The organism is Stenotrophomonas sp. TWI169 (assembly GCF_039674705.1).
GTDB classification, from domain to species: Bacteria; Pseudomonadota; Gammaproteobacteria; order Xanthomonadales; family Xanthomonadaceae; genus Stenotrophomonas; species Stenotrophomonas maltophilia_P.
Map to the genome: position 1 here is coordinate 56,807 of NZ_JBDJOB010000007.1, position 56,163 is coordinate 112,969.

Annotated in this window: 50 protein-coding genes (1 of these 50 running past the window's edge); 22 read left to right on the forward strand and 28 right to left on the reverse strand. The window is 67.7% G+C overall.

Going from position 1 to position 56,163, the window contains the following annotated elements:
- The first annotated feature begins 127 nt into the window (after positions 1-127).
- Positions 128-676, forward strand: a complete 549-nt coding sequence (locus ABE543_RS07615; RefSeq protein WP_197571947.1) for a DUF6624 domain-containing protein — start codon at positions 128-130, stop codon at positions 674-676.
- Positions 677-740: 64 nt separating this feature from the next.
- On the opposite strand, the gene ABE543_RS07620 is transcribed toward ABE543_RS07615, so the two are convergent.
- The 5 genes from ABE543_RS07620 to ABE543_RS07640 all read right to left on the reverse strand — a co-directional run bounded on the left by ABE543_RS07620 (position 741) and on the right by ABE543_RS07640 (position 7,563).
- Entirely contained in the window at positions 741-1,022 is a 282-nt protein-coding gene (locus tag ABE543_RS07620) for a hypothetical protein (RefSeq protein WP_197571948.1), read from the reverse strand.
- Positions 1,012-1,785 (reverse strand): chemotaxis protein CheW, encoded by a 774-nt coding sequence (locus ABE543_RS07625; protein ID WP_346475537.1) that lies wholly within the window; start codon positions 1,783-1,785, stop codon positions 1,012-1,014. Before ABE543_RS07625 ends, ABE543_RS07620 begins: the two co-directional genes overlap by 11 nt.
- A 112-nt stretch (positions 1,786-1,897) precedes the next feature.
- Complete coding sequence (locus tag ABE543_RS07630) at positions 1,898-3,283, reverse strand: GGDEF domain-containing phosphodiesterase (RefSeq protein ID WP_346475538.1); 1,386 nt, start codon at positions 3,281-3,283, stop codon at positions 1,898-1,900.
- A 51-nt stretch (positions 3,284-3,334) separates the two neighbouring features.
- Positions 3,335-5,212 (reverse strand): S8 family peptidase, encoded by a 1,878-nt coding sequence (locus ABE543_RS07635; RefSeq protein WP_346475539.1) that lies wholly within the window; start codon positions 5,210-5,212, stop codon positions 3,335-3,337.
- Positions 5,213-5,271: 59 nt separating this feature from the next.
- A complete protein-coding gene (locus ABE543_RS07640; RefSeq protein ID WP_346475540.1) occupies positions 5,272-7,563 on the reverse strand; it encodes an ESPR-type extended signal peptide-containing protein in 2,292 nt (763 codons plus the stop codon).
- A gap of 202 nt (positions 7,564-7,765) precedes the next feature.
- On the opposite strand from ABE543_RS07640, the gene ABE543_RS07645 reads away from it, so the two are divergent.
- Positions 7,766-9,148, forward strand: a complete 1,383-nt coding sequence (locus tag ABE543_RS07645) for a HAMP domain-containing sensor histidine kinase (RefSeq protein WP_197571951.1) — start codon at positions 7,766-7,768, stop codon at positions 9,146-9,148.
- On the opposite strand, the gene ABE543_RS07650 is transcribed toward ABE543_RS07645, so the two are convergent.
- Entirely contained in the window at positions 9,090-9,785 is a 696-nt protein-coding gene (locus ABE543_RS07650; protein WP_227255210.1) for a response regulator transcription factor, read from the reverse strand. The genes ABE543_RS07645 and ABE543_RS07650 overlap by 59 nt on opposite strands.
- Before the next feature lie 293 nt (positions 9,786-10,078).
- Between ABE543_RS07650 and ABE543_RS07655 the strand changes: the two genes are divergently transcribed.
- Positions 10,079-10,441 (forward strand): glycine zipper 2TM domain-containing protein, encoded by a 363-nt coding sequence (locus tag ABE543_RS07655; RefSeq protein ID WP_081284341.1) that lies wholly within the window; start codon positions 10,079-10,081, stop codon positions 10,439-10,441.
- 66 nt (positions 10,442-10,507) lie between these two features.
- On the opposite strand, the gene ABE543_RS07660 is transcribed toward ABE543_RS07655, so the two are convergent.
- The 5 genes from ABE543_RS07660 to ABE543_RS07680 all read right to left on the reverse strand — a co-directional run bounded on the left by ABE543_RS07660 (position 10,508) and on the right by ABE543_RS07680 (position 16,182).
- Positions 10,508-11,632 (reverse strand): ABC transporter permease, encoded by a 1,125-nt coding sequence (locus tag ABE543_RS07660; RefSeq protein ID WP_111185859.1) that lies wholly within the window; start codon positions 11,630-11,632, stop codon positions 10,508-10,510.
- Entirely contained in the window at positions 11,629-12,816 is a 1,188-nt protein-coding gene (locus tag ABE543_RS07665; protein ID WP_346475541.1) for an ABC transporter permease, read from the reverse strand. The genes ABE543_RS07660 and ABE543_RS07665 overlap by 4 nt, the downstream gene beginning before the upstream one ends.
- Positions 12,801-13,811, reverse strand: a complete 1,011-nt coding sequence (locus ABE543_RS07670) for an efflux RND transporter periplasmic adaptor subunit (protein WP_346475542.1) — start codon at positions 13,809-13,811, stop codon at positions 12,801-12,803. Before ABE543_RS07670 ends, ABE543_RS07665 begins: the two co-directional genes overlap by 16 nt.
- Positions 13,804-15,156 carry a TolC family protein gene (locus ABE543_RS07675; RefSeq protein WP_229765812.1) on the reverse strand — a complete coding sequence of 451 codons (1,353 nt, stop codon included), beginning with the start codon at positions 15,154-15,156 and terminating at the stop codon, positions 13,804-13,806. Before ABE543_RS07675 ends, ABE543_RS07670 begins: the two co-directional genes overlap by 8 nt.
- A 132-nt stretch (positions 15,157-15,288) precedes the next feature.
- Positions 15,289-16,182: a LysR family transcriptional regulator ArgP gene (locus tag ABE543_RS07680; RefSeq protein ID WP_346475543.1), complete on the reverse strand. Its 894-nt coding sequence runs from the start codon at positions 16,180-16,182 to the stop codon at positions 15,289-15,291.
- Positions 16,183-16,287: 105 nt separating this feature from the next.
- Between ABE543_RS07680 and ABE543_RS07685 the strand changes: the two genes are divergently transcribed.
- Positions 16,288-16,902 (forward strand): LysE/ArgO family amino acid transporter, encoded by a 615-nt coding sequence (locus ABE543_RS07685; protein ID WP_346475544.1) that lies wholly within the window; start codon positions 16,288-16,290, stop codon positions 16,900-16,902.
- Here ABE543_RS07685 and map read toward each other — a convergent pair.
- The 5 genes from map to ABE543_RS07710 form a co-directional block, all read right to left on the reverse strand.
- Complete coding sequence (map, locus tag ABE543_RS07690; protein WP_065174740.1) at positions 16,899-17,681, reverse strand: type I methionyl aminopeptidase; 783 nt, start codon at positions 17,679-17,681, stop codon at positions 16,899-16,901. The genes ABE543_RS07685 and map overlap by 4 nt on opposite strands.
- 7 nt (positions 17,682-17,688) lie before the next feature.
- On the reverse strand, positions 17,689-17,901 hold the full coding sequence (locus ABE543_RS07695; protein ID WP_053517372.1) for a ParD-like family protein: 213 nt from the start codon (positions 17,899-17,901) through the stop codon (positions 17,689-17,691).
- 70 nt (positions 17,902-17,971) lie between these two features.
- Positions 17,972-18,331: a VOC family protein gene (locus tag ABE543_RS07700; protein WP_065181379.1), complete on the reverse strand. Its 360-nt coding sequence runs from the start codon at positions 18,329-18,331 to the stop codon at positions 17,972-17,974.
- 61 nt (positions 18,332-18,392) lie between these two features.
- Positions 18,393-19,490 carry a metallophosphoesterase gene (locus tag ABE543_RS07705; protein ID WP_346475545.1) on the reverse strand — a complete coding sequence of 366 codons (1,098 nt, stop codon included), beginning with the start codon at positions 19,488-19,490 and terminating at the stop codon, positions 18,393-18,395.
- 201 nt (positions 19,491-19,691) lie between these two features.
- Positions 19,692-20,129, reverse strand: a complete 438-nt coding sequence (locus tag ABE543_RS07710; RefSeq protein WP_065181143.1) for a helix-turn-helix domain-containing protein — start codon at positions 20,127-20,129, stop codon at positions 19,692-19,694.
- 81 nt (positions 20,130-20,210) lie between these two features.
- On the opposite strand from ABE543_RS07710, the gene ABE543_RS07715 reads away from it, so the two are divergent.
- The 3 genes from ABE543_RS07715 to ABE543_RS07725 all read left to right on the forward strand — a co-directional run bounded on the left by ABE543_RS07715 (position 20,211) and on the right by ABE543_RS07725 (position 25,024).
- Positions 20,211-21,419: an MFS transporter gene (locus ABE543_RS07715; protein ID WP_277381521.1), complete on the forward strand. Its 1,209-nt coding sequence runs from the start codon at positions 20,211-20,213 to the stop codon at positions 21,417-21,419.
- A 217-nt stretch (positions 21,420-21,636) separates the two neighbouring features.
- On the forward strand, positions 21,637-23,886 hold the full coding sequence (locus ABE543_RS07720; protein ID WP_065174656.1) for a TonB-dependent siderophore receptor: 2,250 nt from the start codon (positions 21,637-21,639) through the stop codon (positions 23,884-23,886).
- A 157-nt stretch (positions 23,887-24,043) separates the two neighbouring features.
- On the forward strand, positions 24,044-25,024 hold the full coding sequence (locus ABE543_RS07725; protein WP_053517376.1) for a cation diffusion facilitator family transporter: 981 nt from the start codon (positions 24,044-24,046) through the stop codon (positions 25,022-25,024).
- A gap of 7 nt (positions 25,025-25,031) precedes the next feature.
- Here ABE543_RS07725 and nfi read toward each other — a convergent pair whose 3' ends face one another.
- On the reverse strand, positions 25,032-25,706 hold the full coding sequence (nfi, locus tag ABE543_RS07730; RefSeq protein ID WP_065174657.1) for a deoxyribonuclease V: 675 nt from the start codon (positions 25,704-25,706) through the stop codon (positions 25,032-25,034).
- A 93-nt stretch (positions 25,707-25,799) separates the two neighbouring features.
- Here nfi and gpmA point away from each other — a divergent pair, with 93 nt between their 5' ends.
- Together gpmA and ABE543_RS07740 are read left to right on the forward strand one after the other, a co-directional pair.
- Positions 25,800-26,549 (forward strand): 2,3-diphosphoglycerate-dependent phosphoglycerate mutase, encoded by a 750-nt coding sequence (gene gpmA, locus ABE543_RS07735; protein ID WP_014036448.1) that lies wholly within the window; start codon positions 25,800-25,802, stop codon positions 26,547-26,549.
- Positions 26,550-26,696: 147 nt separating this feature from the next.
- Entirely contained in the window at positions 26,697-28,790 is a 2,094-nt protein-coding gene (locus ABE543_RS07740) for a M13 family metallopeptidase (RefSeq protein ID WP_346475546.1), read from the forward strand.
- 78 nt (positions 28,791-28,868) lie between these two features.
- Here ABE543_RS07740 and ABE543_RS07745 read toward each other — a convergent pair whose 3' ends face one another.
- From ABE543_RS07745 to rlmJ, 4 genes are all read right to left on the reverse strand, one after another.
- Positions 28,869-29,480, reverse strand: a complete 612-nt coding sequence (locus ABE543_RS07745) for an HD domain-containing phosphohydrolase (RefSeq protein WP_065181148.1) — start codon at positions 29,478-29,480, stop codon at positions 28,869-28,871.
- A gap of 52 nt (positions 29,481-29,532) precedes the next feature.
- Positions 29,533-32,997: a transcription-repair coupling factor gene (gene mfd, locus ABE543_RS07750; RefSeq protein WP_193395624.1), complete on the reverse strand. Its 3,465-nt coding sequence runs from the start codon at positions 32,995-32,997 to the stop codon at positions 29,533-29,535.
- Between the two features lie 125 nt (positions 32,998-33,122).
- Complete coding sequence (locus ABE543_RS07755) at positions 33,123-33,668, reverse strand: GNAT family N-acetyltransferase (RefSeq protein ID WP_346475547.1); 546 nt, start codon at positions 33,666-33,668, stop codon at positions 33,123-33,125.
- A 95-nt stretch (positions 33,669-33,763) separates the two neighbouring features.
- The gene (rlmJ, locus tag ABE543_RS07760) at positions 33,764-34,621 is read right to left on the reverse strand and encodes a 23S rRNA (adenine(2030)-N(6))-methyltransferase RlmJ (protein WP_053517399.1); all 858 of its coding nucleotides are present in this window, start codon (positions 34,619-34,621) and stop codon (positions 33,764-33,766) included.
- 34 nt (positions 34,622-34,655) lie between these two features.
- On the opposite strand from rlmJ, the gene creB reads away from it, so the two are divergent.
- The 7 genes from creB to ABE543_RS07795 all read left to right on the forward strand — a co-directional run bounded on the left by creB (position 34,656) and on the right by ABE543_RS07795 (position 42,377).
- Complete coding sequence (creB, locus tag ABE543_RS07765) at positions 34,656-35,375, forward strand: two-component system response regulator CreB (protein WP_111185841.1); 720 nt, start codon at positions 34,656-34,658, stop codon at positions 35,373-35,375.
- Between the two features lie 3 nt (positions 35,376-35,378).
- Entirely contained in the window at positions 35,379-36,839 is a 1,461-nt protein-coding gene (gene creC / locus ABE543_RS07770; RefSeq protein WP_197571881.1) for a two-component system sensor histidine kinase CreC, read from the forward strand.
- 81 nt (positions 36,840-36,920) lie between these two features.
- Positions 36,921-38,240, forward strand: coding sequence for a cell envelope integrity protein CreD (creD, locus tag ABE543_RS07775; protein ID WP_065181151.1), 1,320 nt, complete (start codon positions 36,921-36,923; stop codon positions 38,238-38,240).
- A 10-nt stretch (positions 38,241-38,250) separates the two neighbouring features.
- On the forward strand, positions 38,251-38,661 hold the full coding sequence (locus tag ABE543_RS07780; protein WP_065181152.1) for a hypothetical protein: 411 nt from the start codon (positions 38,251-38,253) through the stop codon (positions 38,659-38,661).
- A 98-nt stretch (positions 38,662-38,759) separates the two neighbouring features.
- The gene (locus ABE543_RS07785) at positions 38,760-40,358 is read left to right on the forward strand and encodes a M20/M25/M40 family metallo-hydrolase (protein ID WP_262101112.1); all 1,599 of its coding nucleotides are present in this window, start codon (positions 38,760-38,762) and stop codon (positions 40,356-40,358) included.
- Positions 40,359-40,448: 90 nt separating this feature from the next.
- Entirely contained in the window at positions 40,449-41,852 is a 1,404-nt protein-coding gene (gene gltX / locus ABE543_RS07790) for a glutamate--tRNA ligase (protein ID WP_053517391.1), read from the forward strand.
- 33 nt (positions 41,853-41,885) lie between these two features.
- Positions 41,886-42,377: a Fur family transcriptional regulator gene (locus tag ABE543_RS07795; protein WP_053517393.1), complete on the forward strand. Its 492-nt coding sequence runs from the start codon at positions 41,886-41,888 to the stop codon at positions 42,375-42,377.
- A gap of 111 nt (positions 42,378-42,488) precedes the next feature.
- On the opposite strand, the gene ABE543_RS07800 is transcribed toward ABE543_RS07795, so the two are convergent.
- From ABE543_RS07800 to ABE543_RS07815, 4 genes are all read right to left on the reverse strand, one after another.
- Positions 42,489-43,649, reverse strand: coding sequence for an HlyD family secretion protein (locus ABE543_RS07800; RefSeq protein ID WP_074900901.1), 1,161 nt, complete (start codon positions 43,647-43,649; stop codon positions 42,489-42,491).
- A gap of 10 nt (positions 43,650-43,659) precedes the next feature.
- Positions 43,660-45,333, reverse strand: coding sequence for an MFS transporter (locus ABE543_RS07805; protein WP_346475548.1), 1,674 nt, complete (start codon positions 45,331-45,333; stop codon positions 43,660-43,662).
- Positions 45,333-45,899: a TetR/AcrR family transcriptional regulator gene (locus ABE543_RS07810; RefSeq protein WP_053518751.1), complete on the reverse strand. Its 567-nt coding sequence runs from the start codon at positions 45,897-45,899 to the stop codon at positions 45,333-45,335. Before ABE543_RS07810 ends, ABE543_RS07805 begins: the two co-directional genes overlap by 1 nt.
- 274 nt (positions 45,900-46,173) lie before the next feature.
- Entirely contained in the window at positions 46,174-48,381 is a 2,208-nt protein-coding gene (locus ABE543_RS07815) for a TonB-dependent receptor (protein ID WP_262101114.1), read from the reverse strand.
- Positions 48,382-48,515: 134 nt separating this feature from the next.
- Here ABE543_RS07815 and ABE543_RS07820 point away from each other — a divergent pair, with 134 nt between their 5' ends.
- Together ABE543_RS07820 and ABE543_RS07825 are read left to right on the forward strand one after the other, a co-directional pair.
- Entirely contained in the window at positions 48,516-48,929 is a 414-nt protein-coding gene (locus ABE543_RS07820; protein WP_053518754.1) for a MerC domain-containing protein, read from the forward strand.
- Between the two features lie 110 nt (positions 48,930-49,039).
- The gene (locus ABE543_RS07825; RefSeq protein ID WP_004150462.1) at positions 49,040-49,219 is read left to right on the forward strand and encodes a 30S ribosomal protein THX; all 180 of its coding nucleotides are present in this window, start codon (positions 49,040-49,042) and stop codon (positions 49,217-49,219) included.
- A 198-nt stretch (positions 49,220-49,417) separates the two neighbouring features.
- On the opposite strand, the gene ABE543_RS07830 is transcribed toward ABE543_RS07825, so the two are convergent.
- The 3 genes from ABE543_RS07830 to ABE543_RS07840 form a co-directional block, all read right to left on the reverse strand.
- Positions 49,418-50,668: an ectonucleotide pyrophosphatase/phosphodiesterase gene (locus ABE543_RS07830; RefSeq protein WP_346475549.1), complete on the reverse strand. Its 1,251-nt coding sequence runs from the start codon at positions 50,666-50,668 to the stop codon at positions 49,418-49,420.
- A 108-nt stretch (positions 50,669-50,776) separates the two neighbouring features.
- Positions 50,777-51,268, reverse strand: a complete 492-nt coding sequence (locus ABE543_RS07835; RefSeq protein ID WP_180875687.1) for a methylated-DNA--[protein]-cysteine S-methyltransferase — start codon at positions 51,266-51,268, stop codon at positions 50,777-50,779.
- Positions 51,265-52,743: a DNA-3-methyladenine glycosylase 2 gene (locus ABE543_RS07840; protein WP_262219272.1), complete on the reverse strand. Its 1,479-nt coding sequence runs from the start codon at positions 52,741-52,743 to the stop codon at positions 51,265-51,267. Before ABE543_RS07840 ends, ABE543_RS07835 begins: the two co-directional genes overlap by 4 nt.
- Positions 52,744-52,903: 160 nt before the next feature.
- Between ABE543_RS07840 and ABE543_RS07845 the strand changes: the two genes are divergently transcribed.
- The 4 genes from ABE543_RS07845 to ubiM all read left to right on the forward strand — a co-directional run.
- Positions 52,904-54,067, forward strand: a complete 1,164-nt coding sequence (locus ABE543_RS07845; protein WP_346475550.1) for a hypothetical protein — start codon at positions 52,904-52,906, stop codon at positions 54,065-54,067.
- A 58-nt stretch (positions 54,068-54,125) separates the two neighbouring features.
- Positions 54,126-54,680, forward strand: coding sequence for a DUF4019 domain-containing protein (locus ABE543_RS07850; RefSeq protein ID WP_346475551.1), 555 nt, complete (start codon positions 54,126-54,128; stop codon positions 54,678-54,680).
- A gap of 11 nt (positions 54,681-54,691) precedes the next feature.
- Entirely contained in the window at positions 54,692-55,081 is a 390-nt protein-coding gene (locus tag ABE543_RS07855) for an MAPEG family protein (protein WP_053518762.1), read from the forward strand.
- A gap of 80 nt (positions 55,082-55,161) precedes the next feature.
- On the forward strand, positions 55,162-56,163 hold the 5' portion of the coding sequence (gene ubiM / locus ABE543_RS07860; protein WP_346475552.1) for a 5-demethoxyubiquinol-8 5-hydroxylase UbiM. The gene runs 177 nt beyond the window's last position; 1,002 of the gene's 1,179 nt are visible here — the first part of the coding sequence; its start codon is at positions 55,162-55,164; its stop codon lies off the right edge, out of view.

Below are 56,163 nucleotides of genomic sequence, written 5' to 3' on the forward strand. Positions count from 1 at the left end.
CAGATGCCCGGCGCCGCCGACGCATCAAGTTTAAGCTGACCTACCGGCAAATCTGCCAACTGGGCATCATCGGCTGACACATCACGCAAGAGGTGGAGCTGTGACGCGGCGATTCGGTCCATTGTGGGTGATTGCGATCCTCTTCGCGCCGCTGGGAGCCAGCGGTGGGACGCCTGCTGACCCGGAGCTGCGCGGCGAGCTCCTGCGGATGAAGGATGCCGATCAGGCGGTCCGGGACCTTCCGCTGACCACGGAGGGCGAGGAGAGGGTGCTCAGTGCCGTCGATGCGGTGCATACCGCTCGGCTGAAGGCGATCGTTGCGGCCCATGGCTGGCCGACCGTGGCGCAGGTGGGCCAGGACGGGGCGGACGCGGCCTGGCTGCTGGCCCAGCATGCCGACAAGGATCCGGCGTTCCAGCGCTCTGTTGCGGAAGCCATGGAGCCCTTGGTAGCGACGGGGCAGGTCAAAGCGTCCAATTACGCCTACCTCTGGGACCGCACCCACGACCCCCAGCGCTATGGAACGCAGGGGCGTTGTGCAGACCCGGGGCGTTGGGAGCCACGTGCGGTTGAAGCACCTGAGACGCTTGACGAGCGTCGCGCTCGAATGGGCCTGGCGCCCATGGCGGAGTATCAAGCGATGGTCTCCAGGCATTGCGAGCAGTTTGGGCGTTAAGATCGGATCAGCAGTTGGGGCACTGCGCGCGGAGAGGCAGGGGTGAGTCGCACACTCCTTCGGTTCAGGCCGATGGTGGAGGGGAGCGAATGCCGGCTAGCGGATCCCGCAGGATGCCGAGCCAAGGCTCGACGATCTGCTCGAATGCAAAAACGTGTTCCCGGTGCAGGTCCATGCCGCTGAGGTAGTGGCGGATGCTGCGTTCGAATTCATCGGCCGCGTCCAGATTGCCTGCGTTCGTGCGGAGCAGAAGAACGGTGGCCGCTTCCAGTGCCGCCACACGGACATGCATCCGGTTCATGACCCCCTGGAGGCGCAGCAAGGCATCCCGCGTCTCAGTGTTCATCGGACCTCCCGGGGAAGATCGCTGCATCGGTCCGCGAACCTGCGAGCCGCCGCTGGAGAGTGAGAGCGACTCTCGGATCAATGAGGGCAACCTCCTGGTTGGATGCCAGGCAGACCCGGTGGCTGCAGAGCGGCAATCCCTGCCCATCGTTGCTGATGGGGTGGACGTGGCCGAGCGGGACACTCTCGATGGTGAGCACCTCGTCAAGCGCCAGGGCGACAAGCTGGACGCCAGCCTGCACCAGCAGCATCGCCGGGCAGCGGGCACCGCAGCGGGTGCCGCCCGTGACAAGGCCAAGATCCACGACGGGCACCGTCTGCCCGCGTACGGACACGCTGGACAGGCCGTCCGTACCCCGGGTCAGAGCCTCCGGACCACGTATTTCCACCGCCGATTCAACATCGATCCCGAACAGCGCCGCACCGGCACGAACAACCACCAGTTCCAGGAACGGCTGCGGTGACGCGTGGTGCGCGGGAGCGGCGGCAAGCGCGAGGGCACTGTGGTCGATGGCATCCGCGCGGGGCAACCGCTTGACGAACTCCTCGAAGCGCATGCGGCTGACCGCCTGCCGGTTGTGGCAGCAGGGGCAGACCAGGATCCCTGCGCCGCGCAGATCGGTCAGGCCTGCGCCCGCCTTCAGCATCGAGGTGTGGTTGCATGCACGGCATGTTGCTTGCACTGCGTGCAGGCGTGTCAGCGCGCCTTCAGTGGTCAGGTCTCCCTGAACAAGGCGAAGCAGAAAGGAACCTGTGTTGGCCACTGGCAGACTTCTCGGATGGATCAGGAGCAGGCAACTGCCCCGGGATTCTCGGCGGCTTCCATGAAGGGATCAAACGCACGCCGCGCAGTCCATCCGCGGGTGCAGGCCTGGCTCATTCGAGTAGGTGGGGTGCAACAGTGAGTCTATCGGTCAGTTCGGTCGCACTGATGGGCCTGCACAATGCAAAGCCCTGGATCTGGTCGCATCCGAGCTCCCGCAGCGTGGTGACCTGGTCGGCGGTTTCAGCCCCCTCAGCGACGGCGGTGTAGCCCAGATCATGGGCCAGGCCGATGATGGCACGGACTTTCAGGCGGGCCCGCGTGTCGGTCGAGATTCCATCAATCAGCGATTTGTCCAGCTTCAGCGTGTGGATCGGCAGTTCGGTCAGGTAGGCGAAGTTGCTGTAGCCGCTGCCGAAGTCGTCCAATGCCAGGCGGATTCCCGCCGATGCCATCCGCCTGAGCTGCTCGCCGGGCACGGAGTTCACCCTCAACCATTCTCCTTCGGTGATCTCGATCTCGAGGTCGCTGCAGCGCAGCCCCTCGGCATGGATCCTGGCGACCAGCGCATCGGCCATGCCGGCACGGGCCACATTCCGTGCAGACAGATTGATCGACAGGCCCAGCGTGATGCCGTCGCGTTTCCAGCATGACAGCTGCTTCAGCGCTCGGTCGACGACCCACTCCGTGACCTTCTCCATCAGTGCGTTACGTTCGAATACCGGGATGAATTCGGCAGGGCTGACCGGGCCAAGCCGAGGATGATCCCAGCGGATCAGCGCCTCCGCTGACACCGCACTGAGATCAGACCCGCGGAAACGAGGCTGGTAGAGCAGATGGAATTCGTCGTGGCGCAGGCCGTCGCGGGCGCCGGCAAGCAGGTGATACTCGCGCCGCAGACTTTCATCGCGCGGGGCGGAGTACCAGCAGTAGGTGACCTGGCTGGACACTGCCCAGTGAAGTCCCACGAACATCCCGCGGATGATGTCGTCGGCGCTGTCCTTGCCGGTTTCGGCCTGGCAGAGGCCGACGTGGACGAGAGGCCGGAGGGGCTGCGCTGCACCCTCCCTGGGCTGCGTCAGGCGCAGGTGCAGCGCTTCCACCAGGCGCTCGACGGCGTCACGGGTGGGCAGCTCCACGATGAAGGCGAAACGGCTGCCGCCCATATGGTGGACGTCCGCCTGGCCGTTCAGGGCGGCCTCGATGCGTGCTGCGTCCTGCCTGACCCGCGTCTCCAGCGAGGCCATGCCGAATGCCTGACAGGGCTCGGCATTCGGCAGGTCAAGGACATCGACGAGGACGGCGACGGGCGATCGGCCCGGTAACCGGGGTGATCGTGTGGTGTAGTCGATCGTGAAGGTATGTCTGTCCAGCAGCCCGCTGGAGGTCCCGTGGCGGCTGGACAACGCATGCGGCCGCAGGGGGCGTGTCACCGCCCCGATGAGGGACGGCAACGTGCGCCGATCAGTCAAGGAGAGTTTCCTGGGCAGGCTTTCCATCGAAGGACCCCGGGCATCGAGGGCGGCGCGCAGTGGCGCCGCCCCTGAGGCTTACTGCCGGGCTACCAGGGTCAACCCGGAATATGTTCCCGTGAGGCGGATCATGTAGGTGACCGCCGAGGGCGAGCCGATCCGCACCGACTCCGAATTGGTCGGTCGGGTTGATTTCGCATCGTAATCGGAGGCGCTGGGGACGCGCTGCGCCGCTACATACAGCGATACGTCGCCTTTGCCGCCCAGCGTCATGATGGTCAACGGTGTGCCGGCCCGGGCGGTGAAACTGTAGGTCCGCTCTGCGGAGGTGCTTGACAGCCCGCGCAGTTCGACTGCATTGCTCAGTTCCACATTCGGCGGGGTGCAGCTCTCGACGGTGGGATCGCAGGGTTCGGTGGTCGCGGCGGTTACCAGTGCATTGGCGTCGAGGATTCCCGCGCCCATCGGTGTGCTGGTGGGAATGCTGGCCGGGAAAGGACGCGCAGTGGATTTCAGCAGGTCCCGCATCTGATCCCAGCGCAGCGGCGTGGTGGCCACGCTCTGGACCAGCGCTGCCGCCGCGGCCACATGGGGCGATGCCATCGAGGTGCCGGTATATCCCCCGATGCCGAACTCGGTCGTGGGGCGGGTGGTGCCCGTGTTGACGATCTGGAAGATGTAGCCATTCGGGTCTCCATCAACACCTCCACCGCCACCTGGCGCGGACAGATCCACCCGGTTGCCCCAGCTGGAGTAGCTGGCCTTGCCGCCGGTGACACGCGTGGCGCCGACGCTGATCACGTCCTTGCAGGAGGACATCGTGTAGGTGCCGGCATCGGCGTTGGAGTTGCCGGCTGCCACCACCACCATCGCACCGCGTCGGTTCACTTCGTCGATGGCGTCCTGGTAGATCTGCGGGCAGGCGTCGGGCCCATTGCTGCCCAGGCTCATGTTGAGCACTTCTGCCGGATTGGCATTGACCGGCAGGCCGGCAACGGTCGCACCGACCGCCCACAACATGCCATCGGCAATGTCGCTGCCGTACCCGCCACACGAACCCAGCACACGCACCGGCAGAATCCTGGCGTTGTGGGCCAGACCGGCCAGACCGACACCGTTGTTGGTCTGCTGCGCGACGGTACCGGAGACGTGGGTGCCGTGCCAGGAGCTGTCGCGGGCGGCGTGCGGAGGCGCGCCCAGCGCCGTGCAGTAATTGGCTTCCATCCAGTCGCCCTGGTCCCAGCCACCGGCGACGCGGGCGTCGGTGTCGCGACGGGAGATCAAGCGGTCGGAGATCATGTCATAGCCCGGCAGCACGTTGTCCTTCAGGTCGGGCGTGTTTTCCACGACGCCGGTGTCGATCACCGCCACCACGACGCCTGCGCCGGTGGAGATGTCCCAGGCCTGGTCGGCGCGTACTCCACCGGTCTGATCGTGGAAGTTCCACTGCAGCTGGGCATATTGAGGATCATTCGGGATCAGTTTCGGCTGCACCATGCCGCGCCCGGTGTCGAGCGCCTGGTAGAGCCGGTCCACTTCGACCGACGTCACGCCGGGTTCGGCCGCCAGCTCGCGGACGAAGGCTGCCGTCTCGGCGGAGTTGAGCCGGCGTGAGGTCTGCACCACGTACCAGCCAGGTACGGCCATGTTGCGCAGGACACTGGCCCGGGCGGCCGGACGGGCGGCTGCGCGTGCCGTTGCCGCAGCCGCCGTGGTGATGCCTGAACGCTGCGCCGAGCTGGCGAGCGACTGCGTCAACAGGCTGCGTGACTGGGTGGTGGTGCCGGTCGTCTTGACGATGAAGCGCTGGCCGACCGACGGCTGGGCGGTCGATGTGGCGGCAGCCACGTTGCGCTTGATCACCTTGCTGGTATCCAGGCGTGGTGCGGCATGGGCGGCGCTGGTGGTGATCAACACCGAAACGATTGCAGCGGCCAGTGAGGTGTGGATGGACATGGTGGGTCTCCAGGGAAAGGGTGAAGCGCGTCGGAGCGGGAGTGGTCGGTGTCGCTCTGTCACAGGTCGATGCCGAAGCCCACGCCTGCGGAGGATTCGCCACCACTGAAGGCCCCGCCCAGACTGAAGGAGCCGCGTTCCCCGATCTTCCGTGCATAGCCCACCGACAGCGCCTGCTCGCCGCTCTGGAAGCCCGCACCGACCGCGATGCGCCCGCGTTCGCTGCGGGTGCCTGCGGCGTTGGTCGCCATGTTCAGCATCGCCGCGCTCATCGCGCCCTGGCGGTCCAAGCGGCGATCAACCGAGCTGAGGCGGCGGTCCACGTCCGTACGATAGGTTTCGAAGGAATCGTTCAATGCGGTGAACCGTGCATCGGTATAGGATTTCGCCGCGTTGACACCGGCATTGACCTGGCCCACGTTCGCCGCATCGGTCGCCTGGGTACCGGCGGCCACATGGGTGATCTGGCGCTCCGCACCGCTGGCACCGACCGACACCGTGTCGACGCGATCGGCGACCGAGCCGCGCCCCAATGCGACGGCGTTGTCGGCGGTGACGCTGGCACCTTGGCCGAGTGCGGTGCCGGAAGCGCTGCTGACGGAGGCCGACTCACCCAGGGCCACGGCGTTGCTGGCCTGGGCACTGATGCGGCTGTTGGCACCGACGGCCGTGCTGCCGTCGGCATTGACCCGCGCGTTGCCGCCCAACGCCGTGTCGTTGGGTCCATGGGCGTAGGCGCCGGCGCCCAGCGCCACGCTGTTGTCCGCGTTGGCGGTCGCGCCGGATCCCACTGCCACAGCGTTGGTCCCTTCGCCCGCCTGGGCTGCGGAATCGCCTCCCACGGCGACCTGATCGTTGCGGCCATGACCTGCACCGACGTCCGCCTCGATGTCATCCAGTCGGGTGGTCAGCCTGCCGATCTGCACATCGATGGCTGCGAAACTGTCGGCGAAATTGCCGAGCGCACCCGACACCGCATCCAGCTGTGCCTTGTTGACCGCATCGGTTGCCGCCGTACCGGCCGCCACGTTGACGATCTGGCGTTCGCTGCCTGCGCGTCCCACCGAGATGGTGTTGTCACGATCGGCGTAAGAGCCTGCACCGAGCGCCACCGCGCGGTCGACGGGGTGGGTCACGCCGTCGACGAACGACGGGTCGCCCACGGTTGCACCGCCGCCGATCGCCACCGACTCGCTGCCCCACACGTCCGAATCCGTGCCGATCGCCACGCTGTTGGTGAACAGCCGCGGTGTATCCCCCCAGAAATCGCCATTCCAGGTCATGCCGTCACCGACCACCACGCTGCCTTTGCCGGCGGCCCAGGCGCCATAACCGACTGCGGTGGCGCCCTCGATCAGGGCCAGCGCGTTGGCGCCCAGGGCCGTGGTGTTGAGCGCGCCCGCCCGGGCATTGCTGCCCACGGCCACGGTCAGGTCGTACAGGGCCAGTGCGCCCGAACCGAACGCATTGGAGAACTCGCCCAGAGCCTGGGCCCGGTCACCGACGGCCATGGCGTCATATGCGCTGGCCACCGCGCGGTAGCCGATCGCGGTGGAGCGGATAGCGCTGGCACTGGCCAGCCCGCCCAGGGAGATGGCTGCATAGGCGGTGGACTGCGCGCCGCCGCCGACGGCCACCGAAAGGCGACCGGTGGCCTGCGTGTTCTGCAGCAGCTGGCCGGCAAAACCTTCCCCGATCTGGTCCTCCAGATCGTCGGCAATGCCGCCGATCGCCACGCTGGATTTGCCGCTGCCCAGGGCGCCGGCGCCCCCGGCAGTGGCAAAGTCACCTTCGGCCTGCGCGCCGGCGCCCAGCGCCGTGGACGCCACGCCGGTGGCGGCGGTCTGCTGGAACAGCACTACGCCATACGGGTTCTGCGACTGGTAGTCGATGTCCAGCATGCCGCCGATCGCGGTGCTCGAGTCGGCGATGGCCAGCGCTTCATTGCCCACCGCGGTGGCGCGGTTGGCGTAGGCCACGCTGCCGGCGCCAAGCGCGGTCGTGCCTTCCCCGACCGCGGCGCTCGCCTCGCCTGCGGCCAGCGCGTTGTCGCCGTCGGCGTAGGCGCCGGCATTGCTGTCCTCGCTGCCGGTGGCGGCGAGGTAGGGCACTGGATCAGCCTCGACATCGGCGGCGTACACGATCTGCTCCGGCGCGGACACCTGCTCGACGCCCAGCGCCGTGACGATCCCGCTGGCCAGGGCGGAGCAGGACACCAGCAGCGAGCCGGTGGCCAGCAGCGCCGCGACCTGGCGGCGGCGCCCGGACCGCGTCCGGCTGCACGCGATTTCGGACACAACCACCTGCCGGCCCAGCGCGGCGTTCCACACGATACGGTAAATCCGGTTCATTGCTCTGATCCTCGATCTGGAGTGCAGGCCCTTCGTCGTGGCTGCCCGCAGGGGGTCGACGAGTGGGGCGGTGTAGTCGTCGTGTCACGGCAGTGGCGTAGGCGCCCGCCGACAACATGAACGTAGGCCCACCGAGGGGGCATGTCGACTGCAACTCCTGACAGAAATATGATCGGTTTCTCGCCATCTCTTCACGCCGCCCATGCTCCGTTCATTCCTGCGCTGGCTGGACCGGGCGCCGATCGAAGACCCGGTGGACCGCCGCAACGCGCGCGTCATACAGCTGCTGCTCCTGTTCCTGGGGGTGACCATCCCGGCGACCCTGGCCTTCGCGGTGATCGTGGCCTGGTCCCAACTGGTCTCGAGCGAGGTGCACTGGTCGACGCATGCCTCGTTGGCGATGAGCCTGTCCATCGGCGCCGCCGCATGGATCGGACTGGCACTGACGCGGCGTGGTGCGTTCGCTGCGGCGGTCAAGCTGTTGATCGGTGCCATGCTGCTGGTCACGACGATCAATCTGGGCGTGAACGGCCTGCAACGGCAGATGCCCGACCAGCTCGCCCAGATGCTGGTGCTCGTGCTGAGTGGTCTGGTGCTTGGTCGTGGCGCGCTGTGGACCACGCTGGCGGTCCTGGTGGGCAGCGTAGTGCTGGGTGCAGGACGCGATGCGATGAGCGTCTTCGCCGATGCTCCCGCGCGTGCGTTCTACAACCTGCCCCCACTGCTGTTCACCTACCTGCTGGTCACACTGCTGATCGACCGGACGACCCAGGCTCTGCGCGAAAGCCTGCGCGAGTCGAACGAGCGCGGGCGGCAACTTGCCGAAGAGATGCGCGAACGCGAGCGCACCCATGCCCAGCTGATCCATGCGCAGAAGAAGGAGATCACCGAACGCATGGCCAGCGGCATGGCGCATGATTTCAACAACATCTTCGCGGTGATCGTCGGCTTCGCCAACCAGCGGCATGAAGACGACGGCGAAGGCAGCCGGCAGCGTCTGGTGCAGCTTGAAGGCCACCTGTCAGACGTGGAGGAGACCGCGCGGCGTGGCATGGCCATCAGCCGGCGGCTGCTCCGTTTCAGCCGTCGTGATGGCGAGCAGGCCGTCGTGTTTGATGCCGCGCAGGCGGTCCGGGAACTTGAGTCGATGCTGCGCCAGTTGCTTGGGCCGGGGATCGTACTGTCCGTGCGCAGCGATGGTGAAGCGGCGCCGGTGCGGATGGACCGCAGCCAGTTCGAGCTGATGCTGTTGAACATCGCGTCCAATGCCCGCGATGCGCTCAGCGATCACGGGCGGTTCGAGATCGACATCGACCGCGATGGAGATCGCGTCCGCATCCACCTGCGTGACAATGGCAGCGGCATGCGCGCCGAGGTGGCGGCCCGGATCTTCGAACCCTTCTTCAGCACCAAGCCGGCGGATTCGGGCACGGGACTGGGGCTGGCGGTCGTGAACGAGCTGGTGACAGAGGCCGGCGGTGGCATCGGCGTCGAGAGCATCTGTGGCGAAGGAACGACGTTCCTGATCAGCCTGCCGTGCGCCCGGCAGGATTCAGCATGTATCCCCGGCCATGAACCACCGTAAGAGGCAGTTCCATGCCACAGCGCTTGCGTGCCTTCACGCGCAGCCGGTAGACCATGGCGTCGAGCCGGTGCGCATCGAAATCGTCTGAATCATCTGCAATGGCCAGGATCAGCTGCTCGCGTGACACCAGCGCCCCGGCGTGCTGGAACAGTTCCGCGCACAGGCTGCGCTCGCTGCGGGTGAGCGCGGCCGAGGTGCCGTCGGGCGCGATCAGGCCCCATTGGTCCTCACTCATCCTCCAGCCGGGCAGTGACCGGTTCGCTGTTGCCGGCGTGGCGATCCGTCGTGCCAGGCTGTGCAGTGCCGCCGCCAGCAGATCGATCTCGATCGGCTTGGAAAAATACACGTCGGCACCTTCGGTCAGGCCGCGGATACGATCACTCACATCGGCAAGGCTGGTCAGCATGATGACGCCGAGGCCCGGTTGTCGTTGGCGCATTTCGCGCGCCAGGCTGAAGCCATCGCCGTCAGGCAGGCTCACGTCGAGCACGAGCAGGTCGGCGGGCTGTCTCTCCATTCCGGCGCGGAAGGCGGCGACGCTGGCGTAGCCGGTCGCCAGGAATCCATAGCGCGCCAGGCCTGGCAGGATGATGCGCTCGCGCAGGGCAGGCTCGTCCTCCAGTACCGCTACCCTCAAGCTTTCTGATTCCTGCACATCCACGTCCAGATGCCTGCGCCCTTTGTCGGTTGATCATAGCCGCATGCGCGCTGCCCCCGGGAGGGGCCGCGCGGGTCGGCGCACCGATGCAGGGGGCCGATTCCCTTCGCGGCGACCGAACGGGAGCCTCTGCCAGGCGCTGGGATCGTTCCATGGCCGCGGTTCTCTTCATGAACGACGCATGGCCGATGAAGTCCTGATGACACCGATTTCACTCGTAGTTGCCAGCGGCAGGCGGAGACTGGACCCATCCCGGAAGACAGGAGCTGGCCATGAAGACCTCGACCCGACTGCTCGTGCTGGGCACCCTGATGGCGGCATCGTCGATGGCGGGTGCGCAGACCTACGGGCCCCGCGATGAAGGCCGCAAGTTCAACGACGGCAGCCGTGTGGAATGCAGGAACGTTGAAGTCCAGCGCAACTCGCGCGATCCGAACCGCATTGCCGGTACTGCCACAGGTGCGGTGGTGGGCGGCCTGCTGGGCAACCAGGTGGGCGGCGGCAATGGCAAGAAGCTCGCCACCGTCGCCGGTGCAGTCGCCGGCGGCGCCGCCGGACGACAGATCCAGGGCAACCACCAGCAGAAGACCGGCGATCGGGTGGTGGAACGTCGCTGCGAGCGCGTCTACCGCTGATCGCCGTTTTCCCCTTCCACGTAGTGATGCAACGAACGCCGGCTCCGTGCCGGCGTTTGTCTGTGCTCAGGGGCGCACCCCGCCCGACGGCCTGCCATGCAGCCGCCAGATGGCAAGACCGCCGTAGATCACCAGCAGCGCCGCGAGCGTGGCAAGTTCACGGCTGACTTCGTCCAGGCGTGCGTCCATCTGGTTCAACCGCACCATCAGATTGATGCCGGAGGTGGTCGGCAGCAGCTGCGCCAGCCACACCAGCGGGCGGGGCGTCATCACCGCCGGCCAGGAGAGGTTGGCGAGGAAGAACAGCGGAATGGAGGTGGCGATGATGTACTGGAAGGCGCGTTCGCGGGTGCGGAAGAAGCTGCCGATGAACAGCCCGAAGGCCACGGTGGCGGCAATGAACAGCGTGCCGCCCAGCAGCTGGCCCAGCGGATTTCCGCCGCGCGGGTAGTCCTGTACCCAGGCGGTGAAGCCGGCGTAGTAGAACAGGCCGAACAGCCCGATCAGGCCGAAGCCCATCGCCATGCCTGCCAGGGTCGGCAGATCGAAGTGCAGCCGGCGGCCGAGCACCAGACGCCGCCCTCCCAGCAGTACGCCGATGCCCATCAGCAGTGTCTGGTGCACGATCAGTTCGGCCACGCCGGGTACGATGGCGCTGCCATAGCCTTCCTGCGTGTTGTACAGGGGCCGCTGCACGAGCGTGACCGGCGCTGCCTGCGGCGCGCCCATGAACGCGGCCTGGGTCACGGCGGCGTCGCGGCCGAATGTGCCCAGCGCATCGGCGATGCTGCCCAGCACCCAGCTGGCGCGTCCCAGGTAGGCGCCATTGCCCAGCAGGACCAGCTTGGCTGGCTGGCCACGCAGGATGTCGCGCTCCAGGTTCGCGGGGATGAGCACGATGCCTTCGGCATGCCCCGCTTCCAGCTGCCGGCGCGCGCTGTCCAGATCCGCCGGCTGGCCAACCACGCGCGCCACGCGCAGGCCATCGAGGATGCGCAGCAGTTCGCGGCTGGTGGCACTGTGATCCTGGTCGACCACCAGCACCGGCAGATTGCCGGCCACCTGGTGGCGGTACGCGGCGGGATAGAAGAACGAGTACAGGATGACCGCACCGACCATCACCACGATGGCATAGCGGTCGCCGAGCACCGCCAGCAGGGTCTGCCGCAGGCTGCGCCAGACCGTGCTCATGCGTCGGCTCCGGCCGGTCGCGCGGCCTCCGGGGTGCGGCCGAAAGCGATCAACCGCAGGCTGCCGATGCCGCCGGCCACCACCGACATCAACACCAGCGTGGCCAATGGCCACAGCGAGACGGACAGCGGTGCGCCGACGAACTGCTGCTCGGTCTGCACCTTGATGTACGCACTGAGTGGCAGCAGCTGGTGCCAGATGCGGGTGAACAGCGGGCCATCCAGTACCGGGAAGGTGGCACTGGAGAAGGCCAGCGCGGTGCCGATGGTCAGGCCGACCACCGACAGCGCGGTACCCATGTCACGGGCAAGGCCGACGAAGAACAGCGCATATGCGGCCGTGGCCAGGTAGAACGCCGGCTGCGCAGCCAGCAGCAGGAGCAGACTGCCGGCGATGCCGTCCCCGCGCAGCCATGCGAGGTAGCCGACGCCCAGCGCGCCGTACAACGCGAACAACAGTACGTAGGGCGCGAGCTTGCCGGCGATCGAGGCCCACGGGGTGTCACCGAGCCAGGCCGGCAGCGTGCCATCGCGGATTTCCCGGCCCACGCTTCCGGCCACGGCCAGTGCCAGCACCAGCGACAGGACGGCCGGGAAGATCAGCGGCAGCAGGAACAGCTCATAACTGCGTGCCGGGTTGTAGAGGATGTCGGACTGCACGGCGATCGGGGCGGCGCGCAGCTTTGCGGGCCCCACCTGCAGGCCGATGCGCTCGCGCAGCATGCGTGCATTCCAGGCCGACACCGCATCGGCGATATCGCGCGCGGCCGATTGTCCGGTGGTCATGTAGGTGGCGTTGTAATAGGCGAACACCGTGCCCTGGCGGCCGCGCAGGGCCTGACGGGTCACGTCGCGCGGCACCAGCACCACTGCGAACACCTCCAGGCTGCGCAGCTGCGAGCGCGCGGTGTCCATGTCGGCGGGCTGGCGGGCGACGCGGAGCCCCGGGCTGGCATCGAGCATGCGCAGCAATTGCCGGCTGTCGCTGCTGTGATCGAGGTCGACCACGGCGATGGGTACATCGCGCATGACCGATGGCGTGAACATCCAGGCCATCAGTACCAGCATCAGCAGCGGCAGCACCGTGACCAGCGCCAGGTCGGCACGGTTGCCACCAAGACCCCGCAGCTCGCGCTGCCAGGCAGCAGCAAAGCCGTTGCCACCAGGGCTCAGTGCTGGGGCCATGCGAACAGCACGCTCATGCCGGGGCGGAAGCCCTCGATGCGGCGTACCGGGCGCACCCGCACCTCGAAGCTGCGGACATCGTAGCCGGACGACTGCCGGGTGGTACGCCAGGTGGCATAGTCGCCGGCCGGGTTGATGAAGTAGACCTTGAACTCGCTGTCCTCACCGAGGGCCGGCACGCTGCCACGCAGCGTGCTGCCGACCTTCAGGCCCTGCATCTGTGATTCGCGCAGGTTCATCGATACCCACATGCGATCGATGTCGACCAGGGTGAATACCGGATAGCCGGCGGGTACCAGCTCGCCGGGATCGGCCATGCGCTTGTTGATCTCGCCGGCCACCGGTGCACGGCCCTCCACTTCGACGCGGGCCGCATCCACTTCGGCCACGGCGCCCTGCGCCTGCTGTACCTGGCCCTGCGCGGCACGCTTGTCCTGTTCCCGCGCACCGGCCAGTGCCATGTCGTACTGCGCACGGGCGGCACGGGCCAGCTCGCGCGAACTGGTGGACTGGGCGAGTGCTTCGTCGCGCTTCTGCCGGGTCATCACCCCTTCGTTGAACAGGTTCTGCACGCGGCGGTAGGTGGCTTCGGCCAGCGTTGCTCCGGCTTCGGCACGCTTCCAATTGGCTTCGGCAGCACGGATGTCCTCACTGCGCGCACCTTCGGCAGCCTTGTCGGCCACCGCCTGCGCAGCGGCCAGAGCGCCGCGTGCCTGCTGTTCCTTCGCCGTCACTTCGGGGCTGTCGAGCAGGAACACGACCTGACCGGCCTGCACGCGGTCGCCTTCGCGAACCTTCAGCTCGGCGACACGGGCGGTGATCTTCGCGGCGACGTTGATCGTGTCCGCGTCGGCCATGCCCTGGATCTGGTCGGCCGGGCTGCGCCAGGCGAACCACAGGCCCAGCGCCACCACTACCAGCAGCACCACGAGCAGGATCCGGCCAAGCCGGCGCTTGCCTGGTGGTGTCGCTTCATCCTGCAATACGTCACTCATGGTCGATCACCTCATCTGCGCGACGCCGGAATTCCTCGAAGCGGTCCATCTGCCCACTGATCTCCAGCAGCTGTGCCAGCGCGACATCGTACTGGTAGGCGGCCTGTGCACGCTCCACGCGAGCGCCTCCCAGACCCAGCCGCGCATCGATGACGTCCAGCGACGTGGACTGCCCCTCGCGGAATGCCAGCTCCTGCAGGCGCAGGTTCTCCTGTGCCTGGGCGATGCTGCTGTCGAGCAGCACGAACTGCTGGCGTGCCGTTTCCAGCTCGTTCCACGCCTTGCGCACGCCGAGCGCGACCTGGTTCTCGGCTTCGCGCAGTCCGGCTTCCGCCTGCTCCTGCTGCGCACGTGCCGCGCTGATCTGCGCCGGTCGCGAGTTCGGCGACAGGAAGGTGTACTTCAGGCCGATGCCGAACGCCCAGTCCGGATCGGTCAGCATCTCGTCGCGGCGACGGAAGTCGTATTGGCCAAAGGCGAATATCTGCGGCTTGAGCTTGGCCTGTTGTACGCGCACGCCCTGTTCGGCCTGCGCCACCATGGCCCGCAGCCGTGCGATCTGGGGTTGCCGTGCCTGCGCGATGCGCTCGAAGCTGGCGGCCGGCTCCAGCGGCACGCGCTGCACGAACAGGGGTGATACCGGCTGCACCTCGCCGCCACTGCGCAGCAGGGTGGCCAGCGCGGCCTTCAACGTGGCCAGGTCGTTGACGGTCTTCTGGTACTCGCGCTCTGCCTTGTCGCGCGCCACGGTGGCCTGCAGTCGCTGCGCGCGGGTGGCGAAGCCTTCGCGCTCCAGCTTCAGCGCATCGGCCAGGTGGCGTTCCAGGCCATCACGGACGTCACGGCGCACGTCCACCGCCTGCTCGGCCAGGCGCTGGCCGAAGTAGGCCTGGGCCAGCTGCACGGTCAACGACTGCCGCTGTGCTTCGCGTTCCGCGCTGGCCTGCTCGTGGGCTGCGCTGGCGGCACGCTGTGCGGCAGGAATGACGCCACCGGTGTACAGCGGCAGCACAGCGGTGACGACCGGGCGGGTGCGCCAGTCGCGTTCGGTGAACGACAGGGGGGAATCGATGCCAAAGGCCTCGGCCACCGGTGCCAGCGAGCCCAGTGGCAGGGTCAGGGTCTTCTGGAACTGCAGGCGGCGGACCTCGCCGGTGATCTCCGGCAGGCGCAGAAGGCGCGTGGCCTCCTGCAGATCCTGCTTGTTGCGGACGGCGGCGTCGGCCGCGGCCAGCGCGTCGGAAACCTGTTCCAACCGCTGCCGCGCCTGTTCCCAGTCCAATGCCGGTGTATCGGTGATGGCCTGCGCTGACGTGGCAAAGGGCAAGCAGGCCGCAAAGGCCATGCCGGCGACGCCCATCGCGCTGCGCATCCTTGTCCGTGTGCGGCTCACACGCATGCCGTTCCTGTAGTTAAGAAGTGAGCAAACGTTAGTGGTCTGCGCGTGAAGCCGGGGTCTGCGGTCGTCGTGTGGGTCTCAACGCAGGGCGCCGGTGGCCGCCGTGCGCAATGCCTGGGTGATGTGCTGCAGCGTGCTTGAGCGCACGGCCGCGTGCTGCCAGTACAAGGGCACGTCGAGCCAGCGGCGGGGTTCCAGTACCACCACGCGGCCGGCATGCACGGCAGGCCCCACCAGGGTTTCCGGGGCCATGCCCCAGCCCAGTCCGAACGCGGCGGCTTCGACGAAGCCGGTCGAGGAGGGCAGATAATGCAGCGGTGGCTGCAGCCGCGCACGGGTCAGCCGCCGCACGAAGCGCCACTGCAGTTCATCTTTGCGGTTGAACACCAGCATCGGCGCACGTGCCAGCGCCGCAGCCTGCATGCCCTCGCTGAAGTGCCGGCGGGCGAAGCCGGGCGAGGCGATGGCGTGGTAACGCATGGCGCCGAGCGGATGCACGTTGCAGCCCTTCACCGGCTGGCTTTCGGCGGTGACCGCGCCGAGCACGCTGCCATCTCGCAGCAACTGCAGGGTGTGGTCCTGATCATCCATGCGCAGGTCGAACAGATACCCATGGCGCTGGTGAAGCTCGGCGATGGCCGGCACGAACCAGGTGTCGAGCGAGTCGTCGTTGACCGCCAACGGGATCGGTGTGCGCGGGGCATCGCTGCCGCGTTCGGGCAGCAGTTCGGCCAGCGCCTCGGCCTCCAGCGTCTGCATCGGTCGCACCCTGCGCAGCAGCGCTTCACCTGTGGCCGTGGGTCGGCACGGTGCCTGACGTACCACCAGTACCTGGCCGAGCCGGTCCTCCAGTGCCTTGATCCGTTGCGACAGCGCCGACGGGCTGATCGACAGGCGTCGGGCGGCAGCGTCGAAGCTGCCTTCCTCCAGCACCGCAGCAAACGCAGCCAGTTGTGGATGTAGCAGATCCATGCCGGTGCCTCTTCAGTTTTTCTGCACAGGATAAAGAAAAATCAGATTGTCTAAACAGGACGGCGGCCGCACTCTGCGCGTCCCCTCCCTGCCAGGCCTGTCCCCATGTGGATCGCCGCTGCCGCCGCCGGCCTGTTCGCAGGTGCCGGCCTGATCATCGCCATCGGTGCACAGAACGCCTTCGTACTGCGGCAGGGCCTGCAGCAGCGTCATGTGGGAAAGGTGGTGCTGGCCTGCGCCGGCGCGGACATCGTGCTGATACTGGCCGGTGTCGGTGGCATGGGCGCGCTGGTGCTGCAGTGGTCGCTGCTGCTGCAGGTGCTGCGCTTTGGTGGTGCGGCGTTCCTGCTGTGGTATGGCCTGCAGGCGGGACTACGCGCGTGGCGTGGTGGCAGTGCGCTGGCCGCCGCCGAGGCGCAGGGCGGCAGCGGGCGCGAGGTACTGCTGACCTGCCTGGCCTTCACCCTGCTCAACCCGCACGTCTACCTGGATACCGTGGTGCTGCTGGGCAGCCTGTCCACGCGCTATCCGGGCGATCTGCGCTGGGCGTTCGCCGCCGGAGCCTGCGTGGCCAGCGCGGCCTGGTTCTGCACGCTGGGCTATGGCGCGCGCCTGCTGCAGCCGGTGTTCCGCAGGTCGAGCGCGTGGAGGGTGCTGGATGCCGGCGTGGCGATCTTCATGTTCTGCCTCGCCACCCTGTTGCTGTTGCGTCCGCTCTAGGCCGCGTCCACCGCGCACAACGGCGTCTCGTCGGGGCGCAGCGTCAGCACCCGCACGCCCTTGCGGGTCACGGCCACGGTGTGCTCGAACTGTGCCGACAGCGTGCCGTCGCGGGTATAGACCGGCCATTCGCCCGCGCGCTGGCGGATCGCCGGCCTGCCCTGGTTGAGCATCGGTTCGATGGTGAACACCATGCCTTCTTCCAGCACCCTGCCGGTGTTGGGATGGCCGTAATGCAGGATCTGTGGTTCTTCGTGCATCTCCCGGCCGATGCCATGGCCGCAGTATTCCTTTACTACGCTGTAGCCGTGGCGGCGAGCGTAGCGGGCGATGGCGTGGCCGATGTCGCCCAGGCGCGCGCCGGGCCGTACCACGGCGATGCCTTTCCACATCGCTTCGTAGGCGGTCCGCACCAGCCGCCGTGCGGAAGGGGTGACCGCGCCGACCGGGTAGGTGGTGCTGGAATCGGCGATGTAGCCGTTCTTTTCCAGGGTGATGTCGAGATTCACGATCTGGCCCTCACGCAGCACGTCTGCGGTACTGGGCACCCCGTGGCAGACCACGTTGTCGATGGAGGTGTTGAGCACGTACGGAAAGCCATACTGGCCCTTGCTGGCAGGCCGCGCCTGCAGCTCGTCGACGATCATCCGTTCGACGAAGTCGTTGATCTCCATCGTGCTGCGGCCCTGCAGTGGCCATCTGTCGAGCGCGGCGAACACCTGTGCCAGCAGGCGGCCGGATTCGGCCATCAGCGCGATCTCGTCGGGCCGCTTGATGATGCTCACGTCAGGCCCGTGCGGGTGCCAGCGGCTGTGGCTGCACGCCGGCGGCGCGCAGTTCGCTGGCCACGATGTCCTGGAAGCTCAGCGTCGGATTCATTTCGCACAGCATGCCCACGCGGATCCAGAAACTGGCCTGGGCGTTGATCGAGCGGCTGGAGACGGTGCAGGCACGGCGCAGCTGGTCGTGCAGGGTGTCATCGATGTTGACGATGCCCATGGGCGGATCCAGGTAAGAGGAATATACGTATCGTATATGTTTCGTATATCCCTCTCAAGCCTGCGAGGACTCAGTCCGTTGCGGTGGCGAAGCGCAGGCGGTTGTGGTCCGGATCGAGCAGCAGCATTTCGCGGCTGCCCCACTCGGTGTCATGCGGCGGCTGTTCGATCGGTACCCCCGCGGCACTGAAGGCGCGGTGCAGCGCGTCGACATCCTCGACGATGAAGTAGACCGCGCCGCCCACTTCGCAGTCGCCGCTGTGCTCGGTGAGGAACAGCGTCTGGCCGTCGCGGGTGAGCTGGGCGAACAACGGAAACCCCGGCTCGAACCGATGCTCCCAGTCGACGACGAAGCCCAGGCCCTGCACGTAGAAGGGCAGGCTGGCATCGGCGTGGCGCATGCGCAGCTGCGGGATGACGGTCTGGCGCATCATGGTGGCTCGCAGGGGTGAGCCGGCAGTGTACGCCGGCAGGGTGCCGCCACTTTCGTGGTCAGTCCCGCAGGCCGGGTTCACCCTGGACCAGCGGCACCCGTGAGCCGTCCAGCAGACCGCGGCTGAGCCGGCCATCCTCGATGAACAGCAGCTCGCCGTTCTCGCCGTTCTTGATGCTGCTGTCGATGGCGATCACGCGATCACCATGGAACGTGCTGACATGCGGCATCGACGTGTGGCCGACCACGATGCGCTTGAGCTGCAGCGTGTCGAGCACGTCCTGCACACCCCGTGCATCGAGACGGCCATCGAAGTAGCCGCGGTACCAGATGGGGCTGCTCTTGCCGTCGTACAGCGGTGCAGTTGCGGGGTCGGCCTTCACTTCGGCCTTGGGCAATCCCAGCGAGGCCTGGTAGGCGGCATTGGTGCGTGCCGGGTGCAGTGCCAGTTCCACCGCTTCGGGCGAGATGCCGCCATGCAGGAACAGGGTGTCGCCGATCTTCAGCAGCACCGGCCGCGTCCGCAGCCATTGCCCGATCACCGAATCAGCGCCGTACAGCTGCGGATAGCTGCGCCCGAGCAGCTGCGCGCTGCGCAGGTACTTCGGATTGACATAGCGCAGGTCGTCGTACAGGACCATGGTCTCGTGGTTGCCGAGCACGAAGTGCACCGCACCGCCGGCGGCCGCCGCCTGCTGCTGCAGGCCATACAACAGCCAGAACGCTTCGGTGACCTGCGGGCCGCGATCGAACACGTCGCCAGCGACCACCAGGGTGTCCTGGCCGAGGGCCCAGCGGTCCTGCGCATCGATCACATGGTGGGCGCGCAGCAGTCGTACCAGCAGGTCGTACTGGCCGTGGATGTCGGACAGGGCGACGATGCGCGGTACCGCAGGCAGCTCCGACACCGAAGGCGCGACCGGTGGCAGCACGTGCACGCTGTGCGGGTAGCCGCACAGGGGCGCGACATCGGCAGCTCCAGTGGCGGTGCCCAGCGAGCGGGTCTGCACAGCGTCAGCGCAGATCCATTTGGCCTGCAGCTGATCGCCGTTGCGGAACACGTAGGGGCCATCGGCCTCGACGTGGGCGGCAGGCGCGGCGACTTCGCGGCCCTGCGCGCCTGGCACGCCCCACAGCAGGAGCAGGGGCAGAAGCACGGACGCGGATCGGGGCAGGGCACGGCGGAGCATGGGCGGAGTCCTAGGCAGCAACGGAAGGGCGGGCCGCAGGGCCCGCCCGTGATCCTACGCTGGCATTGCTACACGCTGCATGCGCGGGCGGCGCGCAGGCTTTGCCGTGGGAGGCGGATCATCGATCCGGCGCATCGCGCTCAGGTGGAACGGCACGCGAGGCTCGGGCTAGCGCATGTCCACCTTGCGGACCGCGGTCTGTTCCGCCAGCAGCGGCGTACCGGTGTGGTCATGCGGCTGCATGTAGGGAAGGGGCGCTCCGCTGGCACGCTCGACAAGCTGCGAGTGCGCCTCACCCGTTGCGAAACGATGGCGTTCGCCCCATTGGCGCAGCGCCACCAGCACCGGGAAAAGTTCGCGTCCGGCTGGCGTCAGCACGTACTGCTGGTAGGCGCTGCCATCGCTGGCAGGTTGCTGCAGCAGCAGCCCGGCCTCGACCAGACGCCGCAGGCGGTCGCTGAGGATGTTGCGCGCTGCGCCGAGGCTGCGCTGGAAGTCACTGAAGCGGGTAACGCCATCAAAGGCATCGCGGATGATCAGCAGGGCCCAGCGATCACCGAGCAGATCGGCGCTGCGGGCAACGGGGCAGGGGCTGGCGGCATGCATGGGCAAGGCTCGTGACGATGTGGTTGCATTTTAAAACCATTGTCGATAGGGTGCATCCAGTTTCAATATGCAACCACATTCATGCCCGTTTCCGTCCTTCCGCGCGCCCTGTTGGGCCTGCTGGCCATCGCGGCGGGTGCCAGTGTGGCCAATGTCTATTACGCACAGCCGCTGCTGGAGCGCCTGGCGCAGGCCTTCGCCATGGAGCGCGCGACGGCCGGCGCTGTGGTTGCCGCTACCCAGGCCGGCAGCGTGCTGGCCCTGCTCGGCCTGCTGCCGCTGGCCGACCGCGGCGATCGTCGCCGCCTGCTGCGCGTGCAGCTGCTGGCACTGGTGATGGTGCTGCTGGGACTGGCGGCAGCACGCAGTACCGCCTGGCTGCTGGGGGGCATGCTGCTGGCGGGCCTGCTCGGGACGGCGCTCACCCAGGGACTCATCGCCTATGCAGCCACGCTGGCACCGTCGGGGCAGCGGGGGCGCGTGGTTGGCATGGTGCAGGGCGGGGTGTTCATCGGCCTGCTGGCTGCGCGTGTGGTATCCGGCGCGGTGGCGGCCCTGGCCGGCTGGCGCGCGGTGTACCTGCTGTCAGCAGTGATGATGGCGGCGTTGGCGATGCTGCTGTGGCGACGCCTGCCTGCCGTGCCTGTTCCCTCGCAGCCGCCGGCGTGGCGCGCGCTGCTCGGCTCGATGATGACGATGCTGCGCAGTGATCGCACGCTGCGCGAGCGTGGCCCTCTGGCGCTGCTGCTGTTCGCCGGCCTCAACGTGTTCTGGGCGGCCGTACCGCTGCCCCTGTCGGCATCACCGATGAACTGGTCGACCGCGGCCATCGGCGCGCTCGGTCTGGCCGGCATGGTCGGTGCGCTGCTGGCTGCACGGGTGGGGCACTGGATGGATCGGGGTTTCTGCCTGCGGGTGAGCCTGGGGGCGCTGCTGCTGATGCTGCTTGCGTGGTGGCCCCTGCTGGGTCTGCCGCACGCCCTGGCATGGCTGCTGCTGGGCGTGGTGGTGCTCGATCTGGGAGGACAGGCACTGCATGTGTCCAACCAGGCGTTGCTGCTGCGCGCGCCTGCCGAACAGCACGGTCGCCTGGTGGCGCTGTACATGCTGTTCTACGCGGTCGGCAGCGGCGCCGGTGCTGCGGCCGGTACGTGGATGCAGGCGCACCACGGCTGGACCAGGGTCTGTGCACTCGGTGCAGGCATCGCGGTGACGGCGCTGGCATGGTGGGCGTTGCATGCCGCTGCACCGGCAGCGCGTCACCCCGGCGGCCACCGGCCCCCTGCGTAGTACCCATCAGCAGGGGTACGCCGAATGAGCGTACTTGGCCTCATGCACATTTGCGAAGCGCTTGCACTGAGTTGACGCATTTGAGAATCAATCGCATTGATGGGAGAATGCGCGCATGGACCGGCCTGCGGAAGATGTGCGGCGCCGCTCCCACTCCCCCGTCGCCGCCTCAAGCCCTTTGCCAGAGGTCCCGTTGCCCTGCCAGAAGGTGTTGAAGATGTCTGCCGTCCTTGTTCCGCCGCCGCGCCCGTTGGCGCTTGCCGTTGCTGCCCTGCTTGCGGGCAGTGCCCTGGGTGCCCATGCGCAGACCGACGCGACCGATATCGATACGGTACACGTCACCGCCTCGCAGATCGCGCGCCAAGCACTGGGTACATCGACAATCACCGCCGAGGACATCGCGCGCCGTCCTCCTGCCAACGACATCGCCGAGCTGCTGCGGACCATGCCCGGCGTCAATCTCACCGGCAACAGTGCGTCCGGCCAGTACGGCAACAACCGCCAGATCGACCTGCGCGGCATGGGGCCGGAGAACACGCTGATCCTGGTGGACGGCAAACGCGTCGGCGCCCGCGACGCCGTGCGCATGGGCCGCAGCGGTGAGCGCAATACCCGTGGCGACACCAACTGGGTGCCGGCGGAGATGATCGAGCGCATCGAAGTGCTGCGTGGTCCGGCAGCGGCGCGTTATGGATCCGGCGCCTCCGGCGGCGTGGTCAACATCATCACCAAGCGCCCGACGGGCGATCTGACCGGAGCGGTCGACCTGTACGGACTGGTACCCGAGCACAGTGCCGAAGGTGGCAGTGAGCGCGTGGGCCTGCAGCTGAGCGGCCCGATGACCGATGCGTTGTCCTTCCGCCTGTATGGCAACCTCAACAGGACCGACGCGGATTCGCTCGAACTCAATCGCGCGTTCGCCACCGCGCCGGGCACCGTACCTCCCGCAGGCCGCGAGGGCGTCAAGAACCGCGATGTCAACGCGCTGCTGCGCTGGGACATCAACGCCGGCCAGGTGGTGGAATTCGAAGCCGGTACCAGCCGCCAGGGCAACATCTATGCGGGCGACCGTGCCGTGAGCAACACCGGTACCTCCACGCCGGTCGATCTGGCGGCGCTGGCCGAGAGCGAGGCAGAGACCAACCGCATGTACCGCACCACCGGGGCGATCACCCATCGTGGCCGCTGGGGCGATGTGACCTCGCGCGTTACTGCTGCGGTGGAAGCGGTCAACAATTCGCGCATCAACGAAGGCCTGGCCGGTGGCCCCGAGGGCAGCTTCAACGGCACCGACTGGTCCACCTCCCGCCTGCGCAATTACCAGCTCGATGGCGAGGTCAGTTTCCCGACCACGATCGGCGCGGCGGAGAATGTCTGGACGCTGGGCTTCGAGCATCTCGACAGCCGCCTGACCGATCCGTATTCGATGAGCCAGTCCGGCAGCAGTGGCGGTGGCCTGCCGGGCCTGTCGGCCGATCGCGCGCGCGGCAAGTCCGATGCCCAGACTACGGCGGTCTTCGTCGAAGACAACATCTACCTGGGTGAACGCTGGATCGTGACGCCGGGACTGCGCTTCGACCACCACAGCCAGTTCGGCAACAATGCCAGCCCCAGCCTCAATGCGCAGTTCCGCATCAATGGCGACTGGGTGGTGAAGGGCGGCATCGCGCGCGCGTTCAAGGCTCCCAACCTCTACCAGTCCAATCCGGACTACCTGTACTACACCCGTGGCAACGGCTGTCCCAACGCACTGCCGAGCCTGGGCGCGGGCTGCTACCTGCAGGGCAACGCGGAGCTGGACGCCGAGACCAGCCTGAACAAGGAACTGGGCGTGGAATGGGCTCCGCAGAGTGGCTGGCAGGCCTCGTTGACCTACTTCCACAACGACTACAAGGACAAGATCGAGGCCGGGTATACCCAGGTCGGCCTCACCGCCGATACCCGTGGCCGGATCTTCCGCTGGGAAAATGCACCGAAGGCCATCGTGCAGGGCCTGGAGGGCAACCTGGTGGTGCCGCTGCTGGGCGAGCAGGGCGACCGGCTGAAGTGGAGCAGCAACTTCACCTACATGGTGGAGAACGAGAACAAGAGCACCGGCCAGCCGCTGTCGGTGATACCGCGCTACACGGTCAACACGATGCTGGACTGGCAGGCCACCGAAAAGCTGTCGCTGCTGCTCACCGGCACCTTCTACGGCAGGCAGGAGCCGGCCACCACCAACATCAACAACGATCCTCGCTGCACCGGAAGCTGCGATCCGTCGGTGGTGCTGCAGGATCGGGGGGCATACAACATCTGGGGCGTGAGCGCGCGCTACAGGGTTACCGGGACGGTCAGCTTCGGTTTCGGCGTGAACAACCTGGCCGACAAGCGCCTGTTCCGCGAAGCCAACAGCAGCGACGCCGGTGCGGCGACCTACAACGAACCGGGCCGCGCATACTGGGCCAGCCTGCGTTTCGGCTTCTGAGCGCGCGCGGTGCCTGACAGGCATGGCCCGGTGCAATCGGCGAGCGCCGGGCCACGCCCGGCGCGACCGGCGCCGCACAGCTGCAATGTTATAAACATCGTAATAGTCTCCCCCGCAGCCACGCCGTAGCCTGACCGCATCGCACAGGAGCTGTTGCATGGGCCACGACCACGATCACCTGCCGTCCCAGATCCGCCACGAGAAGCCGTTGTGGTGGGCGTTGGGGCTGACTTCCACCTTCCTTGTCGTCGAAGTCGTCGGCGCGTTCTGGACCAACAGCCTGGCGCTGCTGTCCGATGCGGCCCACATGGCCACCGACGCGCTCGCACTGATGATCGCGCTGGTCGCGGTGCGCTTGAGCCGGCGTCCGCCGGACGCGCGCCGCACCTATGGCTATGCGCGGCTGGAAGCCCTTGGCGCGATGATCAATGGCGCGATGCTGTTCGTGGTGGCCGGCTACATCCTGTGGGAAGCGGTCGGCCGCTTCCGCGAACCGCAGGAGATTGCCTCCACCGGCATGCTGGTGATCGCCGCCGCCGGCCTGGTCATCAATCTGATCTCGATGCGCCTGCTGCAGGCCGGCAGCGGTGAAAGCCTCAACGTCAAAGGTGCCTACCTGGAAGTGTGGGCCGACATGCTCGGCTCGGTGGCGGTGATCGTCGGCGCGCTGCTGATCCGTTGGACCGGCTGGCAGCCGATCGACCCGATCCTGGCGGTGCTGATCGGCCTGTGGGTGCTGCCACGCACCTATGTGCTGATGCGCGAGGCGATCAACGTGCTGCTGGAAGGCGTGCCCAAGGGCATGGATGTGGCGAAGGTCCGCGACAGCCTGTCCGGCCATGCCGCGGTGCTGGACGTGCATGACCTGCATGTGTGGGCACTGGCCTCGAGCACGCCGGCGCTGACCGCGCATGTCGTGATGCGCGACGGTACCGACGCCGACGTGCTGCGCCGTGAGCTGGGAGGTCGCCTGCACGATGACTTCGGCATCGAGCATGTGACCCTGCAGATTGAAGCGGATCACTGCGGAGAGGCATGCGGAGATCCCGCGCCGCCCAGTGCGGCCGCACCGGATGCGCGGCACGATCACGACCACGGCGAGGACGCGCAGGGCCATCGCGGCCACGTGCACCACTGATCTGCCGCTACGCGTCCCGTCGCGACGCCAGCCGATCCGCCAGGCGGGTCGGCTCCGGCAGGCGATAGCCACGCAGCGTGCGCTGCACCCACTGCAGTGCGGTATCGGCGCTGATGCGGTGCCCGCCAGCGACGAACAGCGGCCTGCAGCGGACCTTGCTGCGCAGCACCCAGCCGAGCTGTTCATCGCCATCGAGCAGGGGCGTATGCGCGCCAGCCTCGTCTGCGGGCTCGACGAAGCGACCGACCAGTTTCGACTTGGCCACGCCGATGCTCGGCAGATCGGTGACGACGCCCAGGTGCGCCGCCACGCCCAGCCGTCGCGGATGGCTGATGCCGTGCCCGTCGACGAAGACCAGGTCCGGCGAACGCGGCAGCAGGGCCAGTGCAGCGAGCAGGGCGGGCAGCTCGCGGAAGCTGAGCAGGCCAGGGATGTAAGGCATCACCGTGGGAATGCGGGCGATCTCCCGGGCCACCGGTTGCAGGGTGGCGGCATCCAGCAGCACGGCTGCGGCGCGGGTGGTGCGGCCGTCGTCCTCGAAGCCGACGTCCAGCCCGGCCAGCCAGCGTACGGTACCCGGCAGCCGGTCGCTGCGCTCCACCCGCGCCGCAAGCCGCAGCTGTTGCTCGCGTGCGGCGGCGACGCTGCCCTGCCAGCGCCCGGGATCGATCACGGTATTCATCGATCACAGCATCGCATGGGCCGCGCCACGGCACGGTGAGCGGCCCCGGGGCTACAATGGCGGCCTGCCTTTCCTCGCGTTGGAGATCCTGCAGTGACCCGTAAACTCGTACTGTTGCGCCATGGCCAGAGCCAGTGGAACCTGGACAACCGCTTCACCGGCTGGGTCGATGTCGACCTGACGGAGCAGGGGCGCCGGGAAGCGGCCGCCGCTGGCCGCCTGATGCGCGAGGAAGGCTTGCAGTTCGACGTCGCCCACACCTCGGTGTTGAAGCGCGCCATCCACACCCTGCAGGGCGCCCTGGCCGAGCTGGAGCAGGACTGGCTGCCGGTGAACAAATCCTGGCGTCTCAACGAGCGCCATTACGGCGGCCTGCAGGGCCTGGACAAGGCCGAGACCGCTGCAAAGCACGGCGAGGAGCAGGTCAAGGTGTGGCGTCGCTCCTATGACATCCCGCCGCCGCCGATGGATCTGGAAGACCCGGGCCATCCGATCCACGACCGTCGCTACGCCGGGCTGGACCGCAACGCGCTGCCGGGTACCGAATCGCTGGCCACCACCCTCGACCGCGTGCTGCCGTACTGGCACGACGCCATCGCGCCGCAGCTGAAGGACGGCAAGACGGTGCTGGTGACCGCCCACGGCAACTCGCTGCGCGCGCTGTACAAGTACCTCAACAATGTTTCGCGCGAGGAAATCCTCGAGCTGAACATTCCGACCGGCATTCCGCTGCTGTTCGAACTGAACGATGACCTGACCGTGCAGTCGTTCCGCTACCTGGGCGACCCGGAAGCGGCGCGCAAGGCCGCTGAGGCCGTGGCCAACCAGGGCAAGGCCAAGTAGGAATCGGAAGGCCGGCGCACGCCGGCCTTCGCTTTTTGTGGCGCAGAGCAGGGCTCGGCGCCACATGACGAGCGCTCTGTGACCTTTGGCCGGTCCCTGCCGCGGGCGTCCCCGTCTACCCTGTGGAACTACCCGCAGGAGAGCCTCATGAACGTCCGCAACCTGGCCCCGCTGGGCCTGACCATCGCCATCGCCGCCTCCCTGGCCGCGTGTGGCAAGAACGAAACTGCACCGGCGACCAGTGCCGACGCTACGCCGGCCTTCGACCTGTCACAGATCAAGACGCCGCTGATCTCGCTCAACAGCGCCGATCTCGATCCGGCCATCGCGGCCTGCACCGACCTCAATGGCTTCGTCAACAGCAAGTGGCTGAAGGCCAATCCGGTACCGGGCGACCAGACCACCTGGGGCAGCTTCGAAATCCTGCGCGAGCGCTCGCTGGAAGTGCAGCATGCGCTGGTACAGCAGGCTGCCGCCAGCCAGGCCAAGGCCGGTTCGGTGGAAGCCAAGATCGGCGACATCTGGAAGACCGGCAACGACGAAGCGAAGATCGAGGCTGCGGGCCTGGCGCCGCTGCAGCCGCAGCTCGACAAGATCGCCGCGCTGAAGGACACCGCCTCGATCACCCAGTACCTGCGCGACAGCCAGGCCGAGGGCAAGGGCGTGCTGTTCTCGCTGTTCGCCAATGCCGACTACAAGGATTCGGCCAACGTCATCGCCTACATCGGCCAGGGCGGCCTCGGCCTGCCGGAGAAGGGCTACTACTTCGATGATGCGCAGGCCAGGATCCGCGACGCCTACGTGGCCTACATCGCGCAGGTGCTGACCCTGTCCGGCGTGGACGCCGCGCAGGCCGCCGAGCAGGCCAAGGCCGTGATGGCCTTCGAAACCCGCCTGGCCAAGGCGTCCATGTCGCGCATCGAAATGCGTGACCCGGCCAAGCGCTACAACCCGCTCAGTGCTGCCGACGCCGACAGGCTGACCCCGAATTTCAGCTGGACCGCGCTGTTCGACACCCTGAAAGTGCCGGCCGCGCAGAAGTTCTCGCTGGCCCAGCCGGGCTTCTTCTCCGAGATGGACAAGATGCTGGTCGATGTGCCGGCCAGCACCTGGCAGGCCTACCTGCGCTTCCACACCATCGACGACGCCTCGCCGTACCTGAGCAGCCAGTTCGAGAAGGCCAACTTCGATTTCTATGGCACCACCCTGCGTGGCCAGAAGGAAATGCAGCCGCGCTGGAAGCGCGTGCTGGAGTCGGTCAACGGCGGCATGGGTGAGGCGCTGGGCCAGCTGTACGTCGACGCCGTATTCCCGGCCGAGTCGAAGGTGGCCATGCAGCACCTGGTGGAAAACCTGTCGCAGGCGTTGAAGGTGCGCCTGGAGCAGCTGCCGTGGATGGGCGAGGAAACCAAGAAGAAGGCACTGGAGAAGTGGGCCAGCTTCACCCCGAAGATCGGTTACCCGGACAAGTGGCGTGACTGGGCAGGCCTGCAGACCAACGGCGACAGCTACCTCGGCAACATGCAGGCGGCGCGTGCGTTCAACTACCGCTACATGCTGGACAAGATCGGCAAGCCGGTGGACAGGACCGAGTGGGGCATGACGCCGCAGACAGTCAACGCCTACTACAACGCCACCAAGAACGAGATCGTGTTCCCGGCAGCGATCCTGCAGGCGCCGTTCTTCGACGCCAAGGCCGATCCGGCACTGAACTACGGCGGCATCGGCGCGGTGATCGGCCACGAGATGATGCACGGCTACGACGATTCGGGCAGCCAGTTCGCCGCCAACGGCAACTTCGACAACTGGTGGACCGATGCCGACCGCAAGGCGTTCACCGAACGTACCGACCAGCTGGTCGCGCAGTTCGATGGCTACGAAGCGGTGCCCGGCGTGAATGTGAAGGGCAAGCTGACCCTGGGCGAGAACATCGGCGACCTGGGCGGCCTGACCGTTGCCTATGACGCGCTGCAGATGGCGCTGAAGGAAGATCCGAAGGCGAACGTCGAGGTCGATGGCTACAGCCAGGACCAGCGCTTCTTCATGAACTGGGCCACCGTGTGGCGTCGCAACTTCACCGATGGCGAACTGCGCGTGCGCCTGAACACCGATCCGCACGCGCCGGCCAACTTCCGCGCCAACGGTGCGCCCTCGAACATGCCGTCGTTCGCGGCTGCGTTCCAGTGCAAGGCCGGTGACGCGATGGTGCGTGCCGACGACAAGCGCGTGGTGATCTGGTAACCGATCACACGTGAAGCGTGATGCGAGAGGCCCGGCGCAAGCCGGGCCTTTTGTCTGTTCGCCCGGTGGCGCCGGATCTCAGGCCAGCGCAGGTTCCTGCGCCAGCAGGCGATGGAAGCGCTGCAGCACGTAGGGGTCGATCAGGCCGCCGGCCTGGTCATCGAGGATGCGCAGTGCCGTTCCGTGCGCCATCGCCGCCCGGTACGGACGATCACTGGTCATCGCATCGTAGGCGTCGGCGAGCGTGACAATGCGCGCGCCCAGCGGGATGTGCTCGCCGTGCAGGCCGTCGGGATAGCCGCTGCCGTCGAATGCCTCGTGATGGGCCCGGATCAGCCTGGCCACCGCGGCGGCATCGCTGCGGCCGGTGGTCAGGAAGATGTGCTCGCCACGCACCGGATGCTCACGCATGATCGCGCGCTCCTGCTCGGTGTGCCGGCGAGGGCTCAGCAGCACGTCGTCGGGAATGCCGATCTTGCCGATGTCATGGAATCGCGCGGCCAGCGCGACCCGCGTGCCGGCCTCCTGGTCCAGGTCGCAGTGCACGGCCAGGCGCTGGGCCAGCCGGCCGACCCGGTCACAGTGATGGCGGGTGTAGGCATCGCGCATCTGCAGCGACATGGCCAGGGCATCGATCAGGCAGGCCTGTGCGTGCAGCAGGTCGGGGGCGGGTACGGCGTCAGGCAGCATGGTCGTCCGCCCGCACCGGGTGGGGCCGGTGCGGGGTGGTGGCGGTGGGAAATCAACCCGGGGCGAGGGTCGTCAGCAGGGCGCGGGCCGCATTGAAGCGGTCTTCCGGCAAGGGTAGCGGGTGCTTGATGCGGAGCTTGTCCGGGCCTTCCATCGCATACAGGTTCGGCTGCTTCTGGATCAGCTGGATCACGGCCATCGGGTCGATGTCCGGCTTCGATTCGAACACGATGCGGCCACCGTTCTCGCCCAGGTCCAGCTTGCGGATGCCCAGCGCGTTGGCCCGCAGCTTCAGCTCGGCAACCGCGAACAGGTGCTTGGCCGGGTCCGGCAGCAGGCCGAAGCGATCGATCATCTCGACCTGCAGCTCGCGCAGCGCATCGTTGTCGCGCGCGCTGGAAATGCGCTTGTACAGCGTCAGGCGGGTATGCACGTCCGGCAGGTAGTCTTCCGGAATCAGGGCCGGCACATGCAGCTCGACGTCGGCACCGCGCACTTCCTCGCCGGCATCCAGGTCCGGCAGCTTGCCCTGCTTGATACTGCGTACCGCGCGCTCCAGGAGCTCGGTATACAGGCTGAAGCCGACTTCCGCCATCTGCCCGCTCTGGTCCTCGCCGAGCAGTTCACCGGCACCGCGGATTTCCAGATCGTGCGTGGCCAGGGTGAAGCCGGCGCCCAGCTCGTCCATGGAGGCGATGGCTTCCAGGCGCTTCTCGGCATCCGGGGTGATCGCACGGCGGTCAGGCGTGATCAGGTAGGCGTAGGCGCGGTGGTGCGAACGCCCCACGCGGCCGCGCAGCTGGTGCAGCTGGGCCAGGCCGAAGCGGTCAGCGCGGTTGATGATGATGGTGTTGGCGTTGGGGATGTCGATGCCCGACTCGATGATCGTGGTCGACAGCAGCACGTTGAAGCGCTGCTTCTGGAAATCCAGCATCACCTTTTCCAGTTCGCGCTCCGGCATCTGGCCATGGGCGATGCCGATGCGCGCTTCCGGCACGAGTTCGGACAGCTCGCGCTGCATGCGGCCGATGCTCTCCACGTCGTTGTGCAGGAAGTACAGCTGGCCACCACGCGCCAGTTCGCGCTGGAAGGCCTCGCGCAGCAGCGCGTTGTCCCATTGCGTGATGAAGGTCTGTACCGCCAGCCGGTTCGGCGGCGGCGTGGCGATGATCGACAGGTCGCGAAGGCCGGCCATGGCCATGTTCAGCGTGCGCGGGATCGGCGTGGCGGTCAGGGTCAGCAGGTGCACGTTGGCACGCAACGCCTTCAGCGCCTCCTTCTGGCGTACGCCGAACCGTTGTTCCTCGTCGACGATGACCATGCCCAGATCCTTGAACTTCACGTCCGGCTGCAGCAGGCGGTGGGTGCCCACGATGACATCGATGGTGCCGGCAGCGACCTTCTCCAGTTCGGCCTTGATCTCCTTGGTGCTCTTGAAGCGCGACAGCACTTCCACCTTGAGCGGGTAATCGGCGAAGCGGTCGCGGAAGTTGCGGTAGTGCTGTTCGGCCAGCAGCGTGGTCGGCACCAGCACCGCCACCTGCTTGCCGGCACTGGCGGCGGCGAACGCGGCGCGCACGGCGACCTCGGTCTTGCCGAAGCCCACATCGCCGCAGACCACGCGGTCCATCGGCTGGCTGCTGGCGAGGTCGCGCAGGGTCGCGTCGATGGCGGCCAGCTGGTCGGGTGTCTCCTCGAACGGGAAGCCGGCGGCGAATGGTTCGTACATCGCGCGATCGACCTGCAGGGCCAGTCCGGCACGTGCCTGCCGGCGCGCCTGGATTTCCAGCAGTTCGGCGGCGACGTCGCGCACCTTCTCGGCGGCCTTGCGCTTGGCCTTGGTCCACTGCTCGCCCCCGAGCGAATGCAGGGGCGCGGTTTCCGCGGATGCGCCGGAGTAGCGGCTGATGAGATGCAGCTGTGCGACCGGCACGTACAGGCGGTCGCCCTTGGCATACTCGATTTCCAGGAACTCGCCCGGCATGCCACCGACGTCCATCGCGATCAGGCCGCGATAACGGCCCACGCCATGATCCTCGTGCACGATCGGCGCGCCTTCGGTCAGCTCGCCCAGGTCACGGATGATCGCTTCCGGTTCGCGGCCGGCGCGGCGCGTGCGGCGGGTACTACCGGCGCGCTCGGGAAACAGCTGGCGTTCGGTCAGGACCGCCAGGCGCGGATCGTCCAGGGCGAAGCCATCTTCCAGCGGCGCCACGGTGATGGCAAAGCGCACATCGCTGGCGAGGAAGGCGGGCAGGTCGGCAACCACCGGCGGCTTCAGTTCGGCCGCCTGCAGCACTTCCAGCAGGGCTTCGCGGCGGCCCGGTGAATCTGCGGCGATCAATACCCGGCCGGGGTAGTGGCCGAGGAAGGATTTCAGCGCGTCGCCAGCGGGCGCTTCGCGGGCCGCTACCGGCAGCGCCGGCAGGGGCTGGTCGCCCAGCGCATGTGCATCGGCGATGCGTGCATGGTCGGCGGCCCATACTTCGATGCGTGGCGCGTCGTTCAGCCGCTCGCGCAGCTGCTCAGGCGAAAGGTACAGCGCCGAGGGCGGCAGCAGCGGGCGCTCGACATCGTGGCGGCGCTGCTCGTAGCGTTCGCCGGTCTGTGCCCAGAACGCGTCGGCGGCTTCGCCGGCGCCGGCACACACCACCGGCAGGCTGCCGGCAGGCAGGTAGTCGAACAGGCTGGCGGTGCGATCGAAGAACAGCGGCAGGTAGTACTCGATGCCGGCCGGGGCCAACCCGGACTTGAGGTCCTGGTACAGCGCGCTGCGGCGCGTGTCGACATCGAAGCGTTCACGCAGGGTGGCCAGCACGCGGCCGATGCTGGCCTCATCCATCGGTACTTCGCGGCCGGGCAGCATGTGCACCGACTCGACCCTGTCCAGCGAGCGCTGGCTTTCCGGGTCGAAGGCGCGGATCGAGTCGATGTCCTCGTCCAGCAGCTCCACCCGCAAGGGCTCGTCGGCGCCCATCGGGAACACATCGAGCAGGCCGCCGCGCACGGCGAAGTCGCCGGGGTCCATCACCTGCGGCACGTTGCGGTAGCCCGCGCTCTCCAGGCGGCGTTTCTCGGCCTCCAGGTCCAGGCGCTGGCCGACCTTCAGGTCGAAGCTGCCGCCGATCACGTAGCTGCGCGGGGCCAGCTGCTGCAGCAGGGTCTGGACCGGCACCACCACCAGGCCGCGCTTGAGCGCAGGCAGGCGGTGCAGGGCCGCCAGGCGCTGCGAGATGATGTCCGGATGCGGGCTGAAGCGGTCGTAGGGCAGGGTTTCCCAGTCCGGGAAGGCGATCACCGGCAGCGCGGGATCGTTGCCCAGCAGGGTCTGCAGATCGGCTTCGAGCTGGTTGGCGCCGTGGTTGTCACGGGCAACCACCAGCAACGGCGCGTCATGCGCGCGCGCCGCCTGGGCCAGGTACCAGGCCAGGGCGGTCGGTGAAGCGGGGGCGCGCCACCAGGCGCGGAGCTGGCCGGCGCGCGGCAGCGGCGGGGCGGGGTATGAAGTACGCGACATGGACCGCGGATTTTAGCAGAAGCCTCCAGCCGCCCCATGATTGCTGCGTGAGCGGGCAGCGCCGGGCCATGCCCGGCGTGCGCAGTGGCTGCAACGGCATCGCCGGGCGGCGCCCGGCGTCACCGTCAGTTGTCCAGTTCCAGCACCATGCGTACCAGCCCTTCGGTGCTGTTCGGGTGCGGAACGGGCTTGAAGCCCAGCGAGGCAGCCAGCTGCTTCATCGGCTCGTTCTCGGCCGCCACATCGCCGTACAGGCGATCCAGGTACTTGCCCCGACCCCACTTCACCAGCTTGCGCATCAGCTGCCGGCCCAGGCCCTGGCCGATGAGGAAGCGGCTGATCAGGATCGCGTACTCGGCTTCGCGGGTACCGGGGATGATCGAGGCCCGGGCGACCGCACCGACCACGGCCTCACCGGCGGGCAGGGACTCGGCCGCGACCAGGGTGATCTCGGTCTTGGGATTCGGATGGGTCAGGCGCTGGGTGGTTTCCGGTGACAGCTCGGTCACCGCCTGCAGGAAACGGTCGCGGATTTCTTCCGGCCCGAACAGGCTGAAGGCCGCTTGCAGCGGCGCGCTGTCTTCCGGGCGGATGGGGCGGATCAGCAGCTCGTGGCCGCTGGGAGCCTTGAAGATCTCATGCCAGGGCGGCATGCGGTTGCGAGTGGCCATACCGGGTGATTCCTTGGTGGTCCATCGATTGTGGCATCACCGGGGCTGTCTTCCGTGAACAAAAGGCTCACGGGCGTACAGCCTCGTGAAGGCCATTATTCAGGTGCCTTGAGCCAATCCAGGCGGGTGCTGGCGCCGGGCTCACCCAGGTGCTGGCGCAGCGCCGGCAGGGCCGGACCGACCGCCCGGTCGAACTGCCAGGGGGCGTTGAGCACCAGCATGCCGCTGCCGTTGAGGCGCAGCGGTGAGTCGTCGGGGCGTACCAGGAACTCGATGGTCACTGCCGACTTGACCGGCAAGGCAGTGGCCTTGCGCAGGAAATGCAGGATCGTGCGGCGCTGCTTGATCGGGAACCACACCGCGCAGGTGGCCTGCGGCCAGCGCGCCAGCGTCTCGGCCAGCGCTGCCAGGATGCGCTGGTACTCGGCGTCCTGGGCCTCGTAGGGCGGGTCGATCAGCACCAGGCCGCGGCCGATCTTGCTGCCGTTGACCTTCGGCGGCAGCAGCGAGCGCAGCAGTGCATAGCCGTCGCCCGGGTGCACGCCGACCCGGCTGTCATGGGCGAACAGGGCCTTGAGCGTGCCTGCTTCGTCTTCCTGCAGCTCGCATACCGCCATCCGGTCCTGCGCACGCATGGCCTGGGCGGTGAGCAGGGGCGAGCCGGGGTAGTTGGTCAGCGCGCCGACCGGATTGTCGGCCTGCACGGCCTTCAGGTAGCGCTCGACCACGTCCGGCAGCTTCGGCTGCGCCATCAGGCGCATGACCCCGGATTCGGCCTCCAGCGTCTTGCGGCTCTCTTCGCTGGCCAGCAGATAGCGGCCAGCGCCGCCGTGGGTGTCCAGCACGAAGAACGGGCTGTCCTTGCGCTTGAAGCTGTCGATCAGGGCCAGCTGCACGATGTGCTTGAGGACATCGGCATGGTTGCCGGCGTGGAAGGCATGGCGGTAATTCATGGGGGCAGTGTACGGGGCGGCGGCCGCAGCGGCTATGCTGCGCGCCATGACAGCTCCCGTTGCCCATGTCCTGGTGGTCGAGGACGAAGCCGCCATCGCCGAAACCGTGCTCTACGCGCTGCGCAGCGAGGGCTACCTGGCCAGTCACTGCCTGCTCGGCAGCGATGCCCTGCAGCGGCTGCGGGACGGTGGCATCGATGTGGTGGTGCTGGACGTGGGCCTGCCGGACCTGAGCGGCTTCGAGGTCTGTCGTCGGCTGCGTGCGCTGCCCGGTCCGCAGGCGCAGCTGCCGGTGATCTTCCTGACCGCCCGCAACGACGAACTGGACCGGGTGCTGGGCCTGGAGCTGGGCGCCGATGACTACATGGCCAAGCCGTTCTCGCCGCGCGAGCTGGTGGCGCGGGTGCGCGCGCGGCTGCGGCGGGCGGCGCCTGCCGCCAGTGACACCGATGCGGGCTGGCAGACGCATGGCGCCTTCGCCATCGACCGCGAGGGCCGGCGTGTCCGCTTCCACGGCCAGGCGCTGGACCTGACCCGCTACGAGTACGCACTGCTGGAAGCCCTGCTGCAACGCCCCGGGGCCATCCTCAGCCGCGCCCAGCTGATGGACCGCGGCTGGGACAGCAGTGCCGACAGCGCCGACCGCACGGTCGATACGCACGTCAAGACCCTGCGTGCCAAGCTGCGCGCGGCCGGCGCCAGCACCGACCCGATCCGGACCCACCGTGGCCTGGGCTACGCCCTGGAGGTGTGAGCGATGCGTCTGGTGATGAAGCTGTTCCTGGGCTTCTTCCTGATCGTGGGCATCGCCGCGTTCTTCGTCATGCGCGTGTTCGTCAACGAAGTGAAGCCGGGCGTGCGCCAGGCGATGGAATCGACCCTGGTCGATGCAGCCAACGTGCTGGCCGAGATGGCGGCGGCGGACGTCAAGGCAGGCACCATCAACAGCGGCAGTTTCACCCGCAACCTGGCCAAGGCGCGGCAGCGTGACCTGAAAGCGATGGTGTGGCGCTTTCCCAAGCGCGCCCTCGATTACCGGGTGACGATCACCGATGCGAAAGGCATCGTGATCTACGATTCGCAGGGCCGCGACGTCGGTCGTGACAACTCGCGCTGGAACGATGTCTACCGCACCCTGCGCGGCGAGTACGGCGCCCGCTCCAGCCCGGAGACGCCGGGCGAGGAGGGCAACACCGTGATGCATGTGGCCGCGCCGGTGTACGACCCGGGCGATGGCCGCACCCTCATCGGCGTGCTCACCCTGGCCCAGCCCAACCGCAGCATCGATCCGTTCATTGCGGCCAGCCAGCGCGCCATCATCGAACGCGGCGCATGGCTGATAGGACTCTCGGCGCTGGTCGGGGTGCTGGTGACGATGTGGTTGACCACCGGCCTGGGCCAGCTCAGCCGCTATGCGCGCGCGGTCACCGCCGGTGAGCCGGTGCCGCCGCCACGCCGCCGCCGCGATGAGATCGGTGATCTCGGCCAGGCGCTGGAGACCATGCGGCGCAAACTCGAAGGCAAGGCCTACGTCGAGCAGTATGTGCAGTCGCTGACGCACGAAATGAAGAGCCCACTGGCCGCGATACGCGGTGCCGCCGAGCTGCTGCAGGAACCGATGGCCGATGCCGACCGTGCGCACTTCGCGCGCAGCATCCTCGAGCAGCAGGAGCGGTTGACCGAAACCATCGACAAGCTGCTGGCGCTGGCCGAAGTGGAGCAGCATGGCTGGCTGCAGACGCGTGCTCCGATCGCACTGCCGGACCTGCTGCAGCAGACCGTCGCAGCCGCGCAGGTGCGCGCGCAGGCGGCCGGCGTCGAGGTACGCACTGATGCCGTGGCGGATCTGAGCATTCAGGGTGATGCCTATCTGCTGCGGCAGGCGCTGAACAACCTGGTCGACAACGCGGTTGCCTTCTCTCCATCGGGGACGGAGGTGGTGCTGCAGGCACAGGTTGAGGACGGCGGCGTGCGCCTGCAGGTGGCCGACCGGGGGGCCGGCATTCCCGACTATGCCCGTGACCGCGTGTTCGAGCGCTTCTATTCGTTGGCCCGTCCCGGCAGTGGCCGCCGCAGCTCCGGCCTCGGGCTGCCGTTCGTGCAGGAAGTGGCGCGCCTGCACGATGGCCGTGTCCAGCTGCAGGCCCGCGACGGCGGCGGGACCGTGGCCAGCCTGTGGTTGCCGCTGGGCATGCCCGGCCCGCGCACGCGGCGCTGACTTCACATCCGCTTCAAATTCGCCACAAACCCCGCTCACCGTCACGGTCCATGCTGCAGCCCTCTCCAACGAGGATGGACCATGAAATCCCTGAAGATGCTGCTGCGGTTCGCCATTGTCGGCGGGCTGATCCTGCTGCTGCTGATTCCGCTGATGATGATCCGCAGCGTGATCAACGAGCGCAGTCAATACCGGGACGAAGCCTTCGCGCGGGTCGCTGACAGCCGCGCCGGCGCGCAGCAGCTGGTGGGGCCGGTGCGGGTGGTGCCGTGGGTGGAGCGCCAGCAGGTGGAAGTCGTCGACGCCAAGGGCAACAAGAAAACCGAGGTGCAGGTCAGCGAAGGGCACTGGCTGCAGATGCCGGCCTCGCTCGACGTTGGCGGCGAGATGCTGCCCAGCCAGCGTGAGGTCGGGCTGTTCAAGGTGCCGGTGTACAGCTGGAACGGCCAGTTGAAGGCCTCTTTCGCGGCTGACGACTATCCGGTCAAGCCAGGCCGCACCTATGGCCAGCCCTATGTGGCGCTGGGGGTGTCCGACGCGCGTGGTCTGGTCGGCACGCCCAACCTGCGCGTGGATGGCCGCCAGGTACGCCTGCTGCCGGGCGTCGGCGCCGCTGCGGAACTGGGGCGTGGCCTGCATGCGCCCGTTGCGGGTTTTGCCGCGGTGCAGGGCGGGCTGCTGGCAGCGAGCACGGTGGAGCTGGAACTGCGGCTGGACGGCAGCCGCATGCTGTCGGTCGTGCCGGTAGGCGATGACAACCGCATCGCACTGCGGTCGCGCTGGCCGCATCCGTCCTTCGCCGGCGCCTTCCTGCCGAACGAACGCCGCGTCGATGCGCAGGGCTTCGACGCACGCTGGGCGGTGTCCTCGCTGGCCTCCGATGCCCAGCGCCAGCTGCGCGGCGATGGCGAGGTGGCGTCGCAGGCGGTCAGCGTGTCGCTGGTCGATCCGGTCGACGCCTACACACAGGCGGATCGCGCCTCCAAGTACGGCGTGCTGTTCGTGCTGCTCACCTTCGTCGGCTTCATTCTGTTCGAGCTGATCAAATCGCTGCGCATCCACCCGCTGCAGTACCTGATGGTGGGCCTGGCACTGGCGATCTTCTTCCTGCTGCTGATCAGCCTGTCCGAGCACATCGCCTTCTGGAAGGCGTATCTGGTCTCGGCGGCGGCCTGCATCGGCCTGCAGGCGGTGTACCTGGCCAACGTGCTCGGTCACTGGAAGCGCGGTCTGGGCTTCGCCGCGCTGCTGACCGTGCTGTATGGCGCGCTTTACGGGCTGCTGGTCTCGGAGAACAACGCGCTGCTGATGGGCTCGCTGCTGCTGTTCGTGATTCTGGCGCTGGCGATGTGGGTGACCCGCCGCGTGGACTGGTATGCGCTGGGCGCGGAAGCAAAGTGAGGAGATCGCGATGGGATGGCGCCAGGGATTGCGGCTGAGAGCCCAGCAGGGCATTCCGGCCCTGCTCGAAGTGGATGCACTGCTGCAGGCGCATGGCGTGCTGGCGGCCCTGCCGGGGGCGCGGATCGCCCCCGGCCTGGTCCGCTTCCAGCTGGCGGCGGCCACCTGCGAAGGAGTGCTGGGGCAGGGGCTGGAGTGGCTGGACGGTGCACGGCAGGGACGCGGCGTGCTGGGTGGAAAGGTGCCGCGCTACCGGCCCTGGAAGGCCGGGCCGGGGGCATTGGCCGAGATCGGCATCGCCGGCCTGCCCGGCGACTGGCCTGCGCATGCTGCGGTTTACGGCTGCAGCAGCATCGACCGGCGGCACTGGTTGCTGCTGCTGCCCATGCGCGCCCAGTTGTGGCTGGGCTGGAGCGGATGAGGCGTCTGCACTGCCCATGACCGATGGGACGGGGGCCGAGCGCCCCCGCTGGCTAGACTTCAGGGGTTGATGATCGAGCCGAAGGGCAGGGGTGGGATGTGCTGAAGTGGGGTGTGCTGGCGGTTGCGCTGGCGATGAGCGGCAATGCGATTGCGCAGCAGCGCGAGCCGGTGGACCTGGACATGGTCAGCCGCATCCGCCAGGAGGCGTTCCATCGCTCGCAGGTGATGGACACCTTCAGCTATCTCACCGAGCGCATCGGGCCGCGCCTGACCAACTCCCCGGCGATGGGGCGTGCCAACGCGTGGACCCGCAGCAAGTTCACCGAATGGAAACTGGACAACGTCCATGACGAAGCGTTCGACGACTTCGGCCGTGGCTGGGAGTTCACCTCGGCCAGCGTGGAGATGCTCGGTGACCGCGTGATGCCGCTGCACGCACTGCCCAAGGCCTGGACGCCGGGCACCCGCGGACCGGTCGAGGGCGAGCTGGTACAGGTGGACATCAAGAAGCCGGAAGACATCGAGAAGTACCGCGGCAAGCTGCGCGGGAAGATCCTGCTGCTCGGCGAGGCGCGCGAGTACAAGCGGGGTACCGAGCCGGACTCGCATCGTCACGACGCCACCTCGCTGGAGGGACTGCAGGAATTCACCCTGCCCAAGGACAAGGACGCCACCGCCGAGCGCGCCAAGCGGGTGAAGGAGTACCAGGAGCGGCAGGCGCTGGCGGCCAAGGTCAACGCCTTCTTCGTCGAGGAAGGCGCATTGGCCTCGATCAGCATCAGCAGCTGGGACAACGGCATCATCCGCGTGGCCGGTGGTGGCTCGCGCAAGGCCGGGGAATCGGTCGGCATTCCGGAGCTGGCGATGATCGCCGAGCACTTCAATCCGCTGGTGCGTGCACTGGAGGCCAAGCAGCCCGTGCGCCTGCGGGTGGACGTGAGCGCGCGTTTCACCGACGACAGCGATCAGCCCGGCTACAACACGCTGGCGGAGATCCGGGGCAGCAGCAGGCCGGATGAGGTGGTGATGATCGGCGCGCACCTCGATTCCTGGCACAGCGGCACCGGCGCGGCCGACAACGCGGCCGGCGTGGCGGTGATGATGGAAGCCATGCGCATCCTCAAGGCCACCGGTGCCAAGCCCCGGCGCACCATCCGGGTGGCGCTGTGGAGCGGCGAGGAGCAGGGCCTGATCGGCTCGCAGGCCTACGTCGCCAAGCACTTCGGCCAGTTCCCGGAACCGGTGGACGCTGCGCAGAAGGCGTTGCCGGCCTCGCTGCGCGACCCCACCGGACCGCTGCGCAAGACCCGCGACTACAGCAAGTTCCAGGTCTACTTCAACATGGACAACGGCTCCGGCCGCTTCCGTGGCATCTACGCGCAGGAGAACCTGGCGGCGATGCCGATCTTCGAGGCCTGGCTCGCCCCGTTCCATGATGTCGGCGCCACCACGGTGGCGACCCGCAACACCGGCAGCACCGACCACATCAGCTTCGACCGCATCGGCCTGCCCGGCTTCCAGTTCATCCAGGACCGGCTGGATTACTTCACCAATGTCCACCACAGCCACCTGGACACCTGGGACCACGCCGAGCCCGAAGATCTGAAGCAGGCAGCGGCCATCGTGGCCTCCTTCGCCTACAACGCGGCGATGCGCGAGCAGTCGTTCCCGCGCAAGGCCGAGCCGCAGCCGTGACGTGAGCCGGAGGGACGGACCCCGTCCGTCCCTCCGTGCCGGCGCGGGGCTGGTGGTAAAATCGGGGAATTCCCGTTCCTCGAGCCCCACATGACCTGCCGCACCCGCTTCGCCCCCAGTCCTACCGGTTATCTGCATATCGGTGGCGCCCGCACCGCGCTGTACTGCTGGCTGGAGGCCCGCCACCGCGGCGGCGAGTTCGTGCTGCGCATCGAGGATACCGACCGTGAACGCAGCACCCAGGGGGCGATCGACGCCATCCTGGAGGCGATGGAGTGGCTGGGCCTGGACTACGACGAAGGTCCGATCTACCAGACCGACCGGGTAGCCCGTTACCGGGAAGTCGCCGAGCAGCTGATTGCCGACGGCAAGGCCTACTACGCCTATGAAACCCGGGAAGAGCTGGACGCGATGCGCGAAGCCGCCATGGCCAGGCAGGAAAAGCCGCGCTACAACGGTGCCGCGCGCGAGCTGGGCCTGCCGTACCGGGACGACCCGAACCGCGTCATCCGCTTCAAGAATCCGCTGCAGGGTACGGTGGTGTTCGATGACCTGATCAAGGGCCGGATCGAGATCGCCAACAGCGAACTGGATGACATGGTCATCTTCCGTCCGGACGGCTATCCCACCTACAACTTCGCGGTGGTGGTGGATGACTGGGACATGGGCATCACCGAGGTCATCCGCGGTGACGACCACATCAACAACACGCCGCGCCAGATCAACCTGTACGAAGGCATCGGTGCACCGGTGCCGAAGTTCGGCCACATGCCGATGATCCTGGACGAGCAGGGCGCCAAGCTGTCCAAGCGCACCGGTGCCGCCGACGTGATGCAGTACCGGGATGCCGGCTACCTGCCGGACGCACTGCTGAGCTACCTGGCCCGCCTGGGCTGGTCGCATGGTGACCAGGAACTGTTTACCCGCCAGGAACTGATCGACCTGTTCGATGTGAAGGACTGCAACTCCAAGGCGTCGCGCCTGGACATGGCCAAGCTGGGCTGGGTCAACCAGCACTTCCTGAAGACCGTGGAACCGGCCGACATCGTGCCGCACCTGGTCTACCAGCTGCAGAAGCTGGGCCTGGACGTGGCGGCGGGCCCGGCACCGGTAGACGTGGTGATCGCCCTGCGTGAACGCGTGCAGACCCTGAAGGAAATGGCCGAGAAGGCCGTGGTCTGGTACCAGCCGCTGAACGACTACGACGAAGCCGCAGTGGCCAAGCACTTCAAGGCCGGGGCCGAGGTCGCCCTGGGCAAGGCCCGTGAACTGCTGGCGGCGCTGCCGGAATGGACGGCCGAAGCGGTCGGCACGGCCCTGCACGACACGGCCGCCGCGCTGGAGATCGGCATGGGCAAGGTCGCCCAGCCGCTGCGCGTGGCCATCACCGGTACCCAGGTCAGCCCTGACATTTCCCACACCGTGTACCTGGCCGGCCGTGAGCAGGCCTTGAAACGCATCGACGCGGCCATTACCAAGGTAGCAACGGTCTGAGGCATCCTTGCCAGGCCGAACCGGAGAACGCGCATGCCCGCCAAGACTGCCACTGCCTGTACCGCCCCCCACCACCACGTCCATGACGCATCGGATTTCGTGGCGGTGGTCGAGCGTGTCTCGCGCGAACGCGGGCTGCGCTTGACCCCCATCCGCGCCAACGTACTGAAGCTGATCGCCGAAGCCGGCAAGCCGGTCAAGGCCTACGAGCTGCTGGAATGGGTGCGCAACGGCAAGGGCGTGGGCGCCGATGCCCCGCCCACCGTGTACCGCGCGCTGGACTTCCTGATGGCCAACGGCTTCGTGCACAAGCTGGAATCGGTGAATGCCTTCGTGGCCTGCCACCACCCCAGCAGTGCGGCGCATTCGGTGCCGTTCCTGATCTGCAACAGCTGCCACAGCGCGGTGGAACTGGAAGACCGCGAGATCGTCGGCCAGCTGGAGAAGCGGGCCAAGGAGCTCGGCTTCCAGCCGCAGGCGCAGACGCTGGAAGTGCACGGACTCTGCGCCCGCTGCGCAGGCTGAGCGGCCGGCGCGAGTGGGGTCAGATCCCTTTTGCCAAGGCAAAAGGGATCTGACCCCAGTTTCATGTTGCCAAGGCAAAAGGGATCTGACCCCCGTTTCACGAGCTCGACCCTACCGGGCCGGCGCAGGCTCGGCCGCCGTATCCACCCGTGCGATCACCGACATGCCGGGACGCAGTCGCGCGGCCAGCTCCTGCCCCGGATCGATCGAGATCCGGATCGGCAGCCGCTGCACCACCTTGGTGAAGTTGCCGCTGGCATTGTCCGGGCGCAGGACGCTGAATTCCGAGCCGGTGGCGGGGGCGATCTGCTCCACATGGCCGCGCAGCACCTGGCCCTGGAACGCGTCCACGGCGAACGTCGCAGGTTGGCCGATGCGCATCTGCCAGGTCTGGCCCTCCTTGTAGTTGGCGACCACCCACAGCGCGTCGGGCACCAGGAACAGCAGCTGTGAGCCGGCGGCCACGTACTGGCCGGTCCGCACGCTGGCCTCGCTGATCTGCCCGTCGCGCGGCGCATGGATCACGGTATTGGCCAGGTCGATGCGTGCCAGTTCCAGTTGCGCCTGTGCGCTTTCCACCTGTGCCTCCAGGCTCTTGCGTGCCACCTGGGTGGAGACCAGCGTTTCCTCGGCGATGCGGATCTGCGCCTGCGACTGCTGCACGCTGGCCTGCGCCGACGCCTGGGTCGTGCGGAAGCGGTCGCGGTCATTGATCGATACCAGGCGTTGTGCGGCGAGCTGTTCGTATCGCTTCAGCTCGTTGCGGGAGCGCTCAAGCTCGGCCTTGCCGGCGGACAGGGTGGCCTGGGCCGCAGCGATCTGCGCGCGGTTCTGCGCCTGCGACTGATCGGAGTTGGCCAACGCCGCGCGCGCGCTGTCCAGCGTGGCCTGTGCCTGCGCCACGCGCTGCGCATAGATGCGGTCATCGATGCGCAGCAGTGGTTCGCCCTTCTTCACGTGCTGGAAGTCCTTCACCAGCACCTCGGTCACATAGCCATTCACCTGGGGTGCCATCACCGTGATCTGCCCGCGCACGTAGGCGTTGTCGGTGACCATCACGCTGCTGGCAAACGGCCACAGGTGCCACGCGCGCAGGATCAGTGCGATGCCCAGCAGGGCCACCACCACCATCACTGCCACGCTGCGCGCGCTGGGTTTGAGGTACTTCGGCGCGACCGCCGGCTCAGCCGGCGTGGGCGCAGGTGCCGCGTCGGTCGGCGGCGGTGGGGTCACGTTGTCGGCATCGTCGGGACGGGGCGGGACGGGAGGCATGGCGAAGGACTCAGCGGAGCGCTGCGGGGGAGGCCGCAGCGGAGGAGGGCGGATGGCGCTTGCGCCACTGCTTGAGCACGGCGGTACGCAGCGACAGCAGCAGCAACCAGCACAGGAAGCCGATCGCCAGCCAGCCGCTCAGGGTGAACACATCATTGAACCCACGGACATTGGCCTCGCGGCGCGTCGTCTGTGCCAGCTGCGCGGTGCCCTGCGCGCTGCGCAGCACCGGATCGGTGATCTGCGCGGCGTACAGCTGCTGCTGGATGCGCAGGCGCTGCGCCACCACCGGGTCGGCGGGATCAAGCTGGCTGGTCAGCGCGCTGGAGTACAGCTGTTCGCGATGCAGCTGGAAGGTTCCCAGCAGCGCCGAGCCGGCCAGCCCGCCCAGCGTCTGGGTGATCGACAGCGTTACCAGGAAGGTGATCATGTGGTCCACACCCTGTTTCAGGGCGGCGGAGATGCCCAGCATGATCAGCGGGCCCATGAACATCCCGGCACCGACCGAGGCCAGGAACTGGCTGAGGTAGAAATCGTGGGGACGGTCCATGCTGGTGCGGTTCTGGTCGAAGAACGCCGCCGAACCCAGCAGCAGGATCGCCATCAGCAGCTGCGGGATCAGCCGCTTCGGGCCGAAGGTCACGGCGGTACCGATGATGCCGGTGACAACCCCTGCCAGAATCACCACGAACAAGGGGCGCAGCTGGTCCGGGCCCATGCCCAGCGTGCGCATCAGGCTGACCACGCCGTAGGACTGCTCGGTGGTCAGGAAGCGGATGAGGAACGCACCCACGATGAAGTGCAGTACCGGCAGGCTGGCCAGCCAGCGCGTCTGCAGCAGTGGATTGCGCCGGTAGTGCTCGATGATGAAGGCGGTGGTCGACAATGCGATCGAGGCGACCAGCGCCCAGCCCAGCCACGGTGTGTCCAGCCACCAGCGCGTGTAGCCCTGGGCCAGCACCACCACCAGCAGCGCAACCGCCGGGGCAAGCAGGCTGAAGGTGAGGAAATCCATGGGCTCGAAGGCCTTGATCTGCACGCCTGGCGGCAGCTTCAGCACCACCACCGCCGCGAACGCACACAGCGCCAGCCCTGCTTCGAAGGAATACAGCTGGTGCCATTGCCCGGTATCGACCAGGCCGGGCGACACGATCCAGGCCAGCGGAACTGCCAGCTGCGACAGACCGACGCCGATCACCAGCAGGTTGCCGGTGAAGCGCCGCGGCAACGCCTGCAGCATGTACAGCGTACCCAGCGTCGAACACGCCGCACCGGCGAAACCGCTGGCCGCGCGCGTCAGCATCGTGGTTTCGAAGCTGCCCACGAACAGGTGCAGCACGGCCAGCGCGGCATACAGCCCCAGGCCGATCTCGGCGAACAGGCGGATGCCGTACTGCTGGCGGAACTTGAAGGCCAGCAGGTTGGCGGTGACGTTGACCATCGCGTAAGCGGCCACCAGCCAGCTGCCCTGGGTCGGGGTGAGCTGCAGTTGCCCCTGCAGGAACGGCAGGTTGGCGGTGACCAGCGCATTGCCGAGGCCGCCGGTGATGGCCACCAGCAGGGACACCAGGGCATAGGCTGCACGCCGGTAGGGTGGGTGCCACGGCATCGAAGCCGATCCGGGCATGGTCGGCTTCTCATGCTCCTCCCAGTCCGGCACCGGCTTCAGATACGGCTGCACCATCAGCGTGCTCCGCTGGCTGCTCCCTGGAGTCCTCCGCGCAGCAGTTGCAGGGCACGCCCGGCCAGACGGGCGCGCTCGTCACGGGTCTTGCCGCGAAGGGCCGCTCCCAGCATGCCGGAGATCAGTGAAATATCCGTTTTTTCCAGATCGGGACGGCACAGGCCTGCGGCGATGGCCCGCTGGATCGGTGCTTCCAGCAGGTCGCGTACGGTCTCGCGCGCGGCGCGCATGGAGGGCACGTCCGAATCAACGGCGCGCCAGTAATCGGCCAGCGCAGGTGAATCGATGATGCGCTGGGCCATCCCCTCGAACACCTCGAACAGGGCGTCGTCACGGTCGCCCAGCTGCTCCACCTGGCGGCGGATACGGTCGACCGCACGCTGCAGCAGGGCCTGGATCAGCGCGGTGCGGTCGGGAAAATTGCGGTACAGCGTGGCCCGGCCCACCTGGGCGCGTTCGACCACCAGGTCCAGCGGAGCGGTGACGCCGTGTTGCCCGAACACATGGTCGGCGGCGTCGAGAATGAGGGCACGGCGGGCAGCGGCATCAGCGCGTTGAGCGGTCATGGGTTCATTTTCGGACAGAAGTGTCCGATGTGCGAGACATTGAGTGACGGGATTGTCCGGTTGTTGTCCTACGCACATCTTTGTGATCGGTGTGTGAATTCGTATCCATGGCAGGTGGGAGGTGCCACCAGGCCATATCGATAGCGTCACGGCGCGGCTCATGTCCGAAGCCGTACCGGGTCCAAAAAAAGCGGGGGGCCAGCAGGCCCCCCGGGAGAGAACGACAACGAGCGTCGTCAGGGATCAGTGGAACGGCGTCCTGCTGCTGGAGGGGTCAGAAGTACGCACGGATGCCGAATGCGACACCGCGGCCCGGCAGCGGCGAGTAGTCGCGCAGCAGCGAGGTGTGCGGGCGCACTTCACGGTTGGTCAGGTTGCTGCCATCCAGGAACACCTCATAGCTGTTGCTGTCGTTACGATCCCAGCGGTAGGCCAGGTGCGCATCGACCAGGGTGTAGCCGTCGCTCGGCTCTTCGTTCTGCGCCACGTCCTTCTGCCGGCTGTAACGCACGGCGCCCACCGACGCGCGCCAGCCGTCCTTCGCCCAGCGCAGGTCGGCACCAACGCGGGCCGGCGCGATGCGCGGCAGGTAGCCGGTGTTGGCCAGCTCCACGGTGTAGTTGTGGTTGTGGTCACCGTGCGGCACCGCGATGTCGAGGTTGCGGCTGCCGTTGCCGTCCAGCTTGGCCTGCACGTAATCGCCGAACAGGCGCAGATCCCAGTCGCCTGCGACGCCTTCGAACAGATGCACCAGGGCTTCCGCCTCGGCACCCTTGAACACCGCATCCTGCTGCGTCCATGCACGCACCGGCAGGCCTTCGGTGACGCCGGTGTCGGCCAGGTAGATGAAGTCCTTGAACTTCGTCTGGTAGATCGAGGCGGAGAAGTCCAGGCGATCGCTGTGGGTGTGGATGCCCAGCTCGACACGCTGGCCGCGCTCGGTCTTCAGGTTGGCGTCGCCGATTTCCAGCGAGCGGGTGGCAATGTGCGCGCCAGCGGCATACAGCTCTTCATTGGTGGGGGCACGTTCGGAGCTGTCCACGCCGATGCGCAGGTCGACCGCGTCGTTGAGCTTCCAGATGCCGGCCGCGGACAGATTGGTGGCATCGAACTGCCGGCGGCGGTAATCGCCGGTCGGGTCCAGCTTGACCTGGTCGTGGCGGCCGCCGAGTTCGAGCTTGAACGGGCCGAACTGCTTCTCCTGCAGCACGAACAGGCCGATGTTTTTCGTTCCGGTGTCCGGCACGAATGCTTCTTCGCCCTTGGCGCCGAAATCGCTGTTGCCGAACTGCACGCCGAAGGCGCCGTCCCAGCCACCGACCTGCTGCTGTACGGCTTCCAGGCGGGTTTCGATGCCGCGGTTGGTGAAGCGTGTGGAGGGCGTGCCGGCCTCCAGCTCGACATGCTCGTAGTCGGTGTAGGCCACGCGGGCATTGATGTTCTTCAGGAACGAGACCGGGTTGTAGATGCCGGCCTTGGTCTCGAAGCGGTTCTGCACCATGTCGATGCGTACGTCATGCTCGTCGCCGCCTTCCTCCTCCTCGCCGTGATCATGATCATGATCGTGGTCATGATCGTCGCCGTCCGCGTGGACGTGGGCGCCATTGGGGATGCCATAGTTGGTGCGATAGGTGCTGGCCGACACGCCGAAGTAGCCGCCCTCGCCCAGCCAGGTGGCACCCACACCACCGGCCCGGGTGCGGATGGAGCTGTTGTCCAGGCGGCCACGGCGCGGCTCGTCGCCTTCCTCGCCCTCGTGGTCGTGGTCATGGTCTTCGTGGTGGTCTTCCAGGCTGTCGATCACCGCGTAGCCGGGAATGCGGTAGTCGTCGCCGTTGCGCACCAGGCCGTCGACATGCAGCACGACGTTGCCGCTGACGCCGTCGAGGCGGAACATGCCGCTGCGTTCATCATTGACGGAGTTGCCGCGCAGTTCAGCGCGGCCGCTGAGCGGACGGTCGGGCAGCTCGCGGGCGATGCGGCCATCGACGACGTTGACCGCGCCGCCGATCGCACCGCTGCCGAACAGCAGTGTCGCCGGGCCCTTCAGCACTTCGATCTGATCAGCCAGGAACGGTTCGATGCTGGTGGCATGGTCGGCGCTGACGGTGGAGGCATCCATGTTGCCCATGCCGTTGGACAGCACGGCCACCCGCGGGCCTTCCTGGCCGCGGATGATCGGACGACCGACACCGGGGCCGAAGAAGGTGCTCTGCACGCCCGGCAGCTTGGCCACCGTATCGCCGAGGGTGCCTGCCTTCTGTTCGTCCAGGCGCTCGCCGGCGAGCACTTCGACCGGGCGTGCCAGCGACTCGGCGTCGCCCTGCAGCGGCGAGGCGGTGACCTGCACCGATGACAGCTCGGTCAGGTGGCGGTCACGGTGCGCATCGTCGTCGCCTGCGGCGAATGCGGCGGACGGCAGCAGCGCGGCGAGCGCCAGGGCGAGGGTGTGCGGCTTGAACCGCAGGGAAGGGGCGGGCATCGAGAAATCCTTGTTACTGTGTATCAATTGTGAAGCGCACGTATCCCGTCGCGGGACAGGGGGAGAGGAGATCGTGCGGACCAGGAAGGGATGTTATATTATTCCATAACGATTCGCCGACCCTGCTGGAAGTCATGTCCCTCTCCTCCCACCTGCGCCATCTGCTCGACCGTTTCGGTGCCACCGGATCGATGCTGTGCGCAGTGCACTGTGCGGTGATTCCGGTGCTGCTGGCCGCAGCGCCTTCGCTGGGCCTGTCGTTCTGGCTCAGCGATGGCGTTGAACAGGCGCTGGTCGTGTTCGTGACCCTGCTGGGTCTGTTCAGCCTTGTCTGGGGCTACCGCCGGCATGGCGCCCTGCGCGCGCTGGCGTTCCTGATTCCCGGGCTGGTCGCGCTGTGGGCTGGGGTTCTGTACGACCCGCTGCATCACAATGCCGTGCCGCACGCGGTGGTGATGACCATTGGCGGTCTGCTGGTCGGCGTTGCCCATCTGGTCAATCTGCGGCTCAACCACAGCCACGTACACGACGCCAGCTGCGCGCACTAGGCGCTCCGTGATAGGCTTTCCGATCGTGCGCGGGGGCGTCCAGCAAGGCGGCCCCGCCGAACCCGTGTCAGCACGGGGTAACCAGATTTCACATTTGAGGAGTTGAAGACATGGGTAAGGGTGACCGCAAGACCGCCAAGGGCAAGCGCTACAACGCCAGCTACGGCAACGCCCGTTCGCACACCGCGAGCAAGGTCGCCGTAGGCGCCGCTGCCCCGGTCGCCAAGAAGACCGTGGCCAAGGCTCCGGCGAAGAAGGCCGTGGCGAAGAAGGCCGTCGCCAAGGCCTGATCGGCCGGCCGATGGGTCAACGAAGAACGCGGCGCCTGGCGCCGCGTTTTTTTATGCGTGTCGTTGCGGCCGCCGCGTTCGCCGGGCATGGCCCGGCGCTACCCACATTGGCACGGTAGCGCCGGGCCCTGCCCGGCGGAGACCACCGACGCCCCCATGCCGGGGGAGCGCCGGGCCATGCCCGGCGGAGACGCCCGATCAACGCAGCGTCTGCTTCAGTGTCTCGGCATTGCCGTCGTTCGGCGCGGCTGGAACCTGCAGCAGGTGCGCCAGCAGCGGATAGACATCGACGTTGTCGAAGCCGTCGATCAGCAGCCCCTGACGGAACGACGGGCCGCTCGCCAGGAACACCGCACGCATCGACGGCAGCGCCGGATCGTAGCCGTGCGAGCCGCCGTCGCGACGATCGCGCCTGGCGATCCAGTCCCGGGTCAGCGCGTCCCAGCCTTCATCCATCTGGCAGACGATGGCGGGTATGCGTGGATGCGTGCCGTAATGCCAGCGCGCAGGCAGGTTCTCCTTCTTCCAGCATTCGTAGTGGGCATGGCGGCCGAGCAGGGCACGTTCGGCCTCGGCTTCACGCCCCGCGACCGGCGCGAAGCCGACCGACTGGCCCTGGCTGACGTTGCGTGCGATGGCCGGGTCCACCATCGACTCGGTGGCGATCACCTGGCCGTCGCCCACCGCGGCCATGCCGTGATCGGAAACCACGATCACATTGGTGGTGGATGTCAGGCCACGCTGCTGCAGTCCGTCGAGCACCTGGCCGACAACCTGGTCGGCCCGCACGATGGCTGCCGTGTACTGCTGCGACTGCGGCCCATGGTGATGCCCGGCCTTGTCGACGTGTTCCATGTACAGCGTGGCCAGGCGTGGCGCCTCGGCATCGCTGCGTGCCAGCCAGCCCAGTACGGTCTGCACACGTTGCTCGAACGGTTCCTTGTCGTTATACGCCAGCCACTGGCTGGGGCGCACGCCCTTGATCTCCGCTTCGCTGCCCGGCCAGGACCAGGTCGCGGAACGCACGCCGGCTTTCTCCGCGCTGACCCAGATCGGCTCGCCGCCCCACCAGTCGCTGCGGGTGACCGCCTCGCGGTTGCTCAGCGCGAAACTGCCCAGCGATGCGTCGTCCATCGCATTGTGGATGATGCCGTGATGGTCAGGGCGCAGACCGGTCACGATGGTGTAGTGGTTGGGGAAGGTCAGCGAGGGATAGGAGGGCGTCATCCAGCGTGCGCGCACGCCGCTGTCGATCATCCGCTGCAGGTTCGGAGTCAGCCCGCGGTCCAGCGCGTCGGCACGCAGGCCATCGATGGAGATCAGCAGCAGCTTCGGCGGTGCGGCCGTTGCCGCAGGCGTAGGGACGGTGGCGGTCGGGGCGGGTGCGGTGGTGCAGGCGGCCAACGGCAGCAGCAGCGCCAGCGCGCAGGTCAGGCGTACGGAAGTCATCCGCCCATCATAGTGCGAGGTAATGACGTGCCCAAGACACGGCGCGCCAGGACCGTCCGCGGTCAGATCCCTTTCCCACGGGAAAAGGGATCTGACCCCGATCTCCCATCAGGCGAACAGCGGTACCTGGCGTTGCTCAAGCCGCAGCAGTGCTGCCTTGGTCTCCAGTCCGCCGCCGAAACCGGTCAGCGCTCCGTTGCTGCCGATCACGCGATGGCAGGGCAGGATGATCGGCAGGGGATTGCGGCCGTTGGCGGCGCCGACCGCGCGCGTCGCGCTGGGCTGGCCCAGGTGCTGCGCCAGCTGCAGGTAGCTCCAGGTCTGGCCGAACGGTATCAACGCCAGAGCCTGCCAAACGCGCAGCTGGAACGGGGTGCCGCGCGGTGCCAGCAGCAGATCGAATGTGCTGCGTTCGCCATGCAGGTACTGCAGCAGCTGTTCGCGGGCCTCGGGAAACGCGCCGGGCGCATTGTGCCAGTCGCTGCGTCCGCGCGCGGGGTGGCGGTTTTCAGGAAACAGCACGTGGGCCAGGCCACGTTCGTCACCGGCGATGGTGAGCTCGCCGATCGGGCTGTCAAAACGGTCGAACAACAACGTCATGTCGGTTCTCCAACGAACGTGCCGGACAGATGCCACAGATGCAGCACCGCATACGAGCGCCAGGGGCGCCAGGGCTGGGATCGCGCTTCGGTGGCGCGTTCGCTCAGGCGCTGCCCCTGGGCATGGCCGAGCACCTGCTGCAGCACCAGGTCACCTGCAGGAAACGCGTCGGGCTGGCCCAGGCCGCGCAGGGCGATGTACTGCGCCGTCCACGGGCCAATGCCGGGCAGGGCCACGCAGCGGGCGACGAATTCCTCCAGTGCCTGGCCGGGCCCGAAGTCGAGCTGGCCACTGACGCAGGCTGCGGCCAGTGCGCGCACGGTGGCGGCGCGGCTGCGTGGCAGACCGATCGATTCCAGAGGGGCGTCCGCCAATACCGAGGGAGAGGGGAACTGGCGGTCGAACTCCGTCGGCATGCCCGGCAGGTGGGCGCCATGCGCGTCGACCAGCCGGCGCGCGAAGGTGGTCGCCGCCGCAACGCTGACCTGCTGGCCGAGCACGGCACGCACCGCCACTTCGAAGCCATCCCAGCCGCCCGGCACGCGCAGGCCAGGGCGTTCGGCGATGCCGCGCGCCAGCAGCGGCTCTTCACCGAGCGCGGCATGCACCTGCTGCAGGTCGGCATCGAGATCGAATACCCGCCGCACGCGTCGCACGATGTCCGGTATCAGCCGCGGATCGACCGCGCCCAGCTGCAGGCGCAGTTCCGGCCGCTTCGGATCAGCCGTCACCCGCAGCAGGGTGGGTCGTTCAGGCGTGCCAAGCACGCGCTGGTAGCTGTCGTCGCCGATCAGTTCGATGCCCGGCAGGCTGCGCTTGCGCAGGAACGCCAGCATGCGCGGAAAATCCAGCGGAGGCCGGTAGCCCAGGCGCAGCACCAGGCCACCGTCATCGGCGGCCAGCGGGACGTGTTGGCGGCGCAGCGTGGTCGGTGCCATCCCGCAGCCCTGCAGGAAGGCGGTGTTGAAGCGGCGCAGGCTGTTGTAGCCCGCCGCGAGCGCAACGTCGGTGACCGGCAGGGTGGTTTCGGTCAGCAGCTGCTTGGCCAGCAGCAGGCGGTGGGTGGCGTGGATCTGGCCGGGCGTGGCGCCCAGGTGTTCCACGAACAGGCGCTGCAGCTGGCGTGCGCTGAGGCCGACCTTCGCAGCCAGTCCGGCAACCGGCTGCTCCTGCAGGAAGCCGCCGTGGATCAACGCCAGCGCCCGCTGCACGGCCTGGCCGGCCAGCGCCTGCTGTGCCTGCGGTGCCAGTTCGGGACGGCAGCGCAGGCAGGGCCGGTAACCGGCGGCAGTGGCTGCGGCCGCGCTCGGGAAATAGGTGATGTTGCGCGGCTTCGGCGGCGGCGCAGGGCAGACCGGCCGGCAGTAGATGCCGGTGCTGCGCACGGCGGTGAAGAACACGCCATCAAAGCGCGCGTCGCGGGCGAGGCGGGCACGGTCGCAGGCAGCGGTGTCGAGGACGAGGGCGGTGTTCATGCGCCCAGGCTAGGCCGCTCATGTCGCGGATACTCGCCGGATTCGGACATGGATGCAGCGGGTCGCGATCCGGGGTCAGAACCGGTTCAGTGCCACGTGCTGAATGCGCGCGCCGGGCAGGTAGACTGTGATCCTTGTTCCTGCGAAATCCGGTTGCCCGATGTCCGCCTTGATCCGCTGGTTGCCCCTTTTGTGCCTGGCCTTTGCGGGCTGCAGCCAGTTGGAGAATCCGGGCAACGTGACCGCGGCTGACAAGGCGGCACGGGCTCCGGCCAGTGATGGCGACAACATGGTGTCGATCAATGCCGCCGACGCCCCACCGCCGCCGTCCCCGCCGCGCAGCCGCGCTGATCGGCCGTGGCCGCAGGCGCAGCTGGAGAACGGCCGGGCCTGGGTCAGCTGCAGCACCGATTACGCGGCCGAAGGCGGCGACGGCGCGGAGCTGGAAGGGCTGCAGCGTGAGCAGATCAGCCAGGCGCTGCAGCCGTGTGCCGAACGGGGCCTGTTGCGGGTGCGCTACAACGGCAAGATCAATCCCGGGTTCGCCGAAATGATGTGGCGCCTGGCCGTGGTGGCCGACGCGCTGGAGATCCACAAGCGCATCCTCGATCTCGACTCCAGTGGTGGCCAGGTCGAGTCGGCGATCATTGCCGGCGACAGCATCGGCGAATCGGGCTGGACCATCTGGGTGCGCGAAGGGTCGATCTGCCACAGCGCCTGCGTGTTCGTGCTCGCGGCCGGCGACAACCGCCTGCTGACCGGCAAGGTCGGCATCCACCGCATGATGCGCATCAGCTCCAAGGCGACCTCGCGCGCCGAGCTCAACCGCGAGCTGCACGAGGTCTACGACAACGTGAAGGATTATCTGCAGCGCAACGGTGTGGCGGTGGGCGTTGCTGATCTGATGATGACCGTGCCCAACCGCAGCCTGCGCCTGCTGACCCCCGAGGAGCTGCGGCAGTTCGGCCTGGATGGCACCAATGCGGTGCAGGACGACCTGGAACGGATCAAGCAGATGCGCGCGTGTGGCGACGATTTCGTGCAGCGCAAGGACGCGTTCCTGATCGCCTTCGACCAGCAGTGCAAGCGCGACGGTGCGGACATGGAATCGATCAACAGCTGCGGCCAGTCGCTCAAGCAGCGGTTCGGTTTCCCCGATCCGGTCTGCCCCGAGGAGAGCCCGCTGTCGGAGATCGACGTGGCCACGCTGCCACCGTCTCCTCCGCCGCAGGTTCCGGTGGCGGAACAGCCGGCAGTGGAGACGGAGACCCAGGCCTCACAGGCCGATGCCGAAGCAACCCAGGGCAGCGTGCCGCTGCGCTGACAAACGCCTCACCCGGCTGGCGTAGACTGCGGTTCCTTCCGATGAACCGGTGGTGTCCATGAAGCGCGTGCTCCTGCTGCTGTCCCTGTTGCCGCTTGCTGCATTCGCCCAGGTGCCCGCGCCCGCCACGCCGGCTCCGGCGCCGTCGCGCCCGGCGCCGAGTGCGCCGGCCGCCGCGCCACCGGCGACAGCGGCACGGCCGCCCGCACCGGCCCTCAGCCCGGCACAGCAGGCGCAGGTGCAGAAGCAGGACGCGGAGATGGGGGCGGCCGCACTGAGGGCCGCGCAGATGGTCGACGCCAACCGCGCGGGCGAGTTGTGGGATGGCGCATCAGCCGTAGCGCGGCGCGCGGTGACCAAGCCGGCCTTCATCAGCCAGCTGACCGCCGACCGCACCCGTCTGGGGGCCTTGAGTGGTCGCGGCCAACCGTCCATTACCCGGGTGAAGTACGCGGCCGGCGCCGTCGTGCCCGAAGGCCTGTACATCAATGTCAGCTTCCCGACCCGCTTCGCCAACAGTGCGCAGCCCGTGCGCGAACTGGTCTCGTTCCGCTTCGATGAGGACCAGGTCTGGCGCCTGGCCGGTTACAGCCTGCGCGCACCCGGACCCTGAAGGAGAACAGCATGGCGGCCGAACTGACAATGCTGGCGTGGTCGACGCTGCTGGGGTTTGTCTACATCTTCGCCACCTCCACGGTGGTGACCCGCGAGCGGGGCATGAAGTGGAACGCGTCGGCACGCGACGAACAGGGCCGGCCACTCAGCCCGCTGGCAGGGCGGCTGCAACGGGCCCAGTCCAACTTCCTTGAGACGTTCCCGTTCTTCGCCGCCGCCGCGATCGCGGTGGTGGTGGCCGGTCGCAGCAGCGAGACCACGGCACTGGCCGCGCAGGCGTACTTCTGGGCACGGGTGGTCTACCTGCCGCTGTACGCCGCAGGTGTGCCCTACGTGCGCAGCCTGGTGTGGCTGGTGTCGCTGCTGTCGATCCTGGCGCTGGTGTTCGCACTGCTGTGAGCCGGGCCTGATCCAGATCAAGGCCGGTCAGCTGCGCGGCGCTATGCTGGCTGCGACTGGATCGATGGTGGGAGGCGCGCATGCGCAGGATGGATGTGGTGGTGGTCGGCGCGGGGCCGGCAGGACTGTGCTTCGCACGCGCGCTGGCCGGCAGCGGGCTGCAGGTCGGGCTGGTCGAAGCGCAGCCACGCCAGGCGCTCGCCGAAGCGGCGTTCGACGGCCGCGAGATCGCGCTGACCCACGCGTCGCGGCAGAGCCTGGAGCAGCTGGGGCTGTGGGCACGGCTGCCGGAGGCCGAGATTTCCGAACTGCGCGATGCCAAGGTGATGAACGGCGGCTCGCCGTTCGCACTGACCTTCGCCAGCAGCCAGGTCGATGGTCAGCCGCTGGGTTGGCTGGTGCCCAATCATCTGATCCGCCGTGCGGCGTGGGACGCGGTGCAGCGCCAGGACGGCCTGGAGCTGTTCGACGGGCGCAAGGTGCAGGGCGTGCAGGCCGATGCGCAGGGCCATGTGGTCGCGCTGGATGACGGCAGCAGGCTGCATGCGCGGTTGCTGGTGGCCGCGGACAGCCGCTTCTCCGCAACCCGGCGCATGCTCGGCATCGGTGCGCAGATGCGCGACTTCGGCAAGTCGATGCTGGTGTGCCGCATGCACGTCGAACGCGACCATCACCACACCGCGTGGGAATGGTTCGGCTATGGTCGTACGATGGCGCTGCTGCCGCTCAACGAAGGCCAGGCATCTGCGGTGATCACGCTGCCCCCGCGGCGGATCGAGGATCTGCTGGCGATGGATGAGGTAGCCTTCGGTGAGGCCGTCAGCGGCTTCTTCGAGCATCGGCTGGGGGGCATGCAGCCGGTCGCCACGCCGCAGGCCTATCCGTTGGTGGGTGTCTATGCACACCATTTCGCAGGCGAGCGCTCGGCGCTGATCGGCGATGCCGCGGTGGGCATGCACCCGGTCACCGCCCATGGCTTCAATCTGGGCCTGGCCAGTGCCCAGCGCCTGGCGCGGGGCATCGCCGGCCAGCAGCGCCGCGGCGCGGACATCGCTGCGGCCGGCATGCTGGCCAGCTACCAG

What these genes read in the sequence shown, in the direction of transcription:
- ABE543_RS07620 (WP_197571948.1), bottom strand. Translation starts at nt 1,022, where the DNA reads ATGAACACTGAGACGCGGGATGCCTTGCTGCGCCTCCAGGGGGTCATG.
- ABE543_RS07630 (WP_346475538.1), bottom strand. Translation starts at nt 3,283, where the DNA reads ATGGAAAGCCTGCCCAGGAAACTCTCCTTGACTGATCGGCGCACGTTG.
- ABE543_RS07635 (WP_346475539.1), bottom strand. Translation starts at nt 5,212, where the DNA reads ATGTCCATCCACACCTCACTGGCCGCTGCAATCGTTTCGGTGTTGATC.
- ABE543_RS07640 (WP_346475540.1), bottom strand. Translation starts at nt 7,563, where the DNA reads ATGAACCGGATTTACCGTATCGTGTGGAACGCCGCGCTGGGCCGGCAG.
- ABE543_RS07645 (WP_197571951.1), top strand. Translation starts at nt 7,766, where the DNA reads ATGCTCCGTTCATTCCTGCGCTGGCTGGACCGGGCGCCGATCGAAGAC.
- ABE543_RS07655 (WP_081284341.1), top strand. Translation starts at nt 10,079, where the DNA reads ATGAAGACCTCGACCCGACTGCTCGTGCTGGGCACCCTGATGGCGGCA.
- ABE543_RS07660 (WP_111185859.1), bottom strand. Translation starts at nt 11,632, where the DNA reads ATGAGCACGGTCTGGCGCAGCCTGCGGCAGACCCTGCTGGCGGTGCTC.
- ABE543_RS07665 (WP_346475541.1), bottom strand. Translation starts at nt 12,816, where the DNA reads ATGGCCCCAGCACTGAGCCCTGGTGGCAACGGCTTTGCTGCTGCCTGG.
- ABE543_RS07670 (WP_346475542.1), bottom strand. Translation starts at nt 13,811, where the DNA reads ATGAGTGACGTATTGCAGGATGAAGCGACACCACCAGGCAAGCGCCGG.
- ABE543_RS07675 (WP_229765812.1), bottom strand. Translation starts at nt 15,156, where the DNA reads ATGGCCTTTGCGGCCTGCTTGCCCTTTGCCACGTCAGCGCAGGCCATC.
- ABE543_RS07680 (WP_346475543.1), bottom strand. Translation starts at nt 16,182, where the DNA reads ATGGATCTGCTACATCCACAACTGGCTGCGTTTGCTGCGGTGCTGGAG.
- ABE543_RS07685 (WP_346475544.1), top strand. Translation starts at nt 16,288, where the DNA reads ATGTGGATCGCCGCTGCCGCCGCCGGCCTGTTCGCAGGTGCCGGCCTG.
- ABE543_RS07695 (WP_053517372.1), bottom strand. Translation starts at nt 17,901, where the DNA reads ATGGGCATCGTCAACATCGATGACACCCTGCACGACCAGCTGCGCCGT.
- ABE543_RS07700 (WP_065181379.1), bottom strand. Translation starts at nt 18,331, where the DNA reads ATGCGCCAGACCGTCATCCCGCAGCTGCGCATGCGCCACGCCGATGCC.
- ABE543_RS07710 (WP_065181143.1), bottom strand. Translation starts at nt 20,129, where the DNA reads ATGCATGCCGCCAGCCCCTGCCCCGTTGCCCGCAGCGCCGATCTGCTC.
- ABE543_RS07715 (WP_277381521.1), top strand. Translation starts at nt 20,211, where the DNA reads ATGCCCGTTTCCGTCCTTCCGCGCGCCCTGTTGGGCCTGCTGGCCATC.
- ABE543_RS07720 (WP_065174656.1), top strand. Translation starts at nt 21,637, where the DNA reads ATGTCTGCCGTCCTTGTTCCGCCGCCGCGCCCGTTGGCGCTTGCCGTT.
- ABE543_RS07725 (WP_053517376.1), top strand. Translation starts at nt 24,044, where the DNA reads ATGGGCCACGACCACGATCACCTGCCGTCCCAGATCCGCCACGAGAAG.
- nfi (WP_065174657.1), bottom strand. Translation starts at nt 25,706, where the DNA reads ATGAATACCGTGATCGATCCCGGGCGCTGGCAGGGCAGCGTCGCCGCC.
- ABE543_RS07740 (WP_346475546.1), top strand. Translation starts at nt 26,697, where the DNA reads ATGAACGTCCGCAACCTGGCCCCGCTGGGCCTGACCATCGCCATCGCC.
- ABE543_RS07745 (WP_065181148.1), bottom strand. Translation starts at nt 29,480, where the DNA reads ATGCTGCCTGACGCCGTACCCGCCCCCGACCTGCTGCACGCACAGGCC.
- mfd (WP_193395624.1), bottom strand. Translation starts at nt 32,997, where the DNA reads ATGTCGCGTACTTCATACCCCGCCCCGCCGCTGCCGCGCGCCGGCCAG.
- ABE543_RS07755 (WP_346475547.1), bottom strand. Translation starts at nt 33,668, where the DNA reads ATGGCCACTCGCAACCGCATGCCGCCCTGGCATGAGATCTTCAAGGCT.
- rlmJ (WP_053517399.1), bottom strand. Translation starts at nt 34,621, where the DNA reads ATGAATTACCGCCATGCCTTCCACGCCGGCAACCATGCCGATGTCCTC.
- creB (WP_111185841.1), top strand. Translation starts at nt 34,656, where the DNA reads ATGCTGCGCGCCATGACAGCTCCCGTTGCCCATGTCCTGGTGGTCGAG.
- creC (WP_197571881.1), top strand. Translation starts at nt 35,379, where the DNA reads ATGCGTCTGGTGATGAAGCTGTTCCTGGGCTTCTTCCTGATCGTGGGC.
- creD (WP_065181151.1), top strand. Translation starts at nt 36,921, where the DNA reads ATGAAATCCCTGAAGATGCTGCTGCGGTTCGCCATTGTCGGCGGGCTG.
- ABE543_RS07780 (WP_065181152.1), top strand. Translation starts at nt 38,251, where the DNA reads ATGGGATGGCGCCAGGGATTGCGGCTGAGAGCCCAGCAGGGCATTCCG.
- gltX (WP_053517391.1), top strand. Translation starts at nt 40,449, where the DNA reads ATGACCTGCCGCACCCGCTTCGCCCCCAGTCCTACCGGTTATCTGCAT.
- ABE543_RS07795 (WP_053517393.1), top strand. Translation starts at nt 41,886, where the DNA reads ATGCCCGCCAAGACTGCCACTGCCTGTACCGCCCCCCACCACCACGTC.
- ABE543_RS07800 (WP_074900901.1), bottom strand. Translation starts at nt 43,649, where the DNA reads ATGCCTCCCGTCCCGCCCCGTCCCGACGATGCCGACAACGTGACCCCA.
- ABE543_RS07805 (WP_346475548.1), bottom strand. Translation starts at nt 45,333, where the DNA reads ATGGTGCAGCCGTATCTGAAGCCGGTGCCGGACTGGGAGGAGCATGAG.
- ABE543_RS07810 (WP_053518751.1), bottom strand. Translation starts at nt 45,899, where the DNA reads ATGACCGCTCAACGCGCTGATGCCGCTGCCCGCCGTGCCCTCATTCTC.
- ABE543_RS07815 (WP_262101114.1), bottom strand. Translation starts at nt 48,381, where the DNA reads ATGCCCGCCCCTTCCCTGCGGTTCAAGCCGCACACCCTCGCCCTGGCG.
- ABE543_RS07820 (WP_053518754.1), top strand. Translation starts at nt 48,516, where the DNA reads ATGTCCCTCTCCTCCCACCTGCGCCATCTGCTCGACCGTTTCGGTGCC.
- ABE543_RS07825 (WP_004150462.1), top strand. Translation starts at nt 49,040, where the DNA reads ATGGGTAAGGGTGACCGCAAGACCGCCAAGGGCAAGCGCTACAACGCC.
- ABE543_RS07830 (WP_346475549.1), bottom strand. Translation starts at nt 50,668, where the DNA reads ATGACTTCCGTACGCCTGACCTGCGCGCTGGCGCTGCTGCTGCCGTTG.
- ABE543_RS07835 (WP_180875687.1), bottom strand. Translation starts at nt 51,268, where the DNA reads ATGACGTTGTTGTTCGACCGTTTTGACAGCCCGATCGGCGAGCTCACC.
- ABE543_RS07840 (WP_262219272.1), bottom strand. Translation starts at nt 52,743, where the DNA reads ATGAACACCGCCCTCGTCCTCGACACCGCTGCCTGCGACCGTGCCCGC.
- ABE543_RS07845 (WP_346475550.1), top strand. Translation starts at nt 52,904, where the DNA reads ATGTCCGCCTTGATCCGCTGGTTGCCCCTTTTGTGCCTGGCCTTTGCG.
- ABE543_RS07850 (WP_346475551.1), top strand. Translation starts at nt 54,126, where the DNA reads ATGAAGCGCGTGCTCCTGCTGCTGTCCCTGTTGCCGCTTGCTGCATTC.
- ABE543_RS07855 (WP_053518762.1), top strand. Translation starts at nt 54,692, where the DNA reads ATGGCGGCCGAACTGACAATGCTGGCGTGGTCGACGCTGCTGGGGTTT.